Genomic DNA, 57671 nt, shown 5'->3' on the forward strand with positions numbered 1-57671 from the left:
TCCGTTAATGCCTGTGCACCCACTTTACTCTTCGAGTGCTCTTCTAAAGCATGCACCATCTCATGTCCCATCACCGCTGCAATTTCAGCATCAGTTAGGTTCAATTTATCTACAATACCTGTGTAGAACACCACCTTACCACCAGGTGCAACATAGGCGTTGACCTGATTTGACTTAAGTACCGCCAACTGCCAGTCAAATTTCGTTCCAGTTTGGTTCATTTGATCGGCATATGGCTTCAAGCGATTGAATACACCATAAATACGCTTATAGGTCGTAGATGAGGTATCTAAGGTCTTTGTGCTTCGCGCTTCATTCACTGTTTTGTTGAAGCCTTGGGTTGCTGCTGCATTTAATGTTGCAGTGTCTGCACCTGCCACTTCCGCAAAAGTTGCACAACCTGAAATGGTAACCACACTCGCAGCACACAAACTCATTAATATTTTATTTTTCATTATTGCTTAACTCCATCCATCTCAAAGCATTTTACATAATGTGCTGAATTATATTGAATAGATTTAAAGTGTTAAATATCATCACCGCGTTTTATCATAGCAATTATGTAAAAACATCTTCACAATTAAGCACAATAAGCCAAATTTCCGTGCTAGAGCAATATCTACACGCCACCTTAAACCTAGTTACATAAACTGAATTAAAAGCCAATAAACCAAACACAGGATATTTAAACCCAAATACAGGTGGCTTAAAGGTTCAATTTTTTCCTCAAGGGTCGCACTTTTACGCTTTGCAAACAGAAATGCATTTTGGAGCAGAATGATCGGCACCAAGATACAAGCAATAATCACAGACAATCCAATGAGCGCACTATAAATCACGTCTGGATCGGTGGTTTGCCCTTGAATAATCATCATCGCGATTGTTGGCGCACCACCCATAGCAAAAAGTAGTGAGTAAAAAATAGTTCCCGCGATATTCTTTTGCATCCTGCCTGCTCATCTGTTTATTGTGCATTTTATTCTAACAAGCACTTATACACTATGTCGTGCTTATTCATGCAACTTTAGTCGGGAAAATCATTCCAGCTCAGCAGCTTAAATCAATATCTGTAACGCTCATGTACAGATGGATCGCACAAATAAAAAAACCTGTACGAGACAGGGTTTTTTACTCAATGCTTTATCGTTTAAGCGTCAAATGGATGACGTAAAACAATCGTTTCTTCACGGTCTGGACCTGTAGAAATGATATCGATTGGGCATTCGATTAATTGTTCAATGCGTTTTACATAGTTGATCGCTGCTTGTGGCAATTGATCCATTGATTTCGCACCAAAGGTAGACTCAGACCAACCCGGCATCGTTTCGTAAATTGGTTTTAAAGTTTCAAATGCAAGCGCATCAGAAGAACCAACACAACCAGAATCTGCCGCTTCGTAACCTACGCAGATTTTCACTTCTTCTAAACCATCAAGAACGTCAAGTTTAGTTAAGCAAATACCTGAAAGTGAGTTTACGTCTACAGAACGACGAAGGATTTCAGCATCGAACCAACCACAACGACGTTGACGACCCGTAGAGGCGCCAAATTCAGAACCTACAGTCCCTAAGTGCTTACCAATCGGATCACCTACGTCATTTGCAGCGTCATAAACCAACTCAGTTGGGAACGGACCTGCACCTACACGTGTTGTGTATGCTTTGGTAATACCCAATACATAGTCAAGATGTAATGGACCCAAACCAGAACCTGAGCTTACGCCACCAGCAGTCGTGTTTGAAGACGTTACATACGGATATGTACCATGGTCAACATCTAGAAGAGAACCTTGAGCACCTTCAAACATGATGTTATCACCGTTTTTACGGTAATTATGCAGCTCAGTAGTGACATCAATCACAAGTGGTGCAACCACTTCACGCCATTGATCACACAGCGCAAGTACATCTTCTAATTTAACTGCTTCTACGCCGTAGAATTGCGTTAATTGGAAGTTATGGTACTCAAGAAGTTCAGTTAACTGAGCTTTAAGATGCTCGCCACCACGAACCAAGTCTGCAACACGAATTGCACGGCGTGCAACTTTGTCTTCATACGCAGGACCAATACCACGACCAGTGGTACCAATTTTCGCATTACCGCGCTTGATTTCACGCGCTTGGTCAAGTGCAATATGGTTTGGCAAAATCAGTGGACAGTTCGGAGAAATACGTAGACGTTCTTTAACTGGCACGCCTTCTTTTTCAAGAATGTCCATCTCTTTGATGAGCGCTTCAGGAGAAAGCACCACACCATTACCAATTAAGCACAGTACGTTTTCACGTAAAATACCAGATGGAATGAGGTGTAATACAGTTTTCTTACCACCAACGACAAGTGTATGACCTGCGTTATGTCCGCCTTGATAACGAACGACCGCAGCCGCTTGATCTGTGAGCAGGTCGACGATTTTACCTTTACCTTCGTCGCCCCATTGGGTACCGAGTACCACAACATTATTGCCCATAATAGCCTCATTGCATCATGCTGTTAAAATTGAAGAACTTCTCAGGTTTTAGCTTACCTGAAGAAGTGATTAAATCTGTTCTACAGTCCATTGACCTGCAACATTCACCAACTGGTGCGTTGCATATGGAAGTGTAGTTAAATCATCCTGCCCCAAAAGTTGAATCACGCTCATGCCTTGAGCACGCGTGTGTTCAATCGCTTGGATCAAATCTGTTTGAGTACCTTTGGGTGCAACCACAAGACTGTTTTGCTGAAAACGACCTGCACTAAGTGCATATAAGTCACAACTAAAGCCTGTTGCTGGACGTGCACGCCCAAAGTGCTCACCAATTCCGTCATAACGTCCACCTTGTGCCAATGGCGCAGCACGGTTTGGTGCATAAACGGCATACATTAAGCCCGTATGGTAGTGATACGAACGTAGCTCAACCACATCAATACCCATCTGAAGATTTGGCCAACGTGCTTGAATCTCAGATTGTGTAGTTTTTAATGCATCAAAAGCGTGCTTAAATTCTGCATCGGCAATGACATCTAAACTTAAATGCGTTTGCAAGGCATCTAAGTCACTTGCATAACGACCTAAAGTATAAAAGTCAGCACCAAAGTTTAAATCTTGGGTAAATTCAGCCAATTCTGGCAGAGCTTTACGTTGGTATAAATCAGAGAGTTGGCGTTCAGTCGCTTTGTTTAAACCTGCAACCTTCACCATACTACGGAATAAGCCCACATGGCCTAAATCCAAATGGATGCCGTCTGCAAAACCTGTTTTTTCAAGCAGGCTGATCATCACATCGATCAGTTCAACATCGGCATCGATGCTGTCTGAACCGAATAGCTCAGCACCTAACTGCAAAGGTGTACGCGTGGTATTAAAGCCCTGTGGTTTGGTATGTAGGACTGTTCCTGCATAGCAATAACGAGCAACGCCTTCAACTGGATGTACATGCGCATCAATACGAGCCACTTGTGGTGTCATATCGGCACGCACACCAAGCAAACGACCAGAAAGCTGATCAATCACTTTAAAAGTGGCTAAGTCTAAATCTTGATTCGATTCTGAAAGAGAAGATAACGATTCGATGTATTCAATGAATGGCGTGTACACCAACTGATAACCTCGAGTTGCGAGGAAATCTAATGCTTGACGACGCAAAGTTTCAATCACTTGCGCCTGTTCTGGTAGTACATCAGCTACACCATCAGGTAATAACCATGTCTCTGAAATGGGCATGTTGTAAACCTAAAATCTTGTCTGCGCGGAACGAATCCGCATAAAAAAATCGGGGCACACCCGATTTCTCTTAGTCTATCACGATACAATGTGCTGTGCATTAGACAATTTCGGAAAATTTAATTTATCGTTTTGATGTCATCGTTAACAACTTTATACATTCTTACCGATTTTGAGCGAGCCATTCAAAACATGGCTTTAGACAATACCCAAGTATCAGAATAAATAATATTAACTCATCCTAGTGCTCTGCACAGATTGGAAAAATTCATATAAGACTTTGTTTTATATTTTATTTCCAATTATACCTGTGCTTGCACAAAAGGCACATTCTTTTATACTTCAGCTCAATTTAACAGCAACAATAAATACAACGGCGTTATACAGATAACACTTTTAATCACATATTTTTTACTTGGGGAAAATTCGATGGAAATGCATAGCAACTTATATTACAGGCATGCAGATGCTCAAATCATGTCAAAGTTAGACCGATTATTTCAAGAACATCGCGGCGATGCGAGTCAATTTACGGCTTTAGTCTGTGACATCAATCCAGAACATGGTGCTGAACTGGCCGAAGATATTTTAAATACCGTCGATAATATCGAGTTTGACTTAGGTCCTGAATCGCTATACTCCCTCGCGGGTTATTCCATCGCACACTTTGTCCATGGTTCATCAGGTGATGAGTTCATGGAAGCTATTTTATTCTTCCTGAAAGCCTTGCTTCCAGACATCCATGCGCAAGCATGGGGTTGCGGTGATGATGATCCTTGGGAGTTTTGGTTCAAATTTGAAGGTGATGAACTGGTTCGTGAAGATGATGAACCTTTAAATGATCCTGAAGAAGATGAAGAAATTAAAGCCAGTATTTATGCATGGTGGCACGCAGATCTGCCTAAAGAAATTAAAGAAGGCTTTTTAAACGAAGAGTCATAATATCCTAAGTAGCATGACTAGAGTACAAGTCCTATCACTTTGAGTCATGCTGTCACATTCACGGGCAATTTCGCTATCAACTTTTGAGTTACCAAATCGGCAATTCTGTGGTTTGTTTGATATTTTGTAATGGAATTTCTGTTTTAATACTTTGTATATTGGGGATTTTATTTAGACGATGGATTTGAAACTGTCGATAGGCGTCTAAGTCTGCAACCACAATACGTAAAAAGAAATCACAATCCCCTGCCATTAAATGACACTCGACCACTTCAGGAACTTCACGAATCGATTCAACAAATTGGTTCACCGTTTGCGGATCCTGACTCTTTAGCCAAATGCGTGCAAAAACGGTCAATCGCAGATTCACTTTAGCAGGATCTACCAAAGCCACATAAGCCCGAATAATCCCGTCTTCTTCTAGTTGTCTTACTCGTCTTAAACACGGTGAAGCAGACAGTCCAATGCGCTGAGCCAGTTCATTATTTTGAAGTTTCCCATCGACTTGTAGTACTTGTAATATACGCTTATCTGTTTGATCCATAAATTCCACCCCTAAAGCATAATTTAGCTCATATTTAGCCATTCACAGCATATTATTCCAAACAAGCTCTATATTAAGCTAAATAAAGCAAAAAATATCTTCGGAAAAACCCTACACTTATTCACCTACTGCACCAAAACCTAGCACGCATAGGCGATTTAAAATGTTCTCCCTTAGAAATACAACTCAAGAACTCAATGACTCTACAGATTACGTCGAGTTTAAACGCGGTATTAAAACATCTATCCCCATGCTGCTGGGCATTATTCCTTTTGCTTTGGTCTTAGGAACACAAGCCACTCAAAAAGGCTTTAGCCATTTAGAAGTTCCATTATTTACTGGTCTAAACTTTGCGGGCGGTTCCGAGTTTGCTGTGCTGGAGGTCTGGACCAATCCACCAAATTTTCTCGTTTTAATTTTCATTACTTTTTTAGTCAATAGCCGTCACTTACTCATGGGTGCAAGTCTCGTGCCCTATTTACGCCATTTGCCTAATCGACAGGTTTTCCCTGCCCTGTTTTTCATGTGTGATGAAAGTTGGGCCGCAGCGCTTGCCGATGCAGAAAAGAAGAAAAGATTTGGGCTACAACAGGCCTTTAGCATGTCCTACTACGCAGGCATCTGTTTTGCTCTGTATTTGATGTGGGTCAGTTTTACCAGCTTAGGAGCCATTCTTGGTCCTTTGCTAGGCGATGTTCACCGTTATGGATTTGATATGGCCTTTGCTGCAGTATTTTTGGTTTTACTACGTGGTATGTGGAAAGGCTTCAGCGCCGCACGCCCTTGGCTTATCAGTCTAATCAGTGCGGCCATTGCTTATTTATATTTACCGACGGGTTGGTATGTGCCTATTGGGGCAATCTGTGGCATCGCCTCTGCCTTCTTATTTATTCAGGAGGATGAGCTATGATCCACAGTACAACACTTATCGCGATTTTATTGGTCGCAGCAACCACTTATCTGACGCGTATATTGGGCTATGTTTTGCTGAAAAATAAAACTTTAAGCAACAAACAACGAAAGATTTTGGAAGTTGTTCCCGGCTGCGTACTTATTTCAGTAATTGCACCTTATTTTGTCAAAGACAATGTCGCAGATCTACTCGCCATTGCCATCACATTGATTGCAGCTTCACGCTTTTCACTTTTACCAACCGTTGTGATTAGTATGCTGAGCGCGGCATTATTACGTACCGTGCTCATCTAAACTTAATTTTTAGCGTTCAGGCTGTACGGCTTTAGCGAGAATATTCACCAATTCAGCGTTTTGTAACTCAACTTTTTGCAACTTAGACGTGGTCTGTTCGATCACTTCCTGTTGCACATGCATCTTTTTTGCAAGATCTTGCATAATTTCCAAGGTCTTTTTTAAGTTTTCTTCAAGATGATGTACTTTTTCTTGCAGTTGATTCTGCTCTACGCTTGGATCAGTTTTATCTGCCTGATTTTTAAATTGAAACCAAATTAAAAATACGACAGCAACCGCCAACAGCAAAATAAATCCCCAAATTAAGATCAACATAAGCACCGCTCTACATTATTTTCGTTTATAGATTCATGATAACCACAAGTCAGTATTCGGTCTATGCCTATCATCTTGTTTTCAGAGTAAAAGATGCTTAAAAATAAAGCCCTTTATGTGGTTGACGTACTAAAAGATTCACACAAATCTAATAAGCGGTTTGCATAGCCCCATTCATTGTCATACCACGCAAAGACTTTGGCTTGATGCCCGACCACCATGGTTTGCGTTAAATCAACAATAAGTGAATAGGGTGAATGATTAAAATCTGAAGATACCAAAGGTTCATCCGTCACATCCATAATTTCACGGTAGTCCGACTTCGCCGCCTGAATCAGTACTTCATTGATTTTATGGTCGGTAATCGGTGTTTGCGAAATAAAAGTTAAATCAATTGCAGCTACATTAATAGTCGGCACACGGATGGAATAACCATCAATACGATCGGCCATTTTTGGCATGACTTGTTTTAAAGCACCGAGGGCTGACGATGTGGTGGGAATAATATTTTGACCTGAAGCACGAGCACGTCTTAAATCACGATGCGCATGATCTAATACAGACTGATCGGCAGTCACTGCATGAATTTCGGTCATGAGTGCAGTATCAATTCCAAAAGCATCATCAATGATTTTAACCAAAGGCACTAAGGCCTGTGTTGTACATGACACACTGGAAATGATTTGGTCACTGACTTTAACCTCATGGTGATTCACCCCATACACAATGGCGGCATCAACCGAGTCAAAAGGTGCCGCGCCAATAATGACCCGCTTTGCACCTGCGCTGATATGCCCTGTTGCTGCTTCACGCGAGCGAAATAAACCTGTGCACTCTAGAACCACGTCTACATGGAGGCTTGACCAAGGTAAATCCTGCGGGTTTGCCTGACGCAAGACTTCAACTTTGAGCTGCGCTTGATCTTTAGAAAGATGTAAATAAATTCTTTCATTTTCATAACTTAAATCGACTTTTCCCGGAAAGCGCCCATGCGTGGTGTCATATTTAAATAAATGCAATAAGGTTTCTACATCTGCTACATCATTTACCGCGACGATTTCAAACTGAAAGTTCTTTGGATTTTCAAACCAAGCGCGTAGTACATTACGTCCGATTCGACCAAATCCATTTATCGCCACTCGTTGCATGACTTGCCCTTATTTATAAAATGATGAAAGATAAAGCTGGCCTATATTAATGGATTTATACAGATTTGGTTAAGCTTTCTTTTTCTATCATCCATCAGCGAAGATGATGAATATGAACCCTTAAGTCATAAATTGATCTACCTAACCACCTCGGACCAATCAACTCATTTCCACGAAATGATATAAATATCCAACAATAACAAGCAAAATCTTAGAACTATCGAATACATAGAAATGTCATCAATTCGCCTTAAAGTGATTGGTGCAACATCCTTTTTCCGTTATAATTTGGCGTTTTAAAATTTTTAAGCCAGTATCTGAAGTCAGCGTATTTAGAATAAGACTTTCTTCAGCTACTATTAGCCAAATCGAAATTATGGAGTGACTTGGTTGTGAGTACTCGTTTTATGACATCAGCTGAAATTCGCGAAGCTTTTTTAAGCTACTTTGAATCGCAAGGGCATACACGTGTCGCGTCGAGTTCTCTAGTTCCCGCCAACGACCCTACTTTGTTGTTTACCAACGCGGGTATGAACCAATTTAAAGATTGTTTCTTAGGCCTAGAAAAACGTGATTATGTCCGTGCAGTGTCTTCACAAAAGTGTGTCCGCGCAGGTGGTAAACACAACGACTTAGACAATGTCGGTTATACCGCACGTCACCATACCTTCTTTGAAATGTTAGGTAACTTCTCATTTGGCGACTACTTCAAACGTGATGCAATCAAATTTGCATGGGATTTCCTCACTGGTGAAGCTTGGTTAGCACTGCCTAAAGACAAACTCTATGCAACGGTTTACCACACTGACGACGAAGCATTTGACATCTGGAACAAAGAAATTGGTTTAGATGCATCACGTATTATCCGTATTGGCGACAACAAAGGTGGCCAATACGCATCAGATAACTTCTGGGCAATGGGCGATACAGGTCCTTGTGGCCCATGTTCTGAAATCTTCTTTGACCATGGCGACCATATTTGGGGTGGCTTACCAGGCACACCTGAAGAAGATGGCGACCGTTTCATTGAAATTTGGAACAACGTATTCATGCAGTTTAACCGTACTGCGGATGGCGTATTACACCCTCTTCCGGCGCCTTCTGTTGATACAGGTATGGGCTTAGAGCGTATTTCTGCTGTTTTACAACACGTTAACTCAAACTACGAAATTGACCTGTTCCAACACTTACTCAAAGCAGCCGCTGAAATTATTGGTTTAGATACCGCTGCACTTGAAGCAGAAGCTCGCGAAAAAGGTACACCAGTTCAATATCCTGCGTCACTTAAAGTGGTTGCGGATCACGCACGTTCATGTTCATTCCTGATTGCTGATGGTGTAAACCCATCAAATGAAGGTCGTGGTTATGTACTACGCCGTATTATCCGTCGCGCAGTTCGTCATGGTAACAAGCTCGGTGCAACAGGCTCATTCTTCCATAAAATGTTGCAACCTTTAATTGAAGTGATGGGTCAAGCTTACCCAGAACTTGAAGCACAGAAAGCTCGTATCGAAGCGCAATTGCTGAAAGAAGAAGAGCAATTTGCTAAAACCTTAGAGCAAGGTTTGAAATTGCTTGAGGGTGAGTTGGCTCAACTGAAAGGTTCAGTGATTCCCGGTGAAGTGGTGTTTAAACTTTATGATACTTACGGCTTCCCTACTGACTTAACGGCTGACATCGCTCGTGAACGTGATTTAACCATTGATGAAGCAGGCTTTGAAGTTGAAATGGCAGCTCAACGTCAACGTGCACGCGATGCAGGTAAATTCGCGATTGACTACAACTCTGTTGTTAAAGTTGAAGGTGAAACTCAGTTTGACGGTTACGACGCAACGGTTGGCGAAGGTCAAATTATCGCAATTTATAAAGATGGCGAACAAGTTGATGAAGTGGTTGAAGGTGACGAAGCCCTCATCGTACTAAACCAAACCCCATTCTATGCAGAAAGTGGTGGTCAAATTGGTGACACAGGTATTTTCAAAAATGACACAGGTATTTTTGAAGTCCAAGACACCAAGAAATCGGGCGGCGCTTTTGTACACCAAGGTATCGTGACTGTAGGTAGCATTAAGCTTGCTCAAAATATTGAAGCAACAGTCAAAGCAGATATCCGTGCGGCAACTGCACGTAACCACTCTGCAACTCACCTTTTGCATGCTGCACTACGTCAAATTTTAGGCGAACACGTGCAACAAAAGGGCTCATTGGTTGCGTCAGATATCTTACGTTTTGACTTTGCCAACGATCAGCCCGTTTCATTTGAACAACTTCAAGAAATTGAACGCTTAGTGAATGCTGAAGTGATTGCAAATACAGCAGTAAGCACTGAACTTCTCGACATCGAATCTGCGAAAGCAAAAGGTGCGATGATGTTGTTCGGTGAAAAATATGGTGATGAAGTTCGTGTACTTTCAATGGGTTCAATCATTGAAGAGAAAAACTTCTCAATCGAGCTATGCGGTGGTATTCATGTTAAACGCACAGGCGACATTGGCTTGTTTAAAATCACTTCTGAAGGTGGTGTAGCTGCGGGTGTACGTCGTATTGAAGCGGTAACAGGTACCAAAGCCATTGAAGTTACTCAAAAAGCTGACCGTGATATCAATACCATCAATGGTTTATTGAAAGCTCAAAAAGACCAAACTTTAGAAAAAGTGGAAGCCTTAGTCGACACAGCATCAAGCTTGCAAAAACAGATTGAGCAACTTAATCAAAAACTTGCCAGCTTCCAAGCTACTGAACTGCTTAGCCAAGTTCAAACGCTTGCGGGTCGTCAAACGCTAATCACGACTGTTCAAAACATGGATGCGAAATCACTTCGCAACCTACATGACGGTGTGAAATCAAAATTAGAAAATGCAGTCATCGTACTTGCTGGTGTTGAAGGTGACAAAGTTAGCCTGATCGCTTCTGTAGCAAAAGACTTTACTGCTTCTATTAAAGCAGGTGACATCATCAAACATCTAGCAACTGAGCTTGGTGGTAAAGGTGGTGGCAAACCTGACTTAGCACAAGGTGGCGCGCCACTAAACGAGAAGTTTGCAACAGTGATGGCAGATTTAACTGCTTGGCTTGAAGCGAAATAAAACTTCACCTTTTGTGTAACTGACCCTGAATGATGCATTCAGGGTCATGGTTTATATGGAACAACTATGGCATTAATCGTTCAAAAATATGGCGGTACCTCTATGGGTACTCCAGAGCGCATTTTAAATGTTGCTCGTCGTGTAAAGCGTTGGCATGACCACGGCCACAAGGTTGTAGTGGTTGTATCAGCAATGAGTGGCGAAACCAATCGTCTACTTGCTTTAGCGAAAGCCATTACCGAAACCCCTGACCCACGAGAATTAGACCAAATGGTTTCTACGGGTGAACAGGTAACGATTTCAATGTTAGCAATGGCGCTCAATTCTATTGGCGTTGAAGCTAAGTCACTTACGGGTCGCCAAGTCGGGATCAAAACGGACAATGCGTTTACCAAAGCACGTATCGAGTCGATTGATACCGATACCATGACTGCGCATTTAGATGCTGGTCGTGTGATTGTGGTTGCTGGTTTCCAAGGCTTTGATGCCGATGGTAACACCACCACGCTCGGCCGTGGCGGTTCAGATACTTCGGGTGTAGCACTTGCTGCGGCATTAAAAGCAGATGAATGCCAAATCTATACAGATGTAGATGGCGTTTATACGACTGACCCACGTGTTGCACCAAAAGCGAAAAAAGTAGACCGTATTTCATTTGAAGAAATGCTGGAAATGGCATCACTTGGTTCAAAAGTTCTACAAATTCGTTCAGTTGAATTTGCAGGAAAATACCAAGTGCCTTTACGCGTATTATCAAGTTTTGATAATGACGATGATGGCGCATTCGACGAAGAATTTAAAAAGAACGTCGGAACACTAATCACCACTGAGGCGGAAGACAACATGGAACAACCAATTATCTCTGGTATCGCATTTAACCGTGACGAAGCTAAACTTACGATTCTAGGTGTTCCTGATGAACCAGGCATTGCATCTAAAATTTTATCGCCAATTGGTAATGCCAACATTGAAGTGGATATGATCATCCAAAATGTTGAAGAAGATGGTACAACTGACTTCACTTTCACGGTAAACCGTGGCGAACTTGCAAAAGCAACAAAAATTCTTCAAGAAACCGCTCAAGCCATTGGTGCGCGCGAAGTTGCTACACGTGATGACATTGTTAAAGTCTCAATCGTAGGTGTTGGTATGCGCTCACATGCAGGTGTTGCAAGTAAAATGTTTACTGCCTTGGCTGATGAAGGCATCAACATTTTGATGATCTCAACTTCAGAAATCAAAATTTCTGTGATTATTGAAGAAAACTACCTAGAACTTGCTGTACGTTCTCTACACACTGCTTTCGGTTTAGACCGTGAACATGGTGAATCAAGCGCACGTGCTTAAGCAATCTTGCGAAAAACTTGTCATTGTCTGACAGTTTTTGCAAAAGACTACAAAAATCAGGAGCCACTATAGTTTTTTCTATAGTGGCTCTGTTATATTAAGCCCGAGGCTTTCTTAAATTTAGATGAATGTTATACCTAATGTCACTAGATATCTAAAAATTCAAGTGTCATGCGGTTGTATTAAACATTTGTTTAAATTTTTTTAAATACAAAAAATTATGTATTTTACTTTAGTACAACTGCAGGTTTAGCGTTTTGCAAGGAGATAAACATGCTGATTTTGACCCGACGCGTCGGTGAAACATTAATGATTGGGGATCAAGTAAGTGTTACTGTACTTGGTGTCAAAGGCAACCAAGTTCGTATTGGTGTCAATGCTCCCAAAGAAGTATCTGTACATCGTGAAGAGATTTATCAACGCATTCAGCATGAACGTGCAATGCATGAACATCTTCAACATCTTGATCAGGACTACCAGCCTGCATTTGAAGATGAAGGTGCACAGCAGAATAATTTCAATCGTTAAGATTGAAACATTCAGATATAAAGCGGCCCGATTGGCCGCTTTAAATTTTTATACAGTCTCTTTTTGCTCAAGCGCCTCGATCACTTTCTTTACAGGCCCAAAACTGCGACGATGCTCGTCAATAACCCCATGTTCAGCAATCGCCTCAAAATGCGCTTTGGTTGGATAACCTTTGTGTTTGGCAAAACCAAACTGAGGATATTTTCGATCCATCTCAATCATTTGATGGTCACGTGTCACTTTGGCCAAAATACTCGCTGCTGAGATTTCAGCATGCAAGGCATCACCACCCACAATTGCCTCACAGCTCATGCTTAAGCCTTGTGGAATTTTATTACCATCAACCAAGACATGTTCGGGCTGTATTGTAAGCTGTTCAACCGCGCGGCGCATCGCAAGTAAAGATGCTTGTAGAATATTGATCTCATCAATTTCAGCAGCACTTGCCTCAGCAATCGCCCAAGCCAATGCTTTTTCCTGAATTTCGACAAAAAGTTTTTCACGTTTTTTTTCAGTCAATTTTTTGGAATCATTCAACCCTTGTATCGGGTTATTCGGGTCTAAAATTACCGCAGCAGCGACTACTGAACCTACCAAAGGGCCGCGCCCTGCCTCATCTGCACCTGCAATTTGCATTTTCTACTCTCATAAAAAATGGCTGATCAACAGCCATTTTAAAAAACTTAACAATTTATTCGGCTTAGTTTAGCATTTCAGAGGCGCATGTGGCTGTTGTTTTTGTTGCCGCTAAAGCGCTATAGGTTGCCTTTGCTTTGGGATCAATAGCAGCCAAAGCCAACTGCTCTTTAGATAACACCTTCGGCGAATTATCCCCTACACAATTGCAAACTTCACGTTTTTTCTTCTGCCTTTGGTCTTCAGATAACAGTTTACTGCCCACAATCCATGTCGGATTAGTTTCGATTTCATCCATACACTTTGCATGTGACGCCATTTTAATGGCCGAGATTCCATCATCATCTGAGCCAGACAAAGGATTCGACGCACAGGCAGAAAGCATAAGCGATCCAAGCAAAGAAAGTATTAACTTATCATTTTTCATACAGACACACCCTTTGTTGTAAAAGAAATAAGGTTTCAATTGTTGTTATTCAGATTAATATAAAAGATAAATGCCAAAAAGTACAAAAAAACTGCAAAGAAGCGAGGCATGCCCCCCCGCTGCTTTGATGTATTAGAACTTAATTCATCGCTTCAGCTACACATGCATTGATGGTTTTGGTTACTGCATTGCTAATAATAGTTGTACGCGCCGCAGGGTCAATAGCCGCTGTTGCCACGTCGACAGCCGTAATATTTTGTGGGGCTTTCTCACTGACACAACCACAAATTTCGGTTTGAATTTCGGTTTTTTGGTCAGCCGTCATAAATTTGGTTGCTGTTTTCCATGCTGGTAGATTATTCAACTCAGTCGTACATTTTGCATTAATGGCAATTTTAAGCGCTGCTGTACCTAGTTGTTGCGTGGTGGTCGTCGTATTGGTCGTTGCCATATCAGTCGTTGTACAAGCCGAAAGGATCAAAGCCAAAGGAGCAAGCACTGCAATCATTTTTTTCACGGAGTTATCCATTTATAACAGTTAAAGTGCGCGTATTTTGCCGAAACTTTACTGTTTACGGAAACACTATTTCCATGCCATTTTAATATCTTTCGCTTATTGCACAGTTTTAAATCAGTCATGCACCATTGGTCTGTGCAGCGTTGCAGAATATCAACGCTATGTTGCATCTACTACATTTTTGACCTATCTATAGTTCTATAAAATAGCGCAACATAAAAATGGATGTGAATCTAATGAACTCGGCAAATACCCATTACACGCGTACTGCTCAAATTCTGCATTGGCTCATGGCAATTATCTTTATTGCTGCTTGGCTGATTGGTTTTTATAGCGGAAACTTCCTCAGCTATGATGCTGACGGTAGCTTTAAAGGGGATGTCATTACCTTACATAAGAACATTGCAACCACGATTATCTTTCTGGTGGTGATTCGTATCTTTTGGCGTTATACCCACCCTGCACCCAAACTTCCAGACAGCATGTCACCGTTAATGCAAAAAATGGCACACCTCGGTCATTTGGCTTTATATTTCATTTTGTTGGCTTTGCCAATCACTGGCTGTTTATTTAGCTGGAGTGCTGGGCACCCTGCGCCGGTATTGTACCTTTTTGAAATTCCCCGTTTAGTACAAGATAACCCTGAATTACTTGCGATCGTAAAACCTTTACATATCTGGATTTCATGGGCTTCAGGATTGCTGTTAGTGGGTCATATTGCAGCAGCACTGAAACACCACTTTATTGATAAAGATAATGTGTTAAATAGCATGACCAAACAAGCAAAGTAAGACCAAGTTGAATTAGCCTAAAAGCATCAATCTGTTGCTTTTAGGACTTCATCCACCACACATCCTTTCAGCGTATTCAACACACCCTGTTGTACCACCTGTTTTTTGACTTGTTCATCAACCACTGCGCGCAACAAAGTTGTTGCTGGAATATCCTTTAACGCATTTTCACCCACGCAACCACAGATTTGCGTTTGAAGCTGATTCTTTTTCTCTTCACCAAGCAATGCTGTACTGACTTTCCACAGCCTTGTCGCTTCAAGCTCTACACCGCACTGATACACCACCACTGGCTTTAGTAGTTTTTGCGTTAACCCAGTATCCGTTTTGAGCAAATAAACTGCAAAGAGCACAAAAATAACCACAAGCAATGCAATGATTTTTTTCATATCGACCTCACATAAAAAAGACAGAGCGAACTCTGTCTTTAAAAGGACATCAGATTAAGCAATGGCTGCAATTTCAGCCGCCCATTTTTGCTTCTCTTCTGCCGAAATAAACGACGCTTCAAAAGAGTTTAACGCCAATTGTTTTAGCTCAGCTGCTGTTAAGTCTAACGCATCTGTAATAGCAATAAAGTTATCATTCATATAACCACCAAAGTACGATGGATCATCTGAATTTACCGTCACTTGCACACCTTGTTGCAACAAACGGCGGATATTGTGCTGTGCCATATCGTCAACGACACATAACTTTAAGTTACTGAGCGGACAAACTGTCAGCGGCATTTTCTCTGCAATCAAACGCTGCATTAATACAGGATCTTCTTCAGAACGCACACCGTGGTCAATACGATTCACTTTAAGCAAGTCTAAAGCTTCCCAGACATATTCTGCTGGGCCTTCTTCACCTGCATGCGCAACCACTAAAAAGCCTGCTTCACGCGCTTTAGCAAAGACACGTTCAAACTTTGAAGGAGGATGCCCAACTTCGCTTGAGTCCAAGCCCACACCAATGATTTGATCTTTATAAGGCAATGCCTGTGCTAAAGTTTCAAAGGCTGCTTCTTCACTTAAATGACGCAAGAAACACATAATCAAATGCGAACTAATGCCAAATTTTGCCTTGGCATCATCACATGCGCGTTGCAGACCATTAATCACTGTTTCAAAAGCAATACCGCGGTCAGTATGCGTTTGTGGGTCAAAGAACATTTCTGTATGTACTACACGGTCTTCGGCACATTTTTCAAAATACGCCCAAGCCAAGTCATAAAAGTCTTGCTCATGAATCAGTACATTTGCGCCTGCATAATAGATGTCTAAAAACGATTGCAAATTGTGAAAATTATAAGCCTGTTTTACTTCTTCAACCGACTTATAAGGAATGTCTATTTGATTACGCTGTGCGATTGCAAACATGAGTTCTGGCTCAAATGTCCCTTCAATATGCACATGTAATTCAGCTTTTGGTAAAGCACGAATGAGCTCCAATTGACTCATATCTTTTCCTCTTTAAAAATAAAAAAGGGCGTAAACTGAGTTTACACCCTTATCACTATTTGATGAATTAGCCGCCAAACAATGCGAATTTTAACGCCCAAAGCACAGCCACAATCCACACCATGTACGGTACAGTCGCCGCTTTACCGGTGAACAATTTAACCAATGCATAGCTAATAAAGCCCATCGCAATACCATCTGCAATTGAATAGGTAAATGGCATAAATACAATGGTTAAGAACGCAGGAACGGCTTCAGTAATATCATCCCAATCAATATGGGTAATTCCCTGAATCATTAACACGCCAACAAATAACAATGCTGGAGCTGTTGCAAAACCGGGTACAGATTGAGCTAAAGGTGCTAAAAACAAACATAAGATAAATAACACACCGACCACAACTGCGGTTAAACCTGTACGGCCACCAGCAGCAACACCCGCAGACGACTCAATATATGGTGTCGTCGAAGATGTACCTAATGCTGCACCTGCAACAATTGCGGTTGAGTCTGCAAATAATGCTTTTTTCAAACGTGGAAGTTTGCCATCTTTCAGTAAGCCTGCACGGTGTGACACGCCAACCAATGTACCTGTTGAGTCAAATAAATCGACCAAGAAAAATACAAAGATGACACCAACTAAGCTTGCCGTAAATAGACCTTCAAAGTCCATTTGCATGAATGTTGGAGCAATTGATGGAATCTCACCAACAACACCTTTGAACTCGCTTAAGCCCATTGCTGTTGAAATTGCAGTTAAAGCCAAGATGCTGATAATAATGGCACCACGCACTTTAAAGTGATGCAGTACAACCACCATCAAGAAGCCAAATAAAGCCAAAAGAACCGTCGGTTGCTTTAAGTCGCCCAATCCAACCAAAGTCGCTGGATTGTCCACAATAACGCCTGCATTTTTTAAAGCAATCAGCGCAAGGAATAAACCAATTCCGCCGCCAATCGCAAGCTTAAGCGACATTGGGATTGCATTCACAATGGCTTCACGGATCTTAAACATACTGATCGCAATGAACACCAAACCTGATACAAACACTGCAGCTAAAGCAGTCTGCCAAGGCACACCCATACCCATACACACCGAATAGGTAAAGTAAGCGTTTAAGCCCATACCCGGTGCTAATGCAATTGGATAATTTGCAACAATACCCATAACCAAACAGCCAATTGCGGCTGCAAGACAAGTCGCTACAAAGACAGCACCATGATCCATCCCCGTTTCGGATAAAATCATTGGATTCACAATAATGATGTAACACATGGTTAAGAATGTGGTTACACCTGCAAGAAGCTCTGTACGAAAACTAGTTTTATTTTCACTCAGTTTGAACATACGCTCGAGCATATTTTCTGAAGATGGATTAGGAGTCATCATGACCTAGCCCCTGTAAATAAACTTTTAAAACTGTATAACTGCCAAAAAATTTCGACACTCAGTACGATGAAAATCTGATTAAATTTCTGGAAGTTAAAGCAATGAATATGCCAAATTTCCTCAATTCAGGAAAAGTTTATTTAGCCATGAATGATTCAAACGTAGGGTCGAACCATATATACCTAAACAAAAAAGCCGCATAAACCGTATGCAGCTTTCAACAAAAACGTCATTTTAGACTCAAAGTCTAAAATTCAATATATCTTGGCGCGAATTATAACACACTGATTTTTAATTGTTTTAAATTTATTTTTAATTAAAATTCAACACGATAAGTCATTTATACATGATTTTATTCTATCTTAAGCTTCAAATTACTTTAATGGAGACCTGATCGATTATTGCTTCAGCATCACTTTGAAACGAGCTATTGACTTTTTCAGGCACGACGTTTGCCTTTGAGAGAGGACTCAACTTTTGCACTTTAGGCTCAGTACTGTTCATGAGTTGATTCAACTGTTGCTGTTTTTTCGTTTCTGTATCCTGAAAAACAACAAACCCAAGCAAACAAACAGCAGCCACAAAAATAGGGATTAGAATTTTTTTCATGACATTCACAATATCCACAACTGCTTTAGCATGATTACAAATCATAACAAATAATACAAAGGGCCACACATTTATCAGATAAAAAGTATCTTCACACTTTATAGTTTTTTCTGATTTAATTATTTCAATAACATAAGATTAAATTAAATGAGTGAGAAAAAAATATGATCAAAGTGCTCAATTTTGTAATATTTTATATTTCAAAAAATTACAGTTGATTAACCTTTTATGAACATAATTTGGTTTAGACAAGATCTTCGCATACACGACCATGCCGCACTTTGGCATGCAAGCCAACATGGACCTATGCTGGCTTTAGTGATCCTATCCCCACAACAGTGGCTATTACATCATGATGCAGCTGTAAAAATTGATTTATATGTCAGACAATTGCACGATTTAAAACAGAGCCTTGCTCAGCTGAATATTCCTTTGCTCATTCTAAATATTCCGCTGTGGCAAGATATTCCACGTCAGCTTTCATCTTTATGTCATACACTGCAAGTACAACAAATCTTTGCAAATATCGAAATGGGCGTGAATGAGCTTAAGCGCGATGCCGAAGTTCAACAATGCTTAAATCAGCAATACATTGAATTTACACTCTTCCAAGATCGAACCCTCTTTCCCTTAAACAGTATTCGTAACCAATCTGGTAAGCCCTATCAAGTCTTTGGCGCTTTTAAAAAAACCTGTTATGAGCGCTTAAATATTGGCTTACCGCAGTGCTACCCTCTCCCTTCTGCACAGCAACCTATACAGCTTCCTGCCGATTTAAATACAGCCATTCCACTCATTGAATCGCTGATTGATGTGAATACGAATGAATTAAATCAAATTAAAGCCTATTGGCCTGAAACGGAAATATATGCGCTTTCTGTACTCGATGATTTTATTGATCATAAAGTTAGTGACTATCAAAAAGAAAGAGACTTTCCATTTTTAAATAGCACCAGTCAACTTTCAACTTATTTAAATCTCGGGATCGTGTCGATTCGCCAGTGTCTCAATGCCCTGTTTCGTGCTCAACACGGTCAATTTATGATTGATAACACAGGCCAGCAGACTTGGTTAGATGAATTACTTTGGCGAGAGTTTTATCAGCATATTTTATTTGATTTTCCACATGTCTCTAAACACCTGCCCTTTAAAGCCAGCACGCAGCGTATTGTATGGCGAGATTCGCCTGAAGATTTAAACGCGTGGCAACAAGGCCGTACTGGTATTCCAATTGTAGATGCAGGTATGCGGCAACTCCTTGCGACTGGTTGGATGCACAATCGTGTCCGTATGATTGTTGCAATGTTCTTAACTAAAAACTTGTTGATTGATTGGCGACTGGGCGAGCAATGGTTTATGCAACATTTGGCTGATGGTGACTTAGCTGCCAATAATGGTGGATGGCAGTGGTGTGCCTCTACGGGCACCGATGCTGTGCCTTACTTCCGAGTCTTTAACCCTGTGAGCCAATCTCAGAAATTTGATAGCAATGGTGACTATATTCGACAGTGGCTGCCAGAGCTTGCACATTTAGATGCCAAAAACATTCATGAGCCTTATGCGAAGCAGCCGAATATGGATTTGGACTACCCCAAACCAATCGTCGATTTAAAATCGAGTCGTATTCGTGCCATTGAAGCATTTAAAGGGCTTTAAACAGTCAAAGTTTGAGCTAAGTTCCGCTTAGCCAAACGCTCATAGCACTTTTGGAAAAATGGCGTCTGGTACAGTGGTTGCGTTTCTAAAAAGTGCTTTAACACTTGCTGGCGCTTCTGCACATAAAGTGCGGGCTCAACCCAAGCATATTCTTGCTGAATTTGGCGTTCATATTCAGCAAAACGCATAGGATCACTGGCTAAAATAGCCAGATCAATATCCAATAGATAAGCCAAATCAGTGTCAGCGGTCGGTGCATGTGCTTTGGTTGCCAAAATCCATGCATAGATCTTTGTAATTTGCTCAGCTCCAAGCGCATTTTCAAGCATCCGTTGCATACAGTCGGCGCTTTGCTGCTCATTGTCATGTGCTTGCGGGTCATAAATGACATCATGAAACCAAATAGCCAACTCAACAGACAAAGTATCGTCTAAGTGGGTTTTGATCTGATAAAAATACTCTAAACATTCAACAATATGTTGAATGTTATGATAATGCCGCTGTACTTCGCTATAGGCGTCATACAGCGTGGCATGGAACTTTTGAGTGGTATCGTCATCCAAACTCAATTGCTTTGCGGTGAGCGCCCAATAGTCCTGAAACTGTTTGTATATTGCACCATTGGAATGCCCTCTCATTATGCCGCCTGTTCATCTCGTTTAAAGACCAACTCACCTTTTAATGAGCTGTCGGCATCAAAGTAATAACCATCTGTTTGGAATGATTTTAACCCTTCAATTTGATCAATTTGGTTTTCAATCATATAACGCGCCATCAAACCACGTGCTTTTTTGGCATAGAAACTAATGACTTTATATTTGCCATTTTTCTGATCTAAAAACACAGGTTTAATAATTTCAGCTTGAATTTTGCTTTCTTTTACAGATTTATAGTATTCATCCGAAGCAATATTCAGCAAAATTTTAGAACCTGCCTGCTCTAAATCTTGGTTAATTAAATCGGTAATGTGATTGCCCCAAAACTCATACAGATTATGTCCGCGTGGGTTAGCCAGCTTGGTTCCCATCTCTAAACGATACGGCATCATCAAGTCTAATGGACGTAGCAAACCATATAAACCAGAGAGCATTCTTAAATGTTGCTGTGCATATTCAATGTTTGACTCTGAAAAATGATAAGCATCTAAACCAGTATAGACATCGCCCTTAAAAGCAAACATGGCTTGTCGCGCATTGGCAAAGTTGAATTCTGGCTGCCAATCGCGAAAACGATCGACGTTTAAGGTGGCAATTTTTTCACTGACGCTCATTAAGCTTGCAATTTCACTTGCTGACAGTTTGCGACTAACTTCGATCAATTCTTGGGAATGTTGCAGCAATCTGGGTTGTGTATACGCATCGGTAGGTAAAGCAGTTTGGTAATCTAAAGTTTTGGCAGGAGAAACAAGGGCAAGCATAGATAACCTGATTAAAAAACAATTAAACAGACTATATCAGTAGACTTATTTTATTACCAATCTGTGTTTTTAATAAGCATAAACGGTTAAACTAGCCCATTCTCCTGTTATATGTATCGATTCTCTATGTCTGAGCAGATGTTCATTCAAGGTCCAGTTGGGCAAATTGAAGTTTTTGTAGATTATCCACAGGGTGAAGTGAAAGGATTCGCGGTAGTTACTCACCCCCATCCACTCCAAGGTGGTACACCTCAACACAAGGTTCCAGCATTGCTTGCGCAAATGTTTTTAGAACGCGGTTGCATTGTGTACCGTCCAAGTTTCCGTGGCTCAGGTCAAAGTGTTGGTCTACACGACGAAGGTCATGGTGAAACTGATGATGTTCTTGAAGTGATTAAGCATGCTCGTGCAGCACATACAACTTTACCCTTCTATGCAGGTGGTTTTAGTTTCGGTGCGCATGTCATGGCAAAATGCTATGATGCTTTACAAGAAGAAATTCGACCGAAACAGACCATTTTATGTGGTCTACCAACGGCAACGGTCGCTGGTGTGCGCCACTATGTAACACCACAACTTAAAGGTGACATCTTATTCATCCATGGCGAAGCCGATGAAGTAACCTTACTGTCTGATATGATTACATGGGCTAAACCGCAGCGCCATTTAGTGACTGTATTACCTGGTGCAAACCATTTCTTTACCGGTTACTTAAAACAGTTACGTATTGCGATTACACGTTTCCTGTGGATTTAACGCATTACTCAGTTCAAGAAAGAAATGGATGTCTAACATTAGCCCCTTTCTTTCTTGAACTTTTATTTTTAATCTAGACCTATCTCTTTTTCTATTCCGACGCTTAATACGCCATTTCAAGCAGCTTCATTAGCCGTCCCTTATATCTCTTCTGTTTCCAAAATAATTTTAAGCTTCCTTTTTAGCGCTAAACTCAATCAGTACTATCTCCCTCAAATGCCTGTTTTAAAAATGAGTGAGAGTTGAATCCTGCTAATGGTACTTTATGCAACAATCTACGCTTGAACTTGATATATTCTGCACATCATTATTCAAATAATAAGTTATACAATCAACATCTTAGCTCGTGAGAGCTATTCATTTAAATAATTTTTAAAATATTCAGGGATTTTATGAAAACAATTCTCGGGGCAGTTTTAGTCACTATAGCCACCACATCAGCCTGTGCTCAGGACATTATAGGAACTTGGCGTTATATCGATGATAAAACTGGAGAGCCTAAAGGTCTGGTGAAAATTGAAAAGCAAGCCAATGGGACTTATGCTGGAACTGCACTGAAAGCCACACCTCGTCCGGGTTATACCGCTAAAGAGTTCTGCACCAACTGCCCCGCTCCCTACACCAATAAGCCTATTATTGGCATGCAAGTGATTACCGGTTTAAAAACTGAAAATAATATTAATTATACGCATGGTAAAATCATTGATCCCGTTTCAGGCAAGCTGTATAGCCTAAAAGGTAAAATTAGCCCAAATGGGAAAAAGCTATTCTTAAGAGGTTATTTAGGTGTTTCTGCTGTAGGACGTAGCCAAACTTGGTTACGTGTGGAATAAGTCTTGTAGCACATACTGTTATAGGTGCGTTGACCCATCAAAATATTAAACGTGTCCTGTCCTAAAAAATGCTGAATTAGGAAAAAACAATTCAGCATTTTTTATCTATTCAGTTAGCCTTTCCACTCAAACTCAGTAAAACTTTTATCTGTTTTTAGTGTGTTTTCAACCGCTTGTGCCAATTGGTTCAACAAGCTTCGTTCAGCAATTCGATCTAACCAATCTTGCTCTTCTTCTGGATAAGACGCAATTTCGCACACCAAATTTCCTTCACTGTCATGGCCTTGGCACGTAATAGACAGGGGCAAAGTATGATTATCGACACTCACAGCCACTTGATCACCACTTTGTGGCAAAGTTTCAAAACCAAATTGACCTAACTTTTGAACCAATAGGTCTTGTACCTGCTTCTGTACAACACCACTTTCGTTTACTTCCTGCTGCTGTCCATGCTGTGCTGTAAATTGTAATTTTCTCATTGATCATCCCAAAGGCTTTTTTGTTATATGGGTTTAGCATAATGGCTTAATACAAAACAGCCAAGCAAAAGCTTGGCTGTTTTCACACAAGATATTTAAGCTTTAGTCTTATTCAGTGACTTGAATCGCTAAACCAGCTTGATTGCTTAATTGCGTAAAGGTCGGGAAACTTGTGGCAACCGTTTCAGTACCAATGATTTTAATTTCGCCAGAGGTGCGTAAGCCGGCCATTGAGAAACTCATCGCAATACGGTGATCGTGATGTGATTCAATTTCGCCACCAGTGAAAATCGCACCCCACTCGCCCGAATGACCTTTACCTTCAATGATGATGCCATCGTCAGTCGGCGTACAATCGATACCCATGGTGTTTAAACCATCCGCCATCACTTGAATACGGTCTGATTCTTTCACACGCAGCTCAGCAGCACCCGTTAATACGGTTTGCCCTTCAGCACATGCCGCAGCAATGAATAATGCAGGGAATTCATCAATCGCCAATGGCACTTGATCTTCAGGCATATGAATACCTTTGAGTGTACGTGTGCCTTGAATACGAATGTCTGCAATCGGCTCACCGCCTGCAATACGTTCATTCTCAACCGTAATGTCCGCACCCATTTGCTTTAAAATCTCGATCACACCTGTGCGCGTTGGGTTAATGCCCACCGCTTCTAAAGTGACGTCTGAACCTTCAGTAATCGCAGCACCCACCATAAAGAAAGCAGCCGATGAAATATCTGATGGCACTTGAATCTCTGTACCAACTAACTTACCACCACCTTGCAGTGAAATACGATTGCCTTCTGTTTTCACGTCATAACCAAATGCACGTAGCATACGTTCAGTATGGTCACGTGTAGGTTCAGGTTCTGTGACCGATGTTTCACCTGCTGCCCACAAACCTGCCAATAAAATCCCAGATTTCACCTGCGCAGATGCCATTGGCAAATCATAGTGAATGCCTTGCAAAGCTTGGTTTCCAGTGATCGAAACAGGAGGTGTACCACGCTCACCTGTGGTTTGAATCTGTGCACCCATTTCGCGTAACGGTTTAGCAATACGCTCCATTGGACGTTTTGACAGTGATGCATCACCCGTCATGACGGAGTCAAATTTTTGTGCAGAAAGCATGCCTGAAAGCAAACGCATCGAAGTCCCTGAGTTACCCATGTAAAGCGCACTTGCTGGCGCTTTTAGGCCATTTACGCCCACACCATGAATCGTCACTTCACCATTTTTAGGACCTTCAATGCTCACGCCCATATCACGGAAGGCTTGTAAGGTTGCTAACGCATCTTCACCTTCCAAGAAACCTGTCACATGCGTCGTTCCTTCCGCAATTGCACCAAACATGATTGAACGGTGTGACACAGATTTATCACCTGGCACGCTAAACTTACCTTGGAAACTCTTTTTACCCGGTAATATGGTGAATTGCTGTGTCGTCACTTTATTGTTCTCCATGAAAGGTTTTTGAGCGAGCATATGGTTAAAATGCTGGCGTGCTGCTTGCGCATGTCCAAGCAAGCCCATTAAAGCATGTGAATCTTCATCTTCAATGAGTTTACGAATCGTAGCCAGTTGGTTTTCAAAACCATCTACGGCATTTAAAATGGCTTTTTTATTGGCAAAAAAGATGTCATGCCACATTTGTGGGTCACTTGCCGCAATTCGAGAAAAATCGCGGAAGCCCCCCGCAGCATAGCGAAAAATATCTAAATTATCTTCACGGTTTGCCAGTTGTTCAACTAAGTTAAAAGCCATCAAATGCGGAAGATGACTGGTATGCGCCAAGACTTCATCATGCTTGGCCACATCCATACAAATCACTTCTGCTTTCGCAGCTTGCCATAGTTGGATCAGTTTCTCTACAGCCCAATCAGCACTGGTTGGTAACGGTGTCAAAATCACTTTATGATTTGCAAATAAATCGACCTTACCTGCATGCACACCCGTGTGTTCTGCCCCCGCAATGGGATGCCCCGGTACAAACCCAGCAGGTAATGCTTCGCCATACACGGCTTTGGCCGCGTCGACCACATTGCCTTTGGTACTGCCCACATCGGTAATAATCGTATGTTCTTGCAAATAGGGTCTGATGGTTTCCAAGACTTTTTGCGTTGCACGAACGGGTAAGGCTAAAACCACCAAGTCCGCACCTTGAACCGCCTGCACAGGATCACTATACCCCTGTTGGATTAAGCCCAAAGCTTTGGCATCCTGTAAGGTTTTTTCCGAACGTGTAGAGGCTACAATATTTTGGGTTAAACCCTCAGCAATCATCACCCGTGCGAGACTCGAACCAATCAGTCCAAGACCAATAAATGCAACTTTTTCAAACAGTGGCGCAGACATAATTTAAGCGTTCGCCTCTAAACCTAGTACGTTGGCCAAAGCCGTTAGAAATTTCGTATTTTCAGCTTCAGTTCCAATCGATACTCGTAAATGATTGGCGATGCCCACGGGACGAACAATCACCCCCTCTTTTAATAAAGCATTAAAAGTTTGTGCAGGATCGGCTTGTATATCGACCAAAATAAAGTTAGCACGAGAAGGCTCATAGTTTAGACCTAGCGCTTTAAAACCTGCTTCAAGTTGCACCATGCCAGCTTTATTGACCACACGTGATTTCTCAATGAAATCTTCATCTTTCAGTGCAGCAACTGCTGCCACCATGGCTAAATGGTTGACGTTAAACGGCTGACGTATACGATTTAAGAAATCTGTCACTTCTGCCGATGCTAAAGCAAAGCCAACACGTAATGCCGCTAAACCAAAGCACTTCGACATGGTACGGCTAACAATCAGGTTTGAATACTGTGCTAAAAACTTTAAGCTGTTAAAGTTTTCTGGGAAATATTCCACATAAGCTTCATCCAAAACCACGATCACATGACTTGGTACTTGTTGCATGAACCGCTCAAATTCGGCCTCTTCAAACCAAGTTCCTGTCGGATTATTGGGATTTGCAATAAACACCAATTTGGTATTGTCTTTAATTGCCGCCACCATCGCGTCAAGGTCATGCGAAAAACCTTGAGCAGGGACCTCAATCGCTTCAGCATTGATGGCTTGCGTGACCAAAGCATAAACTGCAAATGCGTGTTGGCTATACACCACCGAATCTTTTTCTGAAACAAATGCACGGGCAAAAATTTCAAGTAGATCGTTTGAGCCATTACCTAAAGTAATACAATCATGTGCTACACCAAACTGCGCATGAACTTGATCCTTCAAGATAAAACCACCACCGTCTGGATATCGTCCAATTTCCGCCAATTCAGCAGCAACTGCTTCTTTGACTTTGTCCGAACAACCCAAAGGGTTTTCATTTGAGGCAAGTTTAACAATATCGGTCATTCCCAATTCACGCTCTAATTCGCTGATTGGCTTACCCGGTTGATATGGTTTTAACTTCGCAATACCTTCATTGGCTGGAGCAAACGACATGTGACCTTTCCATTCTTACAAGTGGTGTACATGGTTGAGTTTGGAGTAAACCCAACCACCTTAGAGATTACAGTACTGCAATCGGGTATGAACCCAATACTCGAACTTCTTTCACCAGTGGACGAATCTCTTCAATCGCCGCTTTAACATTGTCTTGTTCCACATGACCTTCTAAGTCGATGAAGAAGACATAAGCCCATTTTTCAGGCAATGCAGGACGCGTTTCGATACTGGTCAAACTAATATTGTGCTTTGCAAATGGTGCAAGGATTTCCAATAATGCACCTGCACGATCATGTGCAGAAATCAGCAATGACGTTTTATCATTACCGCTTTGCGGGATTCTTTCACGACCAATCACCAAGAAACGCGTAGTGTTCTCAGGATTATCTTCAATATTGCTGTGTAAAATTTCTAAATCATAAATACTTGCTGCAACATCAGATGCAATAGCAGCCGAATGCCATTCAGTACGAATACGACGTGCCGCTTCAGCATTCGAGCTTAAAGCAACACGTTCCACACCTGGATAGTGTGCGTCCAACCATGCACGGCACTGCGCCAAAGTTTGCTGATGTGCATAAATTTGTTTAATGCTGTCTTTACGCGTGTTTTCAGACACAAGAAACTGGTGATGAATACGCAATTCAACTTCACCAATCACATTTAAGTGTGAGGCTTTAAAACAATCCAAAGTATGGTTGACCACACCTTCTGATGAGTTTTCTACTGGCACCAAACCATAGTGGGCGCTGCCTGCTTCCACTTCACGGAACACTTCATCAATGGTCGGTAAAGGACGAACCACAGCATCATGTCCAAAGTGCTTCAACACCGCAGAGTGTGTATAAGTACCAACAGGGCCTAAAAATGCAATACTTTGCGGTGCTTCAAGAGCCAAACATGCAGACATGATTTCACGGAACAAACGTGCCATGGTCACATCAGACAAAGGGCCTTCATTACGCTCCATAACATTCCGTAAAACTTGCGCTTCACGTTCTGGACGGTAAAACATTGGATTCTCTTCAGAAGCAAATTTTGCTTTTGCAACAGCTTCCGCCAGTTTCGCTCGACGGTTAATAAGTTGTTGAATCTGTTGATCAACAGAGTCGATATCCTGACGGATTTGGTTGAGGTCAAGAGAAGTCGTTGTGTTTTGATCGTCTTGGATCATTGTTATGTCGCCCTTCATATACATTGTGCAAACAGTATAACAATAGTTAGCTTTGAAATCTTGCGCAATAAGACTTTGCATGTTTCAGTGCTAAAAACATACAGTTGATTTAATCATCAAGTTTATCAATAAACTGCCCCAATAATAGACATCAATAAAACCACTGAGTCCTGCCTATTTTCTTCTTACTGTTATGCATAAACATCGCTCAAGCAAAATACCACGACGATGTTTTGCGAGTCTTAGCTCTTCGCTTTTAAAACTGCGTCTAGGTTTTGAAAAATTTTGCTACACCTTCACAAAAATCACCATTCATCCGTATTTCAGTGCGTTAGAATATCTTTTAAAATATGCTTTACTTAAGTTGACGTATTCATAACAAAGAGAGTATGCAGCAGTAGCGAATGCTCTATAGTCTCAATAAAACAAAACAATAATGAACTGTAGGTACTGTCATGCACAAAAAAATTGCAGTCTTGGTCACCTATGACTTTGAGGATGCCGAATATGCTGAACCGGTAGAAGCATTTCGAGCAGCTCGGCATAGTATTATTAACCTTGAAAGTCAGGCTGGCAAAATTATTTATGGCAAAAAGCGTAAAGCCTTTGTCACCATCGACCAAAGTATCGATGATGCCTCCGTGCATGACTTCGATGCCTTACTCATTCCTGGCGGTTTTTCGCCAGACAACCTGTGCCAAGATGAACGCTATGTCTTATTTGTCAGGCACTTTGCAAACACGCAAAAACCTATTTTATGCAGTGCAGACGCTCCGCAAATTTTAATGCATGCTGGAGTTGTAAAAGGTAGACGCATGACGTGTATCCATCACCTTCATCAAGACTTAAAAGATGCAGGTGCCGTGCTATATGACACAGGTGTTGTGAATGACAATAATTTATACATTTCATCACAAACCCGATATGACCTCCCCGCCTTTATTCAAGAAAGTTTATTGGTACTGAACCGATAAAAAAAGAGCCTACTTGAGGCTCTTTTACGCATGTTTATATCAACACCTAAGGCTTAGCGCCCAAGCAAGCTACGTGCGACAATTTCTTTCATAATTTCATTGGTCCCGCCGTAGATGCGTTGAATACGAGCATCGACAAAGAAGCGTGAAATTGGATATTCACTCATATAGCCATAGCCACCAAAGAGCTGCAATAAATTATCCGCCACCTTCATTTGCATGTCTGTTGAAAAACTTTTTAGCGCAGCTGCGGTTTCGACATCCAGCTTACCTTGCATATAAAGCTCAACGTTTTGATTGTAAAAAGCAGCTGTGGCTTGTTCATCAATCTTGGCTTGAGCCAAAACAAAACGTGTATTTTGGAACTGCGAAATATGTTGACCAAAAGCTTGGCGCTCTTTGACGTATTGGATGGTGACATCAATCGAACCACGAATTGCCCCTATAGCCGTTGCTGCAATTGCTGTACGCTCGCGTGGTAGCTCTTGCATCAGATAGGTAAAACCTTGACCTGCTTGTCCCAACAACTGGTCTTTCGGGACTTTTACATTGTCATAAAACAACTCAGAAGTGTCTTGCGAATGTAGCCCAATTTTGTCGAGGTTGGTGCCTTTTTTAAATCCATCCAAGTGGGTATCGACCAACATCAGTGAAACACCCTTTGCTCGGGCTTGCGGATCAGTTTTCACCGCTAATACCACAAGGTCGGCATGCTGCCCATTGGAAATAAAGGTTTTAGAGCCATTTAAAATATAATGCTCCCCTTGCAAAATGGCATTACTTCGCATGGCTTGTAAGTCTGAACCCGCACCCGGTTCCGTCATTCCAATCGCACCGACCACTTCACCTGACACCATTTTCGGTAACCAGTACTGCTTCTGCGCTTCCGTTCCAATGTGCAAAATATAAGGCGCAGCAATTTCGGAGTGACAAGAAATCCCTGTCGATAAAGCACTAAAACCTGCACGTGCCGACTCTTCCACCAACATCAGTGAATAATGCGTTGGAACACCATAACCGCCATATTCCTCTGGAACATCGACACATAAGAAACCATTTTCACCTAAGGCATTCCAGACTGAGCGCGGCATTAAGCCCTCTCGTTCCCACTGTTCATAGTGTGGTGCAATGTGTTCATTCATAAAACGGCGAAAGTTATCGCGAAATAGTTCTAGGTCTGCATCGTAATTCAACATGTTTCTTCCTTGTAGTGACGTTATTTTATTATTCAGCTCACATGCTAGCCATTTTTAACGCAACTGTCATGACCGCATCAGGCCATTTTTTTATGCCAATAAAAAAGGAAGCCCTTAGGCTTCCTGTTTAAGATGAGCTGAAATTATGCGTGAGCATTTTCTTCAACAGCCATTTGGCGGTCTACTTCATCTGGATTTGCTAGTGCAAAATGTAATTTCTCTTGGTCTAACTGACCGACCCATTTCGCAACAACAATCGTTGCCAATGAGTTACCCACCAAGTTGGTTAAGGCACGTGCTTCAGACATGAAACGGTCAATACCTAAGATGAGTGCAAGACCCGCCACTGGAATATGACCAACGGCTGACAAAGTCGCTGCCATCACAATAAAGCCCGAACCTGTTACACCCGCAGCACCTTTCGATGAAATCAATAACACACCCAATAAAGTCACTTGGTGCATAAGATCTAGCTGAGTATTGGTCGCTTGTGCAATGAAGATTGCCGCCATCGTTAAGTAGATTGAGGTACCGTCTAAGTTAAATGAATAGCCTGTTGGAATAACCAAACCAACCACTGACTTTTCACAACCCGCAATCTCAAGCTTTTTCAGCATACGCGGTAAAACCGATTCTGAAGATGAGGTACCCAGTACGATCAACAACTCTTCGCGAATCATACGAATCATTTTCAAAATACTGAAGCCACAAAGACGTGAAATAGTACCTAGAACCAAGAAAATGAAAAGTAAACAGGTAATGTAGAAACAGATAATCAACTGAGCCAGTTGCGCCAAGCTACCAATACCATATTTACCGATGGTATATGCCATTGCACCAAAAGCACCAATTGGAGCAAGTTTCATGATCATATTTACAATGTTAAAGAACACATGAGAAATTTGATCGATGAACTTCAGTACAGGTTTACCTGCATCACCCAACTTATGTAATGCAAAACCAAACATCAAGGCAAAAAGTAGCACTTGCAGGATTTCACCTTCAGCAAATGCACCAACCACGGTGTTTGGAATAATATGCATAAAGAAATCGACAGTCGATTGCTGCTGACCAGATTCAACAAACTTTGAGATACCAGAAGTATCTAATGTTGAAGGGTCAACGTTCATGCCCACACCTGGCTTCCAGATGTTAATGACCAGTAAACCGATCAATAGTGCAATAGTCGATACAATTTCAAAGTAAAGTAGCGCAACACCGCCTGTTTTACCCACAGACTTCATACTTTCCATACCCGCGATACCACTCACGACGGTACAGAAAATTACTGGTGCAATAATCATCTTGATCAGCTTAATGAAGCCTTGACCTAGAGGATAAAAAAGCTCGCCCCAGCCGGGTACATATTTTTCAACGCCATTGATAACTTGCGTACCACTAGGGAAAAAATGTCCTACTAAGATACCCGCAATAATCGCGACAATAACTTGAAAATATAGTGACTTATAGATTGGTTTCTTAGTCATAACGAATACTTCTGTAAATCAAAAGACTGAAAAAATCGGTATACCTATACTTCCTCATAGGTAGTTGGCTTTCTGATAAACACAAAAAAGCCCACAGTTTGGACCGCATCCAAACACCGGGTAAAAAAATCATGGTGTACAAACAACAGCACTGTGACAAAAATCACAGTTCATTCATATTTACTGCAATGGGAGAGACTAAAAACTAGCGAGTCACAATTATTGGGTAAATTTTACCTAACATTCTTTAATCAAAGTAAACTGATTTCAATCATAATGTATAAAATCTAAACAATATGACTCATACTTTAGTCTAATGGTGAAAAATTTATTTAAAATTAAAAGTGCTGTTTTTTTTGATTGTTCCACTAAAATAGCACAACACAGCCTTCACTTACTTTGGTTTTTCCATGAACAACAAAAGAAATATTTATAAAGATGCTGAGCACCCTTTTGCCCAGTTTGTTCGCATTATTGGCAAAGGGAAAAATGGTGCGCGCTCACTCAGTTATGAAGAAGCTTACCAAGCCTTTGATATGATCTTGAAAAATCAAGTGTTAGATGTACAGCTCGGTGCATTTCTGATGCTACTACGAGTTAAGGAAGAGTCTGTAGATGAACTGGCAGGCTTTGTTCAAGCCACACGAGATCAACTGCCGTTCACGCCTTTAGAGATCGATTTAGACTGGTCTTCTTATGCAGGCAAGCGTAAACACTATCCATGGTTTCTCTTAGCGGCACTGACTTTAGCTAAAGCAGGTTATAAGGTCGTGATGCACGGCGCATCTGGTCACACCATTAACCGTATTTATACTGAACAGGTATTAGAGTATCTCGATTTTAATATTTGCCAAACTCAAGCAGATGTGGAGCAGGAATTAGCGTCGCGTAATTTTGCGTATCTACCGCTGCATGCCATCTCCCCAATTTTAAGTGACTTAATTTCCCTACGAAATGTTATGGGTCTTCGTTCACCCATTCACACTCTTGCACGCTTGATCAATCCATTTAATGCCAAAGCAACCATGCAAGCTATTTTCCACCCTGCCTATCGTGGTTCGCATCAGCAAGCAGCATTTAAACTGGGTTATCAAAATAGTGCGGTCATTAAAGGTGAAGGCGGCGAATTTGAACGTAACCCAGATGCCAAAACACTGATCTGCGGCATTAAAAATGGTGAACTCTACGAACATGAACTCCCTAAACTGACCGACAATCGAAGCCCAATTGAAGAAGAACTGGATTTGGCTGAGTTTAAAGCAGTTTGGCTGGGTGAAAAAAAGCATGAGTATGGTGAAATGGCAGTGACTGAAACCATTGGGATTGCACTATATACCATGGGCGTATGCGATACTTATAGCGATGCCATGCAACAAGCCAAGCAGCTTTGGCGTACTCGTTTCTGAGCTGAGTAGACAAACAAAAGCGTGAACGTTATTCGTCACGCTTTTCGGTCCAGTAAAAGTCAGCCCAGTAAGGGTAACTCTTTCCTGAAGAATGAATATTTCTGAGTTTCAACTGATCACCAATATGGATCTCAATTTTTCGAGATTCATAAGGGCCAGATAAATAAACATCTTTTTGTTATCCAATGAGGTTTGAACAATAGAGCTGATGGCTTTTTATCTTTTTCGATGCTTCACCTGCATGGGTGTTATGGATGTTTATTCCAATCAACAACATCGGATAACCATCATTTTTCATTAATGTGTATTGTGTGATGGGATTTTGAAAATTTTGACTCGGTAAAACAAAAACATCTAATAAACATTCAATTTTTCTTGCATCAGTTGCTGTCTCAGCAAATACATTGGTCGGAATTGCAGTAATGAAGAATAAACTGAGTCGAGTGAGCTTTATTATTTTTATAAGCATAGTGATTGAAACAGTTTTGCAGATTATTCTTTTTAAATTGAGTTGTTGAATCACCAAGCATCTGTTGCTGAGCGATTCAACGTATTTTTAATCAATTAAATAAAACGAATAGGTTTGAATTCTGGTTCAGGCACATGAGAATCACACTCCTCACCTTCTTCTTTATGTCCTTTATCGATATAACCCGTACGTTCTTTTTCAGGCGTATTCTGATGCTCCCAAGCAATAACGGCTTGCATACAAGTTTGACGTTGTTCAGCAGTCAACGCAACGCCATTTGGCCATTTACCAATTTCTACAGCTGTTTTTAAACGCTCAACAATATCGGCATCTAAAATAGAAAGCATCTGTTCAATATTCATGATTTAATCCTGTTGAAAAGAGTCAAAATCTTGGTTCCACCCAAGTTTAGTTCGGCATGACATATAAAAATCATAACCCGGTGGATGTAATAAATTCAGTTTAAAGGGGTGCTTACGAATATGTAAGCTGTCACCCACATTGAGCGAAACACTGTGTTGACCATCGGCACTGACCATCGGCAAAACACGGTTTTCACGAATCAGAAGCTTAATTTCACTGTGTCCACCCACCACAATCGGGCGTGAAGACAAGGTATGCGGATGCATCGGTACCAAAGCAATCGCATCCATCCCCGGATGCACGATTGGGCCACCACCTGACAACGAATAGGCTGTTGAACCCGTGGGCGTCGATACAATCAAACCATCACTGTGTTGACGGTAGACATATTGACCATCGATATTCAGTTCGAAGTCAATCATATGCACCGACTTGCCCGAGTGTAGTACCACATCGTTTAGCGCAATCGCATCATAAATCGTCTCGCCCTTTGAGCGAATTTCCATTTCCAATAAGAAACGACGATCTAACTGAAACTCACCTTTTAAGACTTGATCGAGCTTAAAAATCACTTCAGTCGGCTTGATGTCGGTTAAAAAACCCAAACGCCCTCGGTTTACACCCATTACAGGGGTATTAAATTTAACCAAGGCACGTGCAGCATGCAGAAGTGAGCCATCCCCACCCACCACAATCACCAAATCGACCACTTCACCCAGAAGCGCACGACTCACCGTTTGCGTGTTTTTATAAGGAACCAGTTCAGCGGTTTGCGCATCAAAAACGGGATGTAACCCTAAGCTGAGTAGATGATCATGAATAAGACATAAGGTTTCGACAACTGAAGACTTATCTGGACGTCCAATTAAGCCTATGTTTCGAAATGTTTTATGTGAAATTTGCACCTGCAACATCGCTCCGCTACGATTCTCGCCTATCATAACATTATTTATTTAAATTGATTCAAAAACTAAAGTGACTGCTGCTACACGCGGAATAGTCTATATTTCAGTTTGTTCACAGTTTAATTATTGCAAATTAGCGAAAAGCTTCGCATGATTAGCACAATTTCTCAGGATCTTATTCGTATTTATGAAGTCAGAACGTGGCATAGGTTTAATTGCACTGATCTTCTGCATCTTAGTCATTGCAGCATTCTTGGTGTTTAGTATTTATTTAATAAGACTCGACTCCGTTGTACGTGACAAGTTTGAAGGCAAGCGCTGGGACATTCCTGCGAAGGTATTCGCACGCCCACTCGAAGTGTATACCAATGCCCCTGTCAATCAGGCTGACTTCACTCAAGAGTTAAAACTTTTGGGCTATAAGTCCTCGGAAAACTATACCAAATCAGGCAACTTTGTCAGTTCTGGCAATGAGTTATATGTACACACCCGTGGCTTTGACTTCGGTGATAGTGTCGAGCCTGAACAAGTGCTTAAAGTCACCTTTGCAGATGAGCAAGTGGCTGAAGTCAGTGCAACTAAACCCTCTTCTACAGGGATTGCACGTTTAGAGCCGATGCTGATTGGCGGGATTTATCCGCAGCATAACGAAGACCGTGTCCTGATTAAACTCGACAAAGTCCCTAAGCCTTTAATTGAGGCTTTAATTGCAACAGAAGATCGTAATTTCTATAGTCACCACGGCGTTTCAATTCGTGGTACGGCACGTGCGATTGTGAGTAATGTCACGGGTGGAAAACGTCAAGGTGGTTCAACACTGACCCAACAGTTGGTGAAAAACTTCTACCTCACCCCTGAAAAAACCATTAAGCGTAAAGTCAATGAAGCATTTATGGCTTTATTGGTCGAGTTTCACTATGACAAAGATGAAATTTTAGAAGCCTATCTCAATGAAGTGAACCTCGGTCAAAACGGCAACTATTCTATTAATGGTTATGGTTTGGCTTCGCAGTTTTACTTCGGTATGCCTCTGCGTGAGCTAAATATTGCGCAACAAGCTTATTTGGTGGGTTTGGTACAAGGTCCAACCTTATATAACCCTTGGCGTAACCCAGAAGCTGCGAAAAAGCGTCGTAATATTGTTTTAAACAACATGTTGGTCATGGGCTATCTGACCCAAGAACAATATGAAACTGAAACAGCTCGCCCTTTAAATGTGATTGCCAAACCGGCTCTCGGCCCTTCACGTTTCCCAGATTTCTTAGACATTGTACGCCGTCAGTTACGTACCGAATACCAAGAAGGTGATTTGACCAACCAAGGTCTACGCATCTTTACAACGCTCGATCCAATTGCCCAAACTAAAATTCAAGACGCGTTTAAATCGACTGTTGGTCGCTTAAGCCGTGGCTCAAGCCGTCTAAAAGAGCTGCAAGGTGCGGTATTGGTTGCTCATCCTGAAAATGGTGAATTGGTTGCAGCTGTTGGTTCAACCCAAGACTTTACTGGTTTTAACCGTGCACTCGATGCCAAACGTCAAGTCGGTTCACTGCTTAAACCTGTGATTTACCTCAGTGCGATTCAATCGGGACGTTACAACTGGGCCAGCCCAATTGAAGATAGCAGCATTAGTATTCAATCCAATGGTAAAGCATGGACACCCAAGAACTATAGCGGTGGCGAACATGGCGTTGTGCCAATGGTACAGGCACTGTCTAATTCATATAACTTGTCAGCAGTTCGCCTTGGTCAAGAGTTTGGTTTATCGACGTTTAGTAACCACCTAAAACGTTTTGGTGTGACCAGTAACATCCCAACCTATCCATCCATTTTCTTGGGTGCGGTAGACATGTCTCCGATGGAAATGCTCAGCATTTATGGCAACTTTGCCACAGGCGGTTTTAAGTATCCGACTAAATCCATTCGTACTGTTGTCGATCAAAACGGTCGCTTGCTGACCCGTTATGGTTTAAATGTCCAACAAACCATTGACCCTGCTTCTGCCTATGTCCTGAACTATGGTCTACAACAAGTGATGACCTCAGGTACAGGTCGTTCAGCTTATAACACTCTACCGAACTCGCTTCAGCTTGCAGGCAAATCTGGAACCACCAATGACACCCGTGACTCATGGTTTGCAGGTTACTCGGGCAATTATGTTTCTGTGGTTTGGCTAGGTTTAGATGACAACAAACAAACTGGCTTAACAGGTTCTTCAGGTGCGTTGCCAGTGTGGACCAATGTAATGAGCCAACTGCGTCAAAAACCAGTCAACTTACGCCAACCAGATGATGTGCAATGGCATTGGATTGATCGTGGCACGGGTTATCTTGCCGCGCAAGGTTGTGAGGGTGCAATGTATATTCCCCTCTTGAGAAACACCGTACCACGCAAAGCAACTGCATGTGGCTTACCGCATTATCAAGTTGAACCCACTTACAATCCTGAAACAGATGGTTACCAAGCTACACCTGAACAAGGCGACAGCATAGACAACTATATTCGTGAAAGTGAATCGAACATGCAGCGAAACTTAGAAGATGAGACGCAAGTCATTTCGAGTGGTAGCTATCAACCTGAATAAATAGGACGGATTTAAATTTTGATGTGGTTTAAACATTTCAGTATCTTAGCAACCATCGTGACTGTGGCAGGCTGTCAAAGCCTCCCACAGCCAGCTGAAAAAAAGATACCTGAAAAGCCGACACAGGCGGATAAAGAGCAGAAAACACCCTCTGGGGTCACAATTCACCCTTATGACCGCGAAGAAATTCAACGTCAGAAGATTGTGATTCCTGAACAGAAAAGCAAACAACAGTTTGATGATGGGCGACAGCTTCCTGCTTTTAAAAGCCTGATGCAAAAAACGCAAACGGCCTATCGCCAAGGCCAGTGGAGCCAAGCACAAAGCTACGCCATGCAAGCACAGCGTTTAGCACCACAGTCGAGTGAGACCTTTTTGTATTTGGCTTTAATTGCTAATCAACAAAAACAACCTGCAAATGCGGAATCGCTTGCACGTCGCGGCTTGAGTTATGCCCAAAGCAATGCCATGAAAAAGCAGCTTTGGAGCATTATCTTAAAAGCAGGTCAAATGCAGAAGAATCAGAAAACCATTCAACAAGCCCAAACAGCAATCAAAAGTCTGTCTTAAAAGCACGCTCCGTTAGATGGAGCGCTGCCCTGCTATACCATAAGCACCATAACTTTGCGCCTTGGCTAAATCAGCTAACTGTAAGCCGCCGAGAGCAAAAATCGGGATGTGAATCTCTTCTGCAATCAAACTGAACTGTTGCCAACCCAAAGTTTCACTATTTGGGTGGCTGAATGTTTTGAGTACAGGGCTGAGCAAAAGAGCATCACAGCCAATTTCTTGTGCATGTTCAGCACTGCTACGGTCATGACAGGCCGCTATATAACGCTGTCCAATGTTCAGCTCCCCTTTACTCAATTGCATCAGTTGAGATTGTTTCAGGTGTATGGCCGCAACTGCCTGCTGTTGTAGTGGATTTAAACCTTTCCATAGTTCTATATTTATAATTACCCGTGCCAATTGTTCTACACTTAGTTCTGCAATTTTTAAAATATGTTCAGGACTGGCAGGCACTCGCCAATACAGCACTTGTTGTTCAGGCAAATCCTTCAACAGATCGATTTGATCTGAAATTTTAATCACGGGTGCAGCATAAAGTCGCTTCAAAATGGCCTGATTGGCTTTTGGAAAGTTAAGATCTTGTAATTCGGCACGCTTGAACCACGCCCATGGTGAGTGAATGTCTGCCAATAGATGATTTGATACTACGGCATGAAATAAATGCAAATTGACAATCACATCGTCATATTCAAACTGAATACAGTCAAAAGCATGCCAATCTTGTATATCAATTCCGACCTCTTCTAACACTTCACGGCGACAAGCTTGCTCAGGCGTTTCACCTGCTTCCACCTTCCCTCCAGGAAATTCGTGCTTATTGCCCTGATGCTGTTCCGCCTGACGCCAGCCCACCAAAACTTTGCCTTGATGTAAAAGGATGGCTATAGCAACTTGAACCAAAGGTTTTGACATAATCAGATTCCATTTCAGATGTGTGGTGTATTGAGTGATTGCATGTAACGATATTGAAGTTTTTTATATTTTCAGCGAGAAAATGTTGACAGCCTCATTCGATAATGATTATCATTTAAATCGTTCAACATATACCACGGAGTCGCCAGAATGAACGCACCATTTAGCTTATTTACTCGTAACGAAACAGCCCATTCACTACCAATGCTACACTCAAACAACTTATTTGCCCTAGGCCGTGAAATTCGCATTATGCATGCTGGAGAAGAGTATCGTCTACGACTCACTCGCAATAATCGACTCATTCTTACCAAATAAGAACTATAAAAACCCAATAACAATAATCGTGGAAACAAGCAGTATGTCAGCGCGTACTGCTTTTTAATGTCTTTAAGTTTGATCATTTATGCTGTTTTTATCACAGATCACAATCTGCATATCTAAGCCTCAACCCTATTTAACAGCAGTTCCACTTTTAAACCGCCTAAGTCGGATGAACTAAATAACAACTGCCCTGCGTGTAAATCGACAATTTTCTGACAAATGGATAAGCCCAAGCCTGAACCTTGTGTTTTTGTACCTAAAGCCCGATAAAAGCGTTCACCCAAACGCTGGATAACTGTTGCATCGACCCCATTTCCGCTATTTTCAATCCTCAGTCTGAGTTGCTGTTTTTCGATCGTGAGATTGACAAAAACTTGTGCCTGCTCGGGGCTATAGCGAATGGCATTGTCGAGCAAATTGCGAAGTGCGCTAAATAAGAGCTGCTCATTGGCCAATACATAAACCTGCTCTTCAAGCACCACGTTAATTTTAATCTGTTTTGAGTCCGCAAACGGCTGTAAAGCTTTAATCACATCCTGCATTAGCAGACTGAAGTCAAACTTAGTCTTCGCCAAACTTTCCTTTTGCTCAGGGTCTAGACGTGCCAGCAACAACAAATTATCCAACACCTGTACCCCACGACTGACATCTTGTTGGATCGGTTTGAACTCACTTTCAAGTTCAGGAAACTTGCGCTTGAGCACCTGAAGTCGCATTTGTATCGCAGACAGTGGAGAACGTAGCTCATGTGAAGCATCCGCGGTAAAGCGCTGCTCTGCCACTAAAGCTTGGTCTAAACGTGCCAATAAAGCATTCAGCTGCGATAACATCGGTTGCAACTCAATCAGCTCAGGTTCTGGCATAGAAATAGGTGCTAAATCATTTACTGATTTATTTGAAATCTGCTCTGAAACTTGGTGTATCACCCGAAATTTACGTCGAATGGCAAAATGCATCAACAACCACTGTACACACCAGACTAAAAACAACACACCACTGAAAACCAGAATGCTTTGCCAAAATGCATGGAAACGTTCGGACATCGACTGTGTCACTTGAACCTGTAAACCGTGATTATCCTGTGCAGTATAAATACGCCACAGTTTGTGCTCTGACCAATAAAAACCATAAGGTGCATCTGAAACCAAACTCAAATGATCCACGGTTATTTTTTCAGGTACATCTTCGGATGCAGTCAAAAGTTGCTGTGCATTATCGAGTCGATAATGAATATCAAACTCATCACTAAGCTCTGCCAAAGCTTGACCATTGCTGACCGTTAAATCATCTGCCAGCAACATATCGGCCATTTCATCCATAATTTCATCTTGCATAGACATGGTCTGATAAACCGACACCCCAATGAACATCAGCAATGCCAAAAGCCCCGCCAGTATCGAACTGAGGAGCGAACTTTTAACAAGCTGACGCTGGAGTGAAATTGGCTGAGCCATTATATGTCCTGATTCATTCTGTAGCCCAAACCACGAATGGTTTTAATACAATGACTACCGAGTTTTTTTCGCAATTGATAAATAAAAACCTCAATCGCATTGCTTTCGATTTCATCGCCCCATGCATAAAGACTTTCCTCAAGTTGTTCCCGTGTAACGACATATTCGGGCTTGAGCATCAATTTATGCAAAATTTGAAACTCTTTGGCAGTTAAATTAACAGCTTGACCATTTTGAGTCACACTTTTGGCTTGTGGGTCGAGTTGGATATTGGCATAGCTCAATACCTGCGAGCTACTATGCTGTTGCTGTCGAAGTTGTAAACGAATTCGAGCGGATAATTCCTCTAGACTAAAAGGTTTGACCAAATAATCATTGGCGCCCAAGTCTAGCCCTTCGACTCGATCTCGAATACTGTCACGCGCTGTTAAAAAAATCACAGGAGTCGATAGGTTCTTGCCACGGACTTTCAGCAAAATGTCATCACCTGTGGCATGTGGCAAACCACGATCTAAAAGCACACAGTCATACTGATGCTGTTCAATGGCTAAAATGGCATGGTCGCCCCGTTCCACCCAGTCGACACTGTAGCCATCCATTTCAAGCCAAGTTTTAATACTCTCAGCTTGAGAGGCATCATCTTCTGCCAATAATATTCGCACTGCTTAACCTGCCTAATCACTATTGTTTAGATCATGCCGTGAAATGGCTCAAAATACAAAAAACCACAGGGCTAATATCCAATCGAAGCCCTGTGGTTTTTTAAGAAAGCCCGATCAAATTTGGATTGAGATTGGGCAAGTGTGTTTAGAATTTCACTTGATCTACGTCAATTTCAACGCGTTTTGCTGGTTTGTAGTCAATATCTACTTCACCGATAATGGTTACAGGTGTTTTAGCCGAAATTGCTTTGCCACCCCATAATTCATCATCAATGTCGACAGTAATTGAACCGGTTTGATCACGGAATTCATACTTCTCATCCCCAATGGCTTTGACCACATAACCTTTTAACTGGACGTGACTGTCATCTTTTAATGTTAACGCATGCTTAACTGTAGTTGGTGTTGAAGCAGCAACTGCCGCTTGGTTCACTGCGGTGTTTGCTACAGCGACAGTGGTTGAGCCAATAACACCAGCAACCAATAACGCTTTCATCATCATATTCATATCCAGTACCTCTATTTAATTGTTCACCTATTCGATGAAGTCATTAAACCAAAGCTAGATGAGCTGAATCTTAAGAAAGCCTCAAGTAAGGCATTAAACGCTTAGTTGAGTGGGACGACACGTAACACTTCTTCTAGTGTCGTGACGCCTTCTAAAACTTTACGTGCACCCGCAATTCTTAAAGGCTCGATGCCTTCTTTTTTGGCTTGTTGACGCAGTGCGGTCAAGTCACCATTGGCGCCAATCAGTTGCTTCGCCTCTAAACTCACAGGCATAAACTCATAGATGCCGACTCGTCCTTTGTAGCCCGTTTGACGACACTCTTCACATCCCACTGCGGTAAAGACTTTTTCAGGCATCTCCATAATATAATCAAAAGTCAGATGCTCCCATTCTTGGCTGTTGATTTGCTTTTCAACTTTACAGTGTGGACATAAACGACGTACGAGACGCTGTGCCAATACCCCTAAAATGGTTGCCGCGGTTAAGAACGGTTGTACGCCTAAATCATGCAAACGCGTTAGACTGGAAGGTGCATCATTGGTGTGCAGAGTTGACAGCACTAAATGTCCTGTAAGTGCGGCCTGAATCGCCATATTGGCCGTATCATGGTCACGAATCTCACCGACCATAATAATGTCAGGGTCTTGACGCATCAGTGCGCGAACACCATCAGCAAACCCAAGATCAATGCCTGTATTCACCTGCATTTGGTTAAAACTCGGCTCTAACATTTCAATCGGGTCTTCAATGGTACAGACGTTCACCTGTTCGGTAGCTAATTGTTTCAAAGAAGAATAAAGCGTGGTGGTTTTGCCTGAACCCGTTGGCCCTGTCACTAAAATAATGCCGTGACTATGCGACGTCAGCGCTTGCCAATCACTCAGCAAATGCCCTTCAAAACCCAACTGCTGAAAGCTACGCACTAAAACTTCAGGGTCAAAAATACGCATCACCAACTTTTCACCAAAAGCAGTCGGTAAAGTCGAAAGACGCAGTTCTGTTTCTTGCCCTTTCGGTGTCCGTGTTTTTAAACGTCCATCTTGTGGTTTACGTTTCTCTGCCACGTTCATTCGACCTAAAATTTTAATCCGCGAAATCACCGCGGTTAAAGTATTGGCTGGCATGTTATAAATCGTATGTAATACCCCATCAATACGGAAACGAACTTTGCCGTTGTCTTTACGTGGTTCTAAGTGAATATCACTGGCACCTTGCTCAAAAGCAAACTGTAAAACCCAGTCGACTAATTTAACAATGTGTTGGTCATTGGCATCGGGGTTTTGACTATCGCCCAACTGTAAAAGTGCTTCTACGCCTTTATTATCACGGTCATAACTCCCAGACTTCTGGGAGTTACTGACGGCGCGACTCACCTGATAATACTCGACCATATAGCGCTGTAGTTGTTCAGGGCTGAGTAATACACGCTGGATTTTTTTCGGTGCAACATTCTGCTCCAAATTTGCAATCCAATCTTTCATATACGGCTGATCTGTTGCAATCAACACTTGATTGGCCTGAACTTCAACAGCCAAGATTTTATTGCGGAAGGCGAATTCTTGAGACATCACCGAAGTCAAAGCTTGTACATCGGCTTTGAGTGGATCAATCACATAAAACGGTAATTGAGTCTTTTCGGCTAGCCACTGACAGAGCCGATTTAATGTCAGTCTCGACTGTGGATGCGACTGATCCACCAGATTAAAATGAGCAATCCACTGTAAAGGATGCCACTTCAATTGATCACGTTGACGGTGCGAGGTTTGTACTAGATTTTTTTCTTTTTCAGTAATTCGTCCATCTTTAAACAGTTGATCTAAGCACCAAGTGGTATCAATTTCAAAATTAAAATTCATTGTTATACGTCCCCAAACATAACCCCACTATAGCAAGATTTTCTGTATTCATTCGCACAAAGCATAAGCAAATCCTACAAATATCGAGGAGTAGCCAAGCTCATCAATAGAATCACGAATTTACTCACAAATCTTGCTCTTTTAACTTGAATCCACCTCCAGCATTCGCCTATATTTTAGACAGATCATTAGCTTTTGTGAGATAGGCTTGGACTTCAGCATAGTTTCCATCAACAACTTGGCTTTATCTGATGTCCTCATTACCTTGGCTTCAGCGTTAGGCTGTGGACTGTTGATTGGTCTAGAGCGCGAACGAAGCAAACAACGTGAAAACCAACAGAGCTTTGCAGGACTACGCTCCTTTGCCATTTGTGCCCTTCTCGGTGCCATTTGTTTTTTATTTGGTGTCAATATTGGCATTGTTGGTGCGCTGATCATCGGCGGCATAGTTATATTCTCAATGAAAAACCAAACAGAAGATTTGGGTTCAACCACTGAACTTGCCTTTGTCATGACTTATTTTATTGGCGCAATGTGCCTGTGGAATACCCCTTTAGCGGCAGGTTTAGCCGTGCTCCTGACCATTATTTTAATGACCAAACATTCTATGCACAGCATTGCGGGGAAATGGATCACTGAAGCTGAATTTAAAGACGGTATCTTTCTCCTAGCGCTGATTTTAATTGCCCTGCCCTTAACGCCGAATACGCCTTTATGGGGTGCTGTGCTGAATCCCTATATTCTTTTAAAATTAGTCACACTCATTCTTGCTGTTCAAGCGCTTGCACATATTGCCAAACGACTGCTGAGCACTAAAAATGCCATGATTTTATCGGCAATCGCCTCAGGTTTTGTATCCAGTACAGCGACAGTTGCCAGCTTAGGCATGGAAGTACGTGCAGGTCGAGCACTCGCTAAACCCAATGCAGGTGCAGCGCTCATGTCCTGTATTGCAACTTTATTACAACTGCTGATTATCGTCGCAGGTGTGAGTATACTTTGGCTCAAAACCATACTGCTTCCGACCCTTGTAGCAAGTGTCCTTTTAGGGATCTGTGCTTATGCGTTGGTACGATCTGCCCCTGCACAAGAACAAAATCAACCCACTGATTCACGCATGTTTAGCCTAAAAGAGGCTGGCATTATTGCCCTGACTTTGACGCTCATCCAAGCTGGTGTGTATGGACTTAACCTTTGGCTGGGAGATGCAGGTTTAATTGCTGGGACTTTGCTGGCTTCTTTGTTTGAGATTCATGCAGCGATGGCAACAGTGGTCATGCAAGGGGCACCGACAGACACGGCAGCAATGTCTGCATTTATCTTAGGTTTGACTGCACACGCTGTTGCCAAGTCCATTAATGCCGCCTTAACAGGTGGTAAGCAATACTTTATTGCTTTTGCCCCGATTCAGATTTTGCATATGGTGGTTTTGATTGGGCTATTGTATTGGAGCTTCTCTCTTTAAATCTCTCATTCTACGGCCGTGATATTCACTGTAGTTTCACCCACTGTAAAAGCGATATCAACAGTAGCAAATTTCATTTTATATACCCGCGCTTCATCCTTCTGATACGCTGGTCTGGGATCTAAAGATAAAACGGCTTCAAGCTCTTGCACGGTCTGTACAGACAATTTCCCACTCGTCAAAAGCTGCTGCTTCTGTTCGATCGCCCGATTCGACCATATCACCGATTTACGTTTAGGTTCATCTTGCGCATAGCCACTTTCCGCTTCTATAACGGCATCTGAGTAGTATATATAAGGTTTAATATCGACAATCGGGGTGCCATCTAGCAAATCACTTCCTGTGACATACACTCGAACAGACCTCCCTTCTTTTTTAACACACTTGAGCTTTACCACCGATAGACCAATCGGTGAAGGACGATACATGCTGCGAGTAGCAAACACCCCTATTTTTTTATTCCCTCCTAAGCGTGGCGGACGAACTTGTGGACGGAACTGGGTTTTCTCTGGATTTTTATTGTCATGAAACTGCCACACCAACCATAAATGACTAAATGCCTCAATTCCTTCAAAGGCCAGAACATCATTATAGGGTGCTAGCATTTCAATATACGATTCCACTTGAACCAAATTAGGCTGACGAGGAATACCAAACTTTTCCTTATAAGAAGAGTGCATATAGCCAATAATCGGCAAGGTTAACTCAGTCATCATCACTTTTTCTAATAAGCTCAATTAAATATATTCAGTTTATCGAGAATGATTTTAGATTAGAATAGCAACCTGTTCTAATTTGATAATTTATTGAGACCTTTAATGGCTGCTTTCAACGTCGAAAAGATTACTCACGTCCACCATTGGAATGATACTTTATTCTCTTTTAAAACGACGCGCGACACTGCTCTACGTTTTAAAAACGGTCAATTTGTGATGATCGGCCTTGAAGTAAATGGCAAACCGTTAATGCGTGCTTATTCTATCGCTAGTGCAAACTACGAAGAAGAACTTGAGTTTTTCTCAATTAAAGTTCCAGATGGCCCGTTAACCTCTATTTTACAAAAAGTTAAAGTGGGCGACGAAATTTTGGTATCTAAAAAACCAACTGGAACTTTAGTACTTGATGACTTAAACCCAGGTAAAAACCTATACCTGCTTTCTTCTGGTACAGGTCTTGCACCGTTCTTGGCGACCATTCGTGACCCTGAAACCTATGAACGTTTTGAGAAAGTGATTGTGGTTCATGGTACACGCTTCATTTCTGAATTGGCTTACCAAGACCTTATTTTAGACGAACTTCCGAACAATGAGTTCTTTGAAGAGCTAGGCATTAAAGATAAATTGGTTTACTACCCAACAGTTACTCGTGAAGAGTATCCAAACCAAGGTCGTGTAACAACAGTAATTGAAACTGGCGAGATTTTTGAGAAGATCGGTTTACCACGTTTTAACCCAGAAACCGACCGTGCAATGCTTTGTGGTAGCCCTGCATTCCTCGATGACGTTGCTGCACTTCTAGACCAACATGGTTTAAAAGAGTCGCCACGTATGGGTGTACTTGGTGACTACGTGATTGAACGTGCATTCGTTGAAAAATAAGATCGTATAAAGATATTAAAAAACCGAAGCTTAGGCTTCGGTTTTTTATTTACTCTACGCATAGTTTTATCTAATATTAAAAAAAATAACAAATCTAGAATTTAAACCCATGACCTTTCCAGAACTAAAATTTAAAGACTATTTACATCCAAAACCCAAGCCCAGCGGTCTCGATGTACAGTGCAAACTCCAGCATTTTGCCCTCATTACTTATGCCGTTGACCCAGCTCGTTTTAAAGAGATCATTCCAGCGCGATTTAAGTTAGACACGGTCCAGTACCAAGGCAAACAACATGCACTGATGTCGGTAGTGCCCTTCATCGATGTCGATTTCAGCTCTGCGGTTTATCCTTTTCCAAAATTCACGATGGGGCAAACCAATTATCGGGTCTACGTGATTGATCAGGAAACACAGGAACGTTGTGTTTGGTTTTTAGGAACGACTTTGGACTCTTGGACGCTAATCGTTCCTCGTTATGTCTGGCAACTACCGTGGCATCCTGCACAGATTGAGTTTGATTGTCAGCAAGATGCAGAGGATCGATATACACAATATAAAATGCGAACTCAATCGGCATGGGCCACTTCAGATGTACATTTGTCTCAGTCGGAACATGACCAATGGCTTTTTGAAGGCTTTCCCAATTTAGAAAGTTATCAGGTCTTCTTGACTCATCCTTTAGCAGGATTTTACCATCGCCGCGATGGAAAACTCGGCAGCTATCGTGTGTGGCATGGCCGCTTAAATCCGAAACCTGCAACGCTGCACTATGCTCGCTTTGAACTTTTAGCAAGGCTCAATCTTGTATGCTATGAAGATCAGCTCAAACCCTATAGTGTTCTGATTGAACCAATCAATGAATTTACCATTTATTTACCCCCCAAGGTGCCTTAATCATTCGGCTGAATAACACAATAAATAATGAATACCCTACAGTTTTTAAGGAATATTAAGCATGATGAATAAATTTCAGCCAAAATAATCAGAGATTGGTTGTTTTTCTCCACAAAGTCTCTATAATTCAACAAAACAGACAAGTCTGTCTATTTTTGCTGAAATACTGAATGACCGAAAACATTCAGAGGGTACAAAAAATATAAGAAGGCACTTTAAGTTGCTCATATCCATATCATGCATTATTGTCAAATAATGTGCGATATGGAACATAATCATTATCAGCAAAGCGCGATAACCTAACCGTTATCGCGCTTATTTATTTGTACGTGATTTATTTTAAACGCATTTAAGCCAGCAATATAATGTGTATTGGGTTAACTTTAAGATTAAATTTTATACATTAGATAGCTGAAAGTTCCATTTGGATTAAAGTATTCACACGCTTCCAATAATCTTCCAAATGCACTTGGTTCGGATCAATTTGAGCTTGTATGGTCATGCCATCCAAAATACTCGATAGAAATGCAGCCAACTGTTCATCCTGCTTTACACCTAGACGATTCAAAGCCTGACATAGCTTGCCTTTCAACCATTCTTTATAATCAATTGCAGGCTGTAACGAAGAAGGATAAAGTTTTGAAATTTCTTCAACTGCCTTTTGGAACATACAACCATTAAAATCCGCAGTATGAAACCAAGCATGGTACCATTCAAAAATTGCACGAATATGGGAGAGATAATCACTTGGGTCACATGCAGCAATCGTCGCTTCAAGCGACTGCTGTAAATTTTGGTTTCTGGTCACTAAGCATTCTTCAATTAATTTAGCTTTAGATGGGAAGTATTTGTAAAACGTCATTTTAGCAACGCCAGACTCACTAATAATCCGATCCACACCGATAGAATTATAACTATGTGAGTTAAAGAGATTAAGCGCTGTGTTAATGATGTCTTCTTTTTTTGACATTTATTTTACCTGATGCACAAAACTTTAAAATTAAGCCATTAACCCAAAAGAACAGCACATGAAAACGAAATACATCGATTGAAGACGATATTATATATCAAATTTAGAGCAACACCGTTTTTTTATAAAAAACAATACCGGTATTAATTCAAGCATTTGAAATATATAGTTTTTAAAATAAATAAAACACTAGAAGAGTCGGATCTTTTTCACTATGATAAAAATGATGACAATTAAAATTTACCTCGTATATGAATGCACTCTCCTTCACCCAGTCTGAACATACCCGCACAGAAGTTTTGCGCTTTATTGAACGATCCTTAAGCTCAATGTCATGGGCAGCCAATACTCAAGCGATCATTCATTTAAAGCAAACGACAACCGAACATGTTTTATTTCAACATCTGATACTGACACGGCTGCATCAATGCCAACTCAGCCTTGAACAGCTGAAATTTATTCATCTGAATTATTTTACCGCCATTGTTAAAATTTTCACTGATGCTTTGAGTATGGCTATGTATCAAGCACTGCAACTTGAGCACGACAGCGATATCGTGGAGCAAGACCGCATTGCAGCCAAGATATATGCACGTTATTTGTTGTCACTAAATCTTCTAGATGAATTGGGTTTTAATACCCACCAACTTGAGAAAAGCTCACCCTCTAAATCGCATTTGGTCTATTTCCTTCAACTGATGCAGCAACTTGAACTCAATGTCGCCGATCAAAAACAGACCGAGCCTGAAGCATTTGCAATCGCACAATTTATTCAAGAACATATTCATTCTTATGCAGACTTGCTGCTCATTTTGGCTTGTACTGAATTACAAGTGATTAAGTTTAGTGAAGCACTCAGAACTAATCTCGCAGCCTATGATCCTTTATTTACCCAAGGCTACTATGCATGTCATGGCCTTGCAGAAACATGTGATACAACCCTTGCTAACGATGACAATCATGAAGACGACATTTGGGTGCTATTCACACAATGCTATAAACCAGAACAGGCTCTGTATTTCCAGCAACTTCAAACTGAATATTTAAGTCTATGGAATAACTTTTGGAGCAAGATGAATTTGGTATTAAGCTAAACTTAAATCTAAATTTAGTCCAAAATGGCATATTAAAGCTTGGAAAATCATTCAATTCATACGGCTTTGTTTCACAAAGATTTAAAAATTAAGATTTCCCATATCTACTCAAATTTAAGTGACAATTTGGGTATGAGTTCGGCCTAATTCTGTAAATTTATTTAACACCGCCACACGTGCATGAATCTCGTTGACTTGACTATCAAAATTCCTAGCACTCAGTTTATCGCCTAATAATTTGATGCAATGTATCTTAGTTTCGATCAAACTTCGGTGATGATAGCCTGACCATTTTTTCCATAGAGTCCTGCCTAAACGTTTAACTGTTCGAAGTAATTCATTTCTCCCCTGAGAATGGGCTTTTGTATCTTTCCATGGTTTCGCATTTTTTCTTGGCGGAATCACCGCATGCGCTTGCCGATCTGCAATAACCTGACGGTATTGCTTGGTGTCATAAGCTCCATCGGTATAAACAGCGTCAATCTGCTCACCTTGTGGAATCTGATCAAGTAAATCACCAAGCACTTGTGAATCACTCACATTATTTGTAGTGAGTTGAATAGCGCGTATTTGAAGGATTTCAGCATCTATACCAATATGAAGTTTACGCCATTGGCGACGATATTCAGGCTGATGTTTCTTCCTTTTCCATTCACCTTCACCTAAAACTTCAAGCCAGTAGAGTCCACGAGCAAGTGAAGTCCATTACTACTTTTTTGATAGTGAATTGCAATATCAATATGCTTTTGTCTTCTACACAGCGTGGAATAATCTGGTGCTGTCCAATCTAATCCACAGAGTTTAATCAGGCTCTGAACAAATCCTGTAACCATGCGTAAAGAGAGTCGAAATAGCGATTTGATCATTAAACAGCACTGAATCGCGGCATCGGCATAAGTTTGATTTCGTCCGTGTTTGCCTTGTGGTTGAGCGTACCATTGAGTCTTAGGATCAAACAAAATCGAGATATTTCCTCGATTTATTAATGCGAGGTTATAAGTGGACCAATTCGCTGTACGGTAGATTTTAGATGCAGGCTTCTTCATTTGGAAATTATATTGCTGAATAAGCCTTCAAGAATAGGTTTGTGCAACAAAGCCATTCTTATCTATAGTTCCAACTTAAGTAGGCTAATCCTGCTAGAAATGCAATAAAGATACTGGTTCCTAATAACCAACCTATAAATAAAATACATTTTTCAGTCGAAGTAAACATCAATGGTGCAAGATGACGTTGTTTTCCTATCGAGTCATAAGGATCGTTACTATCAATCTGACATTCTTTTTCAACATGGGTAGGCCATTGAGGTATTTTTGAAAAATATAGACCCAAACGTCTTAATATAATAAGTGGGAATAGAGCAAAAGCAACTGTTGCAATTCCATTATCTCGCTCCGCTGGACGGGTTTGCTGAATGATTTCTTCACCATCAAACTGCATATAAACTCGTTCAAAGCTCTCTTTAAAAGTTTCTTTCCTGTTATAAACATCAAAAAACTCTGGAATAGCTGCATGAATACTTTTTAGATCATCACCTTGCATATAAGCTTTAAAGAATGCCAAATGCTGATCAACCAATTCTTTTCCATATATTTTTGTAATAAAAGGGAAAATGATTTCTTCTTCTACGATATTATCTGCATTTACCAAACTTGCTCTTAATTCAATATCAAACCGCCCTTCTTGCACAGCAGAAAAACGTAAATCCTGCCAGTTTAGCTCAATGACTTTTTGTTGTTGAGGTGAAAAAGCATAAACTTTCTGTGTTTTTCGATTAAAACGAATTGGATAATGGGTATAGCCAAATAAATCATACTTTGCCATTTGATAATTTGAGTAGACTAAATAAGCTAAACCAATCGTTAGGCACGAAATTATAGCAATACTCCAGTAAACATGTTTAAAATATAGGCTATATATTGCAAATAAAAACATAGAAATCGCAAAAAATAATGCGGCCCACATTGGAAGTGCCAATGCTGTTGCGCGCCCACGGATAAACTCCCAACTATCTATGACCTCCACAAAAGTGGAGTTAAAACGTATAATCTGACGATGCGGATACAGCTGATCCGTTTTTAAGCTTTTCAGGTCAATTTCCCTTAAACGCAATCGTCCATTTTTATTGGGAACCCCTATCTCAAAGGGTTGATTCAGTGTCGTAAACTTGGTTTCATAGTCTTCTCTTAACATTTGGTTTTATTCTTATCTATAGTTCCAACTTAAATAAGCAAGCCCTATAAAAAATACAATAGCCAGACTAAATAGAATTAATCCACTTAAAAATATAACTAAAATCTGTGCCCAACTAAACTTTAAAGGTGCAAGATGACGCTGCTTATTTGTCGAGTCGTAGGCATCATTTCTTTCAATACGACATTCTTTTTCAATATGGGTAGGCCATTCAGGTATTGTTGAAAACAACAATCCTAAACGTCTTAAAAATAATGTTGGCAGCCAAAAAATAATATTTAAGGCTACTGACAACATATACCTTTCCTTTGGTCTCTTTTGTTGTACTCTTTCTACGATATCGTTAACCATATAAACGCGTTCAAAAGTTTCTTTAAAAGTTTCTTTTCTGCTATAAACATCAAAAAATTCTGGAATAACCGCATCAATACTTTTTAGATCATCACCTTGCATATAAGCTTTAAAAAAAGCTAAATGTTGATCTATAAGCTCAGGTTCATATCTTGGTACTAAAAAAGGTAAAATAATCTCTTCTTCTACAATATTATCAGCATTGACTAGACTTGCCCTTAACTCTATATCATCATCCTCTTTAACCGCTGAAAATCGTAAATCCTGCCAATTGAGCTCAATGATTTTTTGTTGTTGTGGTGAAAATGCATAAACTTTCTGTGTTTTTCGATTAAAACGAATTGGATAATGCGTATAACCAAATAAATCATATTTCGCCATCTTATAATTGGAATAAATAATATATACAACACCTAATCCAATTATCAGCGTAAAAATACTAAACCAATATACTCCGTCCTGCCATCCGCTTGTGGCCATGATACAAAATAGAATTAAACCAAAGATACATACAGCCCACATTGGAAATGCCAAAGCAGTTGCACGTCCACGGATAAACTCCCAACTATCCATGACCTCCACAAAAGTGGAGTTAAAACGTATAACCTGACGATGAGGATAAAGTTGGTCCGTTTTCAGGCTTTTTATATCAATTTCTCTTAGACGTAATCGGCCATTTTTATTGGGAATCCCAATCTCAAAGGGTTGATTTAGTGTCGTAAACTTTGTTTCGTAATCTTCTCTTAACATTTGGTTTTATTCTTATCTATAGTTCCAACTTAAATAAGCCAATCCTGCCAGAAATGCGATAAAGATACTGGTTCCAACTAAACAGCCTAGAAATAAAATAAGTTTTTCAGTCAAAGTGAACACTAATGGTTCAAGATGACGTTGTTTTCCTGTTGAGTCATAAGGGTCGTTACTATCAATCTGACATTCCTGCTCAATATGGGTAGGCCATTGAGGTATTTTTGAAAAATATACTCCAAAGCGTCTTAATATAATGAGTGAGAATAAAGGAAAAGCAACTGTCGCTATTCCATTATCTCGTTCCGCAGGGCGGATTTGCTGGATGATTTCTTCACCATCAAACTGCATATATACACGTTCAAAACTTTCCTTAAAGCTTTCTTTTCTGCTATAAACATCAAAAAATTCTGGAATAACCGCATCAATACTTTTTAGATCATCACCTTGCATATAGGCTTTAAAGAATGCCAAATGCTGATCAACCAATTCTTTTCCATATATTTTTGTAATAAAAGGGAAAATGATTTCTTCTTCTACAATATTATCTTCATTGACTAAACTTGCTCTTAACTCAATATCAAACCGCCCTTCTTGTACAGCAGAAAAACGTAAATCCTGCCAGTTTAGCTCAATGACTTTTTGTTGTTGAGGTGAAAAAGCATAAACTTTCTGTGTTTTTCGATTAAAACGAATTGGATAATGGGTGTGTCCAAATAGATCATACTTCGCCATCTTATAATTCGAATAAATAATATATACAACACCTAATCCGATTATCAGCGTAAAAATACTAAACCAATATACTCCGTCCTGCCATCCGCTTGTGGCCATGATACAAAATAGAATTAAACCAAAGATACATACAGCCCACATTGGAAGTGCCAATGCTGTTGCGCGCCCACGAATAAACTCCCAACTATCCATGACTTCTACAAAAGTAGAGTTAAAACGAATAACCTGACGATGCGGATACAGATGAACCGTTTTTAGGCGTTTGATATCAATTTCCCTAAGACGCAATCGTCCATTTTTATTGGGAATCCCAATCTCAAAGGGTTGATTCAGTGTCGTAAACTTTGTTTCGTAATCTTCTCTTAACATGTATGCTTACTCGTAAAGCTTTTTAAATTTAGTATCTTCTATAGCTTGAGTCCAATTCTCACTATTTGTTCCCCATGCTGAAGCCTCAAGAAAATTACGTATTTCTCGCTCTTCTAACAGATCAATGCCATAACTAATAACAACTGATACCCCAATTAAAATTAATCCCCAATACCCACCACGTAGTCCTAATAATAGAACCGAACTACGTAGAAAAGCATGTGCAGTTAAAATAACTATGAAGCCATTTGCAATATATAAACCTGTAATTATATATTTGTCTTTTTGCCAAGCATCATATGCTTTCATCCATTCAACCACTGCTAACAGTAGCGCCCCCCCATATAAACCAATTTTAGCGCCTACAGCATATCGTCCTTGTAGTTTGACTAATGATTTAATCTCACCCAATTGTAAGATTCTCATTTGCAATTGCCGATCCATCACATCCGCAATATTACCGAGAGTTGCTGCAATCACCCCAACAAAGTTTGTCCCTGTTTGTAAATTAATACCTTTCGCAGCCCCTTGCGTTGCACTAATTAATGCCAACGACTGTAAACTAAACGCAAATACGCCAAAACCAAAACCCGTACCTTGCCGCGCAAAAACTTTTTGGCTTTGCCCCTCTAACTGGTTTAATTGTCTACTTTGCTCCAAAGCACCAGCCACTTTGCTATCTGCCACTACTTGTCCAGACCCTCTCACTGCGCCATGCATGGCTTCGCTTATTTGTGCCTGAGTCATATTGGGATTGATTTTTGCTAACTGTTGAGTATCCAGATGCAAGACCATATGAACTTTGGTTCGCACTTTCCCTAAACGGTGGAAGTCTATGTCTGTATTGAAATTTTCCAGTAATGCTTTTTTCAAATTTACTTTAAACGCATTTTTAGCATTTTTCTTGGCTTGTCGAGATTCAGCCTCATCAAAGTTAATAGGCGAATCGCGCATAATTTGCTGAATAATATCAGTTAACTTTCCAGCATATGCTTTTGTTGTTAATGTTTTCCCAGAAAAAACCTCAAAGCTTTTCATTGCCACCGTTTTGGCAGCATCTGGGGTTTGGTTAGCACGGCCATGGAATACACGTGCAACTGTGCCACCGATTTGCTCAGAGAAGATATCAATTTTTACTTTAATACTTTCTTTAATCGTTTTAACTTGTTCTTTATAATTGTCATGCTGCGTAATACTGCTCTCATCGAAAAATTGTGTTCCCGCAAATGCTAAAGTCGTGATCTGATTTCTACCTAAAAAATCATTCACCGAGTTCACGGTATCCTGCAAGGATTTAGAATCAAAGATAAAAGTTCTCAGCAGATAATTCTTCCGATTGCTATAATTCGCCTCCTGTAACAACTCTTCAAAATATTTCGAACATAGTTCCAAGGTATCCGCATTACCAACAATTCGGGAGTTAATCGTTATAAAATTACTCGCAGAAAATGGACTTTTATGATCAAAAGCATTCTCCATGTAGTTCAATAAAGTATCTGACTTAAGCCACTCAATATAAAATTTGATGATTGGCTCAATTTCTGTTTTTCCATAATCCAGTATTTTTTGAGCCTGTTGCTCTAACCAATCATCCATGGCCTTTTGCTTGAGTTTATCGGAAAAACTATCCACCATTCCCCAAAAACTTTTTTTATTCCACTGAGTATCAAATTCTTCATTTACATCTTTGGTGAGTTTAATAATATCTTTTTCTTCAAAATCAAAGAAGTTTTCCATGTAATGTTGTCTTTTCAACATCATATTGTCATGGATTTTCTCAATACTTTTCTGTGCTTTCTCTGCTTGATCCTGAGTAGGAAACATAGGCACGTGAATATTGGCTTTATCTTGTTCAGGAATACCTTCCAACATATGTTCAGCGCCATAGCGGAAACCGTATAGATTCCAGAGCTCTGAATACTTTTCGCTGTGAATTTTTGCTTTAATCAAACCTTTGAGTTTAATAATTTGTAGCGCACTTTGATAAAGCCGTTCTTCCTCAGGTGTTCTAATCTTTTCTGCCAAATAATTAATAATAGACAGCGTATCTTCTAAAATCCCCACTGGATCGTTAAAGACAATAACGCGCTCTTTCGATGTTACATACGGAACAGCGGGAGCTGACTCATCAAACAATGGCTCCTTGGTTTTAGGATCTAATACAGGTTTATTATTTTTATCGGTCTTGATCGCCTGAAAATTAAAGGTGCTTTCCCCAGTTTCATCGCTAAATTCATCTGTTTCATGAAACGGATATTTAGCCATATCTTTGATTAAATCAGCTTCCCAAGGAACTAATTTTTTGACCACTTCAATTTGATCTTGTGTGCTATTTTCAATACAAGACATATAATCAATATATGGGAGTTGATAGTCTGTTGGCTTGCTAACGTTGATCTGACTACATATCTTCTTACGTAAATTTTCATCAGTTTCAAATTGATTACAACTCTCAATGCTGAGTTGATGTCTTGAATAAAATAAATCTACAACAGGTGAAACGTCTTTGTTTGGAAACAAATCAAGTAACATCGCATTAGAACTTGACTTTTGTTTACTGGTAACAGGATTTATAAAACAAGCATAGTCTTTGGCCTTGGGTTGAACCCCCATACTATCTTTATCCATAGCACTGATAAATCCATTGGCATTGACATTGTAGGCATGTACATTCTCATCATTATATTGCCCTACACGCCATTCTTTAGCATAGGCATACAGATATCCTTCATTCAGTCTTCTATAGACATATTTTAAACCTTTAGGTAATGCTGGTAACTTCTTTGCAAAATTATCATTAACCTTAAAATTATCAGAATTTCCAGTCTCTAAGGCGACAGCTATTCGAACTGGATAGAATGAGCCTAAACGCTCGCAAGTTTCACAACGATCATATCTATATTTTTCTGCGACGCTATTATCAGTCATTTCTCACCTCAAAAACTAAATATTGTTTTTCCATAAAGTCCATTAAGGCTTGGAAATCTGTATTTTCTCTGGAAAACTCTTTTATATTGGAATTAATTTGATCAAAATTTTTGAGCTGTAATCTAGACTTTGGAGCAGATTTTTCTAGGCTTAAATCTAAGGCATTTAATTCAAAAGAATGCCCCATTAAATCAAATGACCAGATTTCAAAAATTGAACGATATCGCTTGAGCCACCGACCAATATCA

The 57671-nt window shown here is 40.8% G+C and carries 55 protein-coding genes and 2 pseudogenes (2 of these 57 only partly in view); 19 read left to right on the forward strand and 38 right to left on the reverse strand.

Going from position 1 to position 57671, the window contains the following annotated elements; genetic code table 11:
- From JZ787_RS11240 to JZ787_RS11255, 4 genes are all read right to left on the reverse strand, one after another.
- Positions 1-455 carry the 5' portion of a M48 family metallopeptidase gene (locus JZ787_RS11240; RefSeq protein ID WP_004982314.1) on the reverse strand. It extends 319 nt beyond the left edge of the window, so only the first 455 of its 774 coding nucleotides appear in the window; the start codon lies at positions 453-455; the stop codon falls past the left edge of the window.
- 186 nt (positions 456-641) lie between these two features.
- Complete coding sequence (locus tag JZ787_RS11245) at positions 642-947, reverse strand: hypothetical protein (protein WP_004696180.1); 306 nt, start codon at positions 945-947, stop codon at positions 642-644.
- Between the two features lie 200 nt (positions 948-1147).
- Entirely contained in the window at positions 1148-2467 is a 1320-nt protein-coding gene (locus JZ787_RS11250) for an adenylosuccinate synthase (RefSeq protein ID WP_346312319.1), read from the reverse strand.
- A gap of 69 nt (positions 2468-2536) precedes the next feature.
- A complete protein-coding gene (locus JZ787_RS11255) occupies positions 2537-3703 on the reverse strand; it encodes an ATP phosphoribosyltransferase regulatory subunit (protein ID WP_184118305.1) in 1167 nt (388 codons plus the stop codon).
- Between the two features lie 429 nt (positions 3704-4132).
- Here JZ787_RS11255 and JZ787_RS11260 point away from each other — a divergent pair, with 429 nt between their 5' ends.
- Positions 4133-4645: a hypothetical protein gene (locus JZ787_RS11260; protein ID WP_114836828.1), complete on the forward strand. Its 513-nt coding sequence runs from the start codon at positions 4133-4135 to the stop codon at positions 4643-4645.
- Between the two features lie 88 nt (positions 4646-4733).
- On the opposite strand, the gene JZ787_RS11265 is transcribed toward JZ787_RS11260, so the two are convergent.
- Positions 4734-5189, reverse strand: a complete 456-nt coding sequence (locus tag JZ787_RS11265) for an Lrp/AsnC family transcriptional regulator (RefSeq protein ID WP_062033751.1) — start codon at positions 5187-5189, stop codon at positions 4734-4736.
- A 163-nt stretch (positions 5190-5352) separates the two neighbouring features.
- On the opposite strand from JZ787_RS11265, the gene JZ787_RS11270 reads away from it, so the two are divergent.
- Together JZ787_RS11270 and JZ787_RS11275 are read left to right on the forward strand one after the other, a co-directional pair.
- Positions 5353-6099, forward strand: a complete 747-nt coding sequence (locus tag JZ787_RS11270) for an AzlC family ABC transporter permease (RefSeq protein WP_062033748.1) — start codon at positions 5353-5355, stop codon at positions 6097-6099.
- Positions 6096-6395: an AzlD family protein gene (locus tag JZ787_RS11275; protein WP_005400577.1), complete on the forward strand. Its 300-nt coding sequence runs from the start codon at positions 6096-6098 to the stop codon at positions 6393-6395. The genes JZ787_RS11270 and JZ787_RS11275 overlap by 4 nt, the downstream gene beginning before the upstream one ends.
- A 9-nt stretch (positions 6396-6404) precedes the next feature.
- Here the strand turns inward: JZ787_RS11275 and JZ787_RS11280 are convergent, their stop codons facing one another.
- Both JZ787_RS11280 and gap read right to left on the reverse strand, forming a co-directional pair.
- The gene (locus JZ787_RS11280) at positions 6405-6710 is read right to left on the reverse strand and encodes a hypothetical protein (protein ID WP_004696167.1); all 306 of its coding nucleotides are present in this window, start codon (positions 6708-6710) and stop codon (positions 6405-6407) included.
- 113 nt (positions 6711-6823) lie between these two features.
- The gene (gap, locus tag JZ787_RS11285) at positions 6824-7858 is read right to left on the reverse strand and encodes a type I glyceraldehyde-3-phosphate dehydrogenase (protein WP_346312320.1); all 1035 of its coding nucleotides are present in this window, start codon (positions 7856-7858) and stop codon (positions 6824-6826) included.
- A gap of 392 nt (positions 7859-8250) precedes the next feature.
- Between gap and alaS the strand changes: the two genes are divergently transcribed.
- From alaS to csrA, 3 genes are all read left to right on the forward strand, one after another.
- The gene (alaS, locus tag JZ787_RS11290; RefSeq protein WP_346312321.1) at positions 8251-10944 is read left to right on the forward strand and encodes an alanine--tRNA ligase; all 2694 of its coding nucleotides are present in this window, start codon (positions 8251-8253) and stop codon (positions 10942-10944) included.
- Positions 10945-11010: 66 nt separating this feature from the next.
- Positions 11011-12291: an aspartate kinase gene (locus tag JZ787_RS11295; RefSeq protein ID WP_005400573.1), complete on the forward strand. Its 1281-nt coding sequence runs from the start codon at positions 11011-11013 to the stop codon at positions 12289-12291.
- A 273-nt stretch (positions 12292-12564) separates the two neighbouring features.
- A complete protein-coding gene (gene csrA / locus JZ787_RS11300; RefSeq protein WP_004982340.1) occupies positions 12565-12819 on the forward strand; it encodes a carbon storage regulator CsrA in 255 nt (84 codons plus the stop codon).
- A gap of 48 nt (positions 12820-12867) precedes the next feature.
- On the opposite strand, the gene rnhB is transcribed toward csrA, so the two are convergent.
- The 3 genes from rnhB to JZ787_RS11315 all read right to left on the reverse strand — a co-directional run bounded on the left by rnhB (position 12868) and on the right by JZ787_RS11315 (position 14399).
- Entirely contained in the window at positions 12868-13455 is a 588-nt protein-coding gene (gene rnhB / locus JZ787_RS11305; protein ID WP_087526558.1) for a ribonuclease HII, read from the reverse strand.
- A 64-nt stretch (positions 13456-13519) separates the two neighbouring features.
- Complete coding sequence (locus JZ787_RS11310; RefSeq protein ID WP_168158943.1) at positions 13520-13882, reverse strand: hypothetical protein; 363 nt, start codon at positions 13880-13882, stop codon at positions 13520-13522.
- 139 nt (positions 13883-14021) lie between these two features.
- On the reverse strand, positions 14022-14399 hold the full coding sequence (locus JZ787_RS11315; RefSeq protein WP_346312322.1) for a hypothetical protein: 378 nt from the start codon (positions 14397-14399) through the stop codon (positions 14022-14024).
- A 221-nt stretch (positions 14400-14620) separates the two neighbouring features.
- On the opposite strand from JZ787_RS11315, the gene JZ787_RS11320 reads away from it, so the two are divergent.
- The gene (locus JZ787_RS11320) at positions 14621-15190 is read left to right on the forward strand and encodes a cytochrome b (RefSeq protein WP_234964561.1); all 570 of its coding nucleotides are present in this window, start codon (positions 14621-14623) and stop codon (positions 15188-15190) included.
- A gap of 26 nt (positions 15191-15216) precedes the next feature.
- On the opposite strand, the gene JZ787_RS11325 is transcribed toward JZ787_RS11320, so the two are convergent.
- From JZ787_RS11325 to JZ787_RS11340, 4 genes are all read right to left on the reverse strand, one after another.
- The gene (locus JZ787_RS11325; protein WP_005400570.1) at positions 15217-15579 is read right to left on the reverse strand and encodes a hypothetical protein; all 363 of its coding nucleotides are present in this window, start codon (positions 15577-15579) and stop codon (positions 15217-15219) included.
- 54 nt (positions 15580-15633) lie between these two features.
- Positions 15634-16635, reverse strand: coding sequence for an adenosine deaminase (locus tag JZ787_RS11330; RefSeq protein WP_168158945.1), 1002 nt, complete (start codon positions 16633-16635; stop codon positions 15634-15636).
- Positions 16636-16702: 67 nt separating this feature from the next.
- The gene (locus tag JZ787_RS11335) at positions 16703-18025 is read right to left on the reverse strand and encodes an NCS2 family permease (RefSeq protein ID WP_279735749.1); all 1323 of its coding nucleotides are present in this window, start codon (positions 18023-18025) and stop codon (positions 16703-16705) included.
- 369 nt (positions 18026-18394) lie between these two features.
- The gene (locus JZ787_RS11340; protein WP_228256428.1) at positions 18395-18634 is read right to left on the reverse strand and encodes a hypothetical protein; all 240 of its coding nucleotides are present in this window, start codon (positions 18632-18634) and stop codon (positions 18395-18397) included.
- Positions 18635-18862: 228 nt separating this feature from the next.
- Here JZ787_RS11340 and JZ787_RS11345 point away from each other — a divergent pair, with 228 nt between their 5' ends.
- The gene (locus JZ787_RS11345; protein ID WP_346312323.1) at positions 18863-20290 is read left to right on the forward strand and encodes a deoxyribodipyrimidine photo-lyase; all 1428 of its coding nucleotides are present in this window, start codon (positions 18863-18865) and stop codon (positions 20288-20290) included.
- On the opposite strand, the gene JZ787_RS11350 is transcribed toward JZ787_RS11345, so the two are convergent.
- Together JZ787_RS11350 and yaaA are read right to left on the reverse strand one after the other, a co-directional pair.
- On the reverse strand, positions 20287-20928 hold the full coding sequence (locus tag JZ787_RS11350) for a metal-dependent hydrolase (protein ID WP_346312324.1): 642 nt from the start codon (positions 20926-20928) through the stop codon (positions 20287-20289). The genes JZ787_RS11345 and JZ787_RS11350 overlap by 4 nt on opposite strands.
- The gene (gene yaaA / locus JZ787_RS11355; protein ID WP_218288237.1) at positions 20928-21707 is read right to left on the reverse strand and encodes a peroxide stress protein YaaA; all 780 of its coding nucleotides are present in this window, start codon (positions 21705-21707) and stop codon (positions 20928-20930) included. Before yaaA ends, JZ787_RS11350 begins: the two co-directional genes overlap by 1 nt.
- A gap of 126 nt (positions 21708-21833) precedes the next feature.
- Between yaaA and JZ787_RS11360 the strand changes: the two genes are divergently transcribed.
- Positions 21834-22463 (forward strand): hydrolase, encoded by a 630-nt coding sequence (locus JZ787_RS11360; protein WP_010327145.1) that lies wholly within the window; start codon positions 21834-21836, stop codon positions 22461-22463.
- A 392-nt stretch (positions 22464-22855) separates the two neighbouring features.
- Positions 22856-23296 carry a DUF2147 domain-containing protein gene (locus JZ787_RS11365; protein WP_004982361.1) on the forward strand — a complete coding sequence of 147 codons (441 nt, stop codon included), beginning with the start codon at positions 22856-22858 and terminating at the stop codon, positions 23294-23296.
- 113 nt (positions 23297-23409) lie between these two features.
- On the opposite strand, the gene JZ787_RS11370 is transcribed toward JZ787_RS11365, so the two are convergent.
- The 4 genes from JZ787_RS11370 to pheA form a co-directional block, all read right to left on the reverse strand.
- The gene (locus tag JZ787_RS11370; protein ID WP_346312325.1) at positions 23410-23775 is read right to left on the reverse strand and encodes a hypothetical protein; all 366 of its coding nucleotides are present in this window, start codon (positions 23773-23775) and stop codon (positions 23410-23412) included.
- Positions 23776-23883: 108 nt separating this feature from the next.
- Positions 23884-26133 carry a bifunctional prephenate dehydrogenase/3-phosphoshikimate 1-carboxyvinyltransferase gene (locus JZ787_RS11375; protein WP_346312326.1) on the reverse strand — a complete coding sequence of 750 codons (2250 nt, stop codon included), beginning with the start codon at positions 26131-26133 and terminating at the stop codon, positions 23884-23886.
- Between the two features lie 3 nt (positions 26134-26136).
- The gene (gene hisC / locus JZ787_RS11380; RefSeq protein WP_346312327.1) at positions 26137-27228 is read right to left on the reverse strand and encodes a histidinol-phosphate transaminase; all 1092 of its coding nucleotides are present in this window, start codon (positions 27226-27228) and stop codon (positions 26137-26139) included.
- Between the two features lie 67 nt (positions 27229-27295).
- On the reverse strand, positions 27296-28405 hold the full coding sequence (gene pheA, locus JZ787_RS11385; RefSeq protein WP_004696123.1) for a prephenate dehydratase: 1110 nt from the start codon (positions 28403-28405) through the stop codon (positions 27296-27298).
- 455 nt (positions 28406-28860) lie between these two features.
- Between pheA and JZ787_RS11390 the strand changes: the two genes are divergently transcribed.
- Positions 28861-29379, forward strand: coding sequence for a DJ-1/PfpI family protein (locus JZ787_RS11390; RefSeq protein ID WP_159152868.1), 519 nt, complete (start codon positions 28861-28863; stop codon positions 29377-29379).
- 53 nt (positions 29380-29432) lie between these two features.
- Here JZ787_RS11390 and JZ787_RS11395 read toward each other — a convergent pair whose 3' ends face one another.
- Both JZ787_RS11395 and JZ787_RS11400 read right to left on the reverse strand, forming a co-directional pair.
- Complete coding sequence (locus tag JZ787_RS11395; protein WP_346312328.1) at positions 29433-30575, reverse strand: acyl-CoA dehydrogenase family protein; 1143 nt, start codon at positions 30573-30575, stop codon at positions 29433-29435.
- Positions 30576-30718: 143 nt separating this feature from the next.
- Entirely contained in the window at positions 30719-32062 is a 1344-nt protein-coding gene (locus tag JZ787_RS11400; protein WP_087012100.1) for a dicarboxylate/amino acid:cation symporter, read from the reverse strand.
- A gap of 410 nt (positions 32063-32472) precedes the next feature.
- On the opposite strand from JZ787_RS11400, the gene JZ787_RS11405 reads away from it, so the two are divergent.
- Positions 32473-33468 carry a glycosyl transferase family protein gene (locus JZ787_RS11405; RefSeq protein ID WP_346312329.1) on the forward strand — a complete coding sequence of 332 codons (996 nt, stop codon included), beginning with the start codon at positions 32473-32475 and terminating at the stop codon, positions 33466-33468.
- Positions 33469-33496: 28 nt separating this feature from the next.
- Here the strand turns inward: JZ787_RS11405 and JZ787_RS11410 are convergent.
- The 3 genes and pseudogenes from JZ787_RS11410 to JZ787_RS11420 form a co-directional block, all read right to left on the reverse strand.
- Positions 33497-33937 (reverse strand): annotated as a pseudogene (locus JZ787_RS11410) (hypothetical protein).
- Positions 33938-34032: 95 nt separating this feature from the next.
- Positions 34033-34299, reverse strand: coding sequence for a DUF1315 family protein (locus JZ787_RS11415; RefSeq protein WP_058869973.1), 267 nt, complete (start codon positions 34297-34299; stop codon positions 34033-34035).
- Positions 34300-34302: 3 nt separating this feature from the next.
- Entirely contained in the window at positions 34303-35241 is a 939-nt protein-coding gene (locus JZ787_RS11420; protein WP_078426355.1) for an NAD(+) kinase, read from the reverse strand.
- 151 nt (positions 35242-35392) lie between these two features.
- Between JZ787_RS11420 and mrcB the strand changes: the two genes are divergently transcribed.
- Positions 35393-37789: a penicillin-binding protein 1B gene (gene mrcB, locus JZ787_RS11425; protein ID WP_346312330.1), complete on the forward strand. Its 2397-nt coding sequence runs from the start codon at positions 35393-35395 to the stop codon at positions 37787-37789.
- 21 nt (positions 37790-37810) lie between these two features.
- A complete protein-coding gene (locus tag JZ787_RS11430) occupies positions 37811-38359 on the forward strand; it encodes a tetratricopeptide repeat protein (RefSeq protein WP_234950465.1) in 549 nt (182 codons plus the stop codon).
- A 12-nt stretch (positions 38360-38371) separates the two neighbouring features.
- On the opposite strand, the gene JZ787_RS11435 is transcribed toward JZ787_RS11430, so the two are convergent.
- A complete protein-coding gene (locus JZ787_RS11435; protein WP_346312331.1) occupies positions 38372-39271 on the reverse strand; it encodes an NUDIX domain-containing protein in 900 nt (299 codons plus the stop codon).
- A 150-nt stretch (positions 39272-39421) separates the two neighbouring features.
- Between JZ787_RS11435 and JZ787_RS11440 the strand changes: the two genes are divergently transcribed.
- The gene (locus JZ787_RS11440) at positions 39422-39589 is read left to right on the forward strand and encodes a hemin uptake protein HemP (protein ID WP_004696105.1); all 168 of its coding nucleotides are present in this window, start codon (positions 39422-39424) and stop codon (positions 39587-39589) included.
- 122 nt (positions 39590-39711) lie between these two features.
- Here JZ787_RS11440 and JZ787_RS11445 read toward each other — a convergent pair whose 3' ends face one another.
- From JZ787_RS11445 to JZ787_RS11460, 4 genes are all read right to left on the reverse strand, one after another.
- Positions 39712-41049 (reverse strand): HAMP domain-containing sensor histidine kinase, encoded by a 1338-nt coding sequence (locus JZ787_RS11445; RefSeq protein WP_346312332.1) that lies wholly within the window; start codon positions 41047-41049, stop codon positions 39712-39714.
- The gene (locus JZ787_RS11450; protein ID WP_159152862.1) at positions 41049-41711 is read right to left on the reverse strand and encodes a response regulator transcription factor; all 663 of its coding nucleotides are present in this window, start codon (positions 41709-41711) and stop codon (positions 41049-41051) included. The genes JZ787_RS11445 and JZ787_RS11450 overlap by 1 nt, the downstream gene beginning before the upstream one ends.
- A 145-nt stretch (positions 41712-41856) precedes the next feature.
- Positions 41857-42219, reverse strand: coding sequence for a NirD/YgiW/YdeI family stress tolerance protein (locus JZ787_RS11455; RefSeq protein ID WP_004696098.1), 363 nt, complete (start codon positions 42217-42219; stop codon positions 41857-41859).
- Between the two features lie 101 nt (positions 42220-42320).
- Entirely contained in the window at positions 42321-44078 is a 1758-nt protein-coding gene (locus JZ787_RS11460; RefSeq protein WP_078389484.1) for a GspE/PulE family protein, read from the reverse strand.
- A gap of 208 nt (positions 44079-44286) precedes the next feature.
- On the opposite strand from JZ787_RS11460, the gene JZ787_RS11465 reads away from it, so the two are divergent.
- Positions 44287-45543 carry an MgtC/SapB family protein gene (locus JZ787_RS11465; protein WP_346312333.1) on the forward strand — a complete coding sequence of 419 codons (1257 nt, stop codon included), beginning with the start codon at positions 44287-44289 and terminating at the stop codon, positions 45541-45543.
- Between the two features lie 5 nt (positions 45544-45548).
- On the opposite strand, the gene tsaA is transcribed toward JZ787_RS11465, so the two are convergent.
- A complete protein-coding gene (gene tsaA, locus JZ787_RS11470) occupies positions 45549-46259 on the reverse strand; it encodes a tRNA (N6-threonylcarbamoyladenosine(37)-N6)-methyltransferase TrmO (RefSeq protein WP_346312334.1) in 711 nt (236 codons plus the stop codon).
- Between the two features lie 102 nt (positions 46260-46361).
- On the opposite strand from tsaA, the gene JZ787_RS11475 reads away from it, so the two are divergent.
- Positions 46362-47141, forward strand: coding sequence for a ferredoxin--NADP reductase (locus tag JZ787_RS11475; protein WP_004696086.1), 780 nt, complete (start codon positions 46362-46364; stop codon positions 47139-47141).
- 109 nt (positions 47142-47250) lie between these two features.
- On the forward strand, positions 47251-48036 hold the full coding sequence (locus tag JZ787_RS11480; protein ID WP_346312335.1) for a DUF2071 domain-containing protein: 786 nt from the start codon (positions 47251-47253) through the stop codon (positions 48034-48036).
- A 403-nt stretch (positions 48037-48439) separates the two neighbouring features.
- Here JZ787_RS11480 and JZ787_RS11485 read toward each other — a convergent pair whose 3' ends face one another.
- On the reverse strand, positions 48440-49006 hold the full coding sequence (locus JZ787_RS11485; RefSeq protein WP_168158968.1) for a TetR/AcrR family transcriptional regulator: 567 nt from the start codon (positions 49004-49006) through the stop codon (positions 48440-48442).
- A gap of 251 nt (positions 49007-49257) precedes the next feature.
- Here JZ787_RS11485 and JZ787_RS11490 point away from each other — a divergent pair, with 251 nt between their 5' ends.
- Positions 49258-50100: a hypothetical protein gene (locus JZ787_RS11490; RefSeq protein WP_346312336.1), complete on the forward strand. Its 843-nt coding sequence runs from the start codon at positions 49258-49260 to the stop codon at positions 50098-50100.
- Between the two features lie 114 nt (positions 50101-50214).
- Here JZ787_RS11490 and JZ787_RS11495 read toward each other — a convergent pair.
- The 6 genes and pseudogenes from JZ787_RS11495 to JZ787_RS11520 all read right to left on the reverse strand — a co-directional run.
- Positions 50215-51146: pseudogene (locus tag JZ787_RS11495) on the reverse strand (IS5 family transposase).
- A 58-nt stretch (positions 51147-51204) separates the two neighbouring features.
- Positions 51205-52293, reverse strand: a complete 1089-nt coding sequence (locus tag JZ787_RS11500) for a DUF6708 domain-containing protein (RefSeq protein ID WP_346312337.1) — start codon at positions 52291-52293, stop codon at positions 51205-51207.
- Positions 52294-52305: 12 nt separating this feature from the next.
- Positions 52306-53394: a DUF6708 domain-containing protein gene (locus JZ787_RS11505; protein ID WP_346312338.1), complete on the reverse strand. Its 1089-nt coding sequence runs from the start codon at positions 53392-53394 to the stop codon at positions 52306-52308.
- Positions 53395-53406: 12 nt separating this feature from the next.
- Positions 53407-54495, reverse strand: a complete 1089-nt coding sequence (locus JZ787_RS11510) for a DUF6708 domain-containing protein (RefSeq protein WP_346312339.1) — start codon at positions 54493-54495, stop codon at positions 53407-53409.
- 6 nt (positions 54496-54501) lie between these two features.
- On the reverse strand, positions 54502-57423 hold the full coding sequence (locus JZ787_RS11515) for a T6SS effector BTH_I2691 family protein (RefSeq protein WP_346312340.1): 2922 nt from the start codon (positions 57421-57423) through the stop codon (positions 54502-54504).
- Positions 57416-57671, reverse strand: partial view of a DUF4123 domain-containing protein gene (locus tag JZ787_RS11520; RefSeq protein WP_183172921.1) — the 3' portion only. Its footprint extends 425 nt past the window's final position; only the last 256 of its 681 coding nucleotides appear in the window; its start codon lies beyond the right edge, outside the window — the gene reads right to left on this strand; the stop codon is at positions 57416-57418. The genes JZ787_RS11515 and JZ787_RS11520 overlap by 8 nt, the downstream gene beginning before the upstream one ends.

Origin of the sequence: Acinetobacter sp. BWR-L5 (assembly GCF_039655985.1) — a bacterium.
Taxonomy (GTDB): Bacteria; Pseudomonadota; Gammaproteobacteria; order Pseudomonadales; family Moraxellaceae; genus Acinetobacter; species Acinetobacter johnsonii.

Coding starts and splice junctions, on each gene's coding strand:
- JZ787_RS11245 (WP_004696180.1), bottom strand. CDS start 947: ATGCAAAAGAATATCGCGGGAACTATTTTTTACTCACTACTTTTTGCT.
- JZ787_RS11250 (WP_346312319.1), bottom strand. CDS start 2,467: ATGGGCAATAATGTTGTGGTACTCGGTACCCAATGGGGCGACGAAGGT.
- JZ787_RS11255 (WP_184118305.1), bottom strand. CDS start 3,703: ATGCCCATTTCAGAGACATGGTTATTACCTGATGGTGTAGCTGATGTA.
- JZ787_RS11260 (WP_114836828.1), top strand. CDS start 4,133: ATGGAAATGCATAGCAACTTATATTACAGGCATGCAGATGCTCAAATC.
- JZ787_RS11265 (WP_062033751.1), bottom strand. CDS start 5,189: ATGGATCAAACAGATAAGCGTATATTACAAGTACTACAAGTCGATGGG.
- JZ787_RS11270 (WP_062033748.1), top strand. CDS start 5,353: ATGTTCTCCCTTAGAAATACAACTCAAGAACTCAATGACTCTACAGAT.
- JZ787_RS11275 (WP_005400577.1), top strand. CDS start 6,096: ATGATCCACAGTACAACACTTATCGCGATTTTATTGGTCGCAGCAACC.
- JZ787_RS11280 (WP_004696167.1), bottom strand. CDS start 6,710: ATGTTGATCTTAATTTGGGGATTTATTTTGCTGTTGGCGGTTGCTGTC.
- gap (WP_346312320.1), bottom strand. CDS start 7,858: ATGCAACGAGTGGCGATAAATGGATTTGGTCGAATCGGACGTAATGTA.
- JZ787_RS11295 (WP_005400573.1), top strand. CDS start 11,011: ATGGCATTAATCGTTCAAAAATATGGCGGTACCTCTATGGGTACTCCA.
- csrA (WP_004982340.1), top strand. CDS start 12,565: ATGCTGATTTTGACCCGACGCGTCGGTGAAACATTAATGATTGGGGAT.
- rnhB (WP_087526558.1), bottom strand. CDS start 13,455: ATGCAAATTGCAGGTGCAGATGAGGCAGGGCGCGGCCCTTTGGTAGGT.
- JZ787_RS11310 (WP_168158943.1), bottom strand. CDS start 13,882: ATGAAAAATGATAAGTTAATACTTTCTTTGCTTGGATCGCTTATGCTT.
- JZ787_RS11320 (WP_234964561.1), top strand. CDS start 14,621: ATGGATGTGAATCTAATGAACTCGGCAAATACCCATTACACGCGTACT.
- JZ787_RS11325 (WP_005400570.1), bottom strand. CDS start 15,579: ATGAAAAAAATCATTGCATTGCTTGTGGTTATTTTTGTGCTCTTTGCA.
- JZ787_RS11330 (WP_168158945.1), bottom strand. CDS start 16,635: ATGAGTCAATTGGAGCTCATTCGTGCTTTACCAAAAGCTGAATTACAT.
- JZ787_RS11335 (WP_279735749.1), bottom strand. CDS start 18,025: ATGATGACTCCTAATCCATCTTCAGAAAATATGCTCGAGCGTATGTTC.
- JZ787_RS11340 (WP_228256428.1), bottom strand. CDS start 18,634: ATGAAAAAAATTCTAATCCCTATTTTTGTGGCTGCTGTTTGTTTGCTT.
- JZ787_RS11345 (WP_346312323.1), top strand. CDS start 18,863: ATGAACATAATTTGGTTTAGACAAGATCTTCGCATACACGACCATGCC.
- JZ787_RS11350 (WP_346312324.1), bottom strand. CDS start 20,928: ATGAGAGGGCATTCCAATGGTGCAATATACAAACAGTTTCAGGACTAT.
- yaaA (WP_218288237.1), bottom strand. CDS start 21,707: ATGCTTGCCCTTGTTTCTCCTGCCAAAACTTTAGATTACCAAACTGCT.
- JZ787_RS11360 (WP_010327145.1), top strand. CDS start 21,834: ATGTCTGAGCAGATGTTCATTCAAGGTCCAGTTGGGCAAATTGAAGTT.
- JZ787_RS11365 (WP_004982361.1), top strand. CDS start 22,856: ATGAAAACAATTCTCGGGGCAGTTTTAGTCACTATAGCCACCACATCA.
- JZ787_RS11370 (WP_346312325.1), bottom strand. CDS start 23,775: ATGAGAAAATTACAATTTACAGCACAGCATGGACAGCAGCAGGAAGTA.
- JZ787_RS11375 (WP_346312326.1), bottom strand. CDS start 26,133: ATGTCTGCGCCACTGTTTGAAAAAGTTGCATTTATTGGTCTTGGACTG.
- hisC (WP_346312327.1), bottom strand. CDS start 27,228: ATGTCGTTTGCTCCAGCCAATGAAGGTATTGCGAAGTTAAAACCATAT.
- pheA (WP_004696123.1), bottom strand. CDS start 28,405: ATGATCCAAGACGATCAAAACACAACGACTTCTCTTGACCTCAACCAA.
- JZ787_RS11390 (WP_159152868.1), top strand. CDS start 28,861: ATGCACAAAAAAATTGCAGTCTTGGTCACCTATGACTTTGAGGATGCC.
- JZ787_RS11395 (WP_346312328.1), bottom strand. CDS start 30,575: ATGTTGAATTACGATGCAGACCTAGAACTATTTCGCGATAACTTTCGC.
- JZ787_RS11400 (WP_087012100.1), bottom strand. CDS start 32,062: ATGACTAAGAAACCAATCTATAAGTCACTATATTTTCAAGTTATTGTC.
- JZ787_RS11405 (WP_346312329.1), top strand. CDS start 32,473: ATGAACAACAAAAGAAATATTTATAAAGATGCTGAGCACCCTTTTGCC.
- JZ787_RS11415 (WP_058869973.1), bottom strand. CDS start 34,299: ATGAATATTGAACAGATGCTTTCTATTTTAGATGCCGATATTGTTGAG.
- JZ787_RS11420 (WP_078426355.1), bottom strand. CDS start 35,241: ATGATAGGCGAGAATCGTAGCGGAGCGATGTTGCAGGTGCAAATTTCA.
- mrcB (WP_346312330.1), top strand. CDS start 35,393: ATGAAGTCAGAACGTGGCATAGGTTTAATTGCACTGATCTTCTGCATC.
- JZ787_RS11430 (WP_234950465.1), top strand. CDS start 37,811: ATGTGGTTTAAACATTTCAGTATCTTAGCAACCATCGTGACTGTGGCA.
- JZ787_RS11435 (WP_346312331.1), bottom strand. CDS start 39,271: ATGTCAAAACCTTTGGTTCAAGTTGCTATAGCCATCCTTTTACATCAA.
- JZ787_RS11440 (WP_004696105.1), top strand. CDS start 39,422: ATGAACGCACCATTTAGCTTATTTACTCGTAACGAAACAGCCCATTCA.
- JZ787_RS11445 (WP_346312332.1), bottom strand. CDS start 41,049: ATGGCTCAGCCAATTTCACTCCAGCGTCAGCTTGTTAAAAGTTCGCTC.
- JZ787_RS11455 (WP_004696098.1), bottom strand. CDS start 42,219: ATGAATATGATGATGAAAGCGTTATTGGTTGCTGGTGTTATTGGCTCA.
- JZ787_RS11460 (WP_078389484.1), bottom strand. CDS start 44,078: ATGAATTTTAATTTTGAAATTGATACCACTTGGTGCTTAGATCAACTG.
- tsaA (WP_346312334.1), bottom strand. CDS start 46,259: ATGATGACTGAGTTAACCTTGCCGATTATTGGCTATATGCACTCTTCT.
- JZ787_RS11475 (WP_004696086.1), top strand. CDS start 46,362: ATGGCTGCTTTCAACGTCGAAAAGATTACTCACGTCCACCATTGGAAT.
- JZ787_RS11480 (WP_346312335.1), top strand. CDS start 47,251: ATGACCTTTCCAGAACTAAAATTTAAAGACTATTTACATCCAAAACCC.
- JZ787_RS11485 (WP_168158968.1), bottom strand. CDS start 49,006: ATGTCAAAAAAAGAAGACATCATTAACACAGCGCTTAATCTCTTTAAC.
- JZ787_RS11490 (WP_346312336.1), top strand. CDS start 49,258: ATGAATGCACTCTCCTTCACCCAGTCTGAACATACCCGCACAGAAGTT.
- JZ787_RS11500 (WP_346312337.1), bottom strand. CDS start 52,293: ATGTTAAGAGAAGACTATGAAACCAAGTTTACGACACTGAATCAACCC.
- JZ787_RS11505 (WP_346312338.1), bottom strand. CDS start 53,394: ATGTTAAGAGAAGATTACGAAACAAAGTTTACGACACTAAATCAACCC.
- JZ787_RS11510 (WP_346312339.1), bottom strand. CDS start 54,495: ATGTTAAGAGAAGATTACGAAACAAAGTTTACGACACTGAATCAACCC.
- JZ787_RS11515 (WP_346312340.1), bottom strand. CDS start 57,423: ATGACTGATAATAGCGTCGCAGAAAAATATAGATATGATCGTTGTGAA.